General features: G+C 72.7%; 51 protein-coding genes and 2 pseudogenes (1 of these 53 cut by a window edge). 12 read left to right on the top strand and 41 right to left on the bottom strand.

What is annotated here, in order from left to right:
- The 9 genes from cobT to IG74_RS0123845 all read right to left on the bottom strand — a co-directional run.
- On the bottom strand, positions 1-3,833 hold the 5' portion of the coding sequence (cobT, locus tag IG74_RS0123885; protein ID WP_030680982.1) for a nicotinate-nucleotide--dimethylbenzimidazole phosphoribosyltransferase. The gene continues 409 nt to the left of window position 1, outside the view; only the first 3,833 of its 4,242 coding nucleotides appear in the window; the start codon lies at positions 3,831-3,833; its stop codon lies beyond the left edge, outside the window.
- A gap of 313 nt (positions 3,834-4,146) precedes the next feature.
- Complete coding sequence (gene cbiE, locus IG74_RS0123880; protein ID WP_030680978.1) at positions 4,147-5,358, bottom strand: precorrin-6y C5,15-methyltransferase (decarboxylating) subunit CbiE; 1,212 nt, start codon at positions 5,356-5,358, stop codon at positions 4,147-4,149.
- A 259-nt stretch (positions 5,359-5,617) separates the two neighbouring features.
- Positions 5,618-6,709: an IS630 family transposase gene (locus IG74_RS0123875; protein WP_030680975.1), complete on the bottom strand. Its 1,092-nt coding sequence runs from the start codon at positions 6,707-6,709 to the stop codon at positions 5,618-5,620.
- A gap of 43 nt (positions 6,710-6,752) precedes the next feature.
- Positions 6,753-7,400, bottom strand: a complete 648-nt coding sequence (locus IG74_RS0123870; RefSeq protein ID WP_030680972.1) for a GNAT family N-acetyltransferase — start codon at positions 7,398-7,400, stop codon at positions 6,753-6,755.
- A gap of 186 nt (positions 7,401-7,586) precedes the next feature.
- Positions 7,587-8,414 (bottom strand): MetQ/NlpA family ABC transporter substrate-binding protein, encoded by an 828-nt coding sequence (locus tag IG74_RS0123865; protein WP_030680970.1) that lies wholly within the window; start codon positions 8,412-8,414, stop codon positions 7,587-7,589.
- A gap of 1 nt (position 8,415) precedes the next feature.
- Complete coding sequence (locus tag IG74_RS0123860; RefSeq protein ID WP_030680968.1) at positions 8,416-9,249, bottom strand: MetQ/NlpA family ABC transporter substrate-binding protein; 834 nt, start codon at positions 9,247-9,249, stop codon at positions 8,416-8,418.
- Positions 9,250-9,345: 96 nt separating this feature from the next.
- Positions 9,346-10,095: a methionine ABC transporter permease gene (locus tag IG74_RS0123855; protein WP_030680964.1), complete on the bottom strand. Its 750-nt coding sequence runs from the start codon at positions 10,093-10,095 to the stop codon at positions 9,346-9,348.
- Positions 10,092-11,144, bottom strand: coding sequence for a methionine ABC transporter ATP-binding protein (locus IG74_RS0123850; protein WP_030680962.1), 1,053 nt, complete (start codon positions 11,142-11,144; stop codon positions 10,092-10,094). The genes IG74_RS0123855 and IG74_RS0123850 overlap by 4 nt, the downstream gene beginning before the upstream one ends.
- Positions 11,145-11,539: 395 nt before the next feature.
- Positions 11,540-12,220 carry an HAD family hydrolase gene (locus IG74_RS0123845; RefSeq protein WP_030680959.1) on the bottom strand — a complete coding sequence of 227 codons (681 nt, stop codon included), beginning with the start codon at positions 12,218-12,220 and terminating at the stop codon, positions 11,540-11,542.
- Between the two features lie 90 nt (positions 12,221-12,310).
- Here IG74_RS0123845 and IG74_RS0123840 point away from each other — a divergent pair, with 90 nt between their 5' ends.
- Both IG74_RS0123840 and IG74_RS0123835 read left to right on the top strand, forming a co-directional pair.
- Positions 12,311-12,670, top strand: a complete 360-nt coding sequence (locus IG74_RS0123840) for a hypothetical protein (protein WP_030680957.1) — start codon at positions 12,311-12,313, stop codon at positions 12,668-12,670.
- Positions 12,671-12,677: 7 nt separating this feature from the next.
- Positions 12,678-13,109, top strand: coding sequence for a hypothetical protein (locus tag IG74_RS0123835; protein ID WP_030680955.1), 432 nt, complete (start codon positions 12,678-12,680; stop codon positions 13,107-13,109).
- Positions 13,110-13,183: 74 nt separating this feature from the next.
- Here IG74_RS0123835 and IG74_RS0123830 read toward each other — a convergent pair whose 3' ends face one another.
- The 3 genes from IG74_RS0123830 to IG74_RS0123820 all read right to left on the bottom strand — a co-directional run bounded on the left by IG74_RS0123830 (position 13,184) and on the right by IG74_RS0123820 (position 15,532).
- The gene (locus tag IG74_RS0123830; protein WP_030680954.1) at positions 13,184-13,696 is read right to left on the bottom strand and encodes a GNAT family N-acetyltransferase; all 513 of its coding nucleotides are present in this window, start codon (positions 13,694-13,696) and stop codon (positions 13,184-13,186) included.
- A gap of 40 nt (positions 13,697-13,736) precedes the next feature.
- Complete coding sequence (locus IG74_RS0123825; RefSeq protein WP_030680951.1) at positions 13,737-14,261, bottom strand: RNA polymerase sigma factor; 525 nt, start codon at positions 14,259-14,261, stop codon at positions 13,737-13,739.
- Between the two features lie 74 nt (positions 14,262-14,335).
- Positions 14,336-15,532, bottom strand: a complete 1,197-nt coding sequence (locus IG74_RS0123820) for a glycerophosphodiester phosphodiesterase (protein ID WP_030680948.1) — start codon at positions 15,530-15,532, stop codon at positions 14,336-14,338.
- A gap of 419 nt (positions 15,533-15,951) precedes the next feature.
- Between IG74_RS0123820 and IG74_RS0123815 the strand changes: the two genes are divergently transcribed.
- Positions 15,952-16,641: a lysophospholipid acyltransferase family protein gene (locus IG74_RS0123815; protein WP_078868992.1), complete on the top strand. Its 690-nt coding sequence runs from the start codon at positions 15,952-15,954 to the stop codon at positions 16,639-16,641.
- Between the two features lie 93 nt (positions 16,642-16,734).
- Here IG74_RS0123815 and IG74_RS0123810 read toward each other — a convergent pair whose 3' ends face one another.
- The 5 genes from IG74_RS0123810 to IG74_RS0123790 all read right to left on the bottom strand — a co-directional run bounded on the left by IG74_RS0123810 (position 16,735) and on the right by IG74_RS0123790 (position 22,814).
- Positions 16,735-18,279, bottom strand: coding sequence for an MFS transporter (locus IG74_RS0123810; RefSeq protein ID WP_030680943.1), 1,545 nt, complete (start codon positions 18,277-18,279; stop codon positions 16,735-16,737).
- Positions 18,276-18,827: a TetR/AcrR family transcriptional regulator gene (locus tag IG74_RS0123805; protein ID WP_030680940.1), complete on the bottom strand. Its 552-nt coding sequence runs from the start codon at positions 18,825-18,827 to the stop codon at positions 18,276-18,278. The genes IG74_RS0123810 and IG74_RS0123805 overlap by 4 nt, the downstream gene beginning before the upstream one ends.
- 151 nt (positions 18,828-18,978) lie before the next feature.
- Positions 18,979-19,950, bottom strand: coding sequence for an aldo/keto reductase (locus IG74_RS0123800; protein ID WP_030680936.1), 972 nt, complete (start codon positions 19,948-19,950; stop codon positions 18,979-18,981).
- Between the two features lie 123 nt (positions 19,951-20,073).
- A complete protein-coding gene (gene argH / locus IG74_RS0123795) occupies positions 20,074-21,504 on the bottom strand; it encodes an argininosuccinate lyase (RefSeq protein WP_030680933.1) in 1,431 nt (476 codons plus the stop codon).
- 116 nt (positions 21,505-21,620) lie between these two features.
- The gene (locus IG74_RS0123790; RefSeq protein WP_030680930.1) at positions 21,621-22,814 is read right to left on the bottom strand and encodes an argininosuccinate synthase; all 1,194 of its coding nucleotides are present in this window, start codon (positions 22,812-22,814) and stop codon (positions 21,621-21,623) included.
- Positions 22,815-22,982: 168 nt separating this feature from the next.
- Here IG74_RS0123790 and IG74_RS0123785 point away from each other — a divergent pair, with 168 nt between their 5' ends.
- On the top strand, positions 22,983-23,999 hold the full coding sequence (locus IG74_RS0123785) for a bile acid:sodium symporter family protein (RefSeq protein ID WP_051855214.1): 1,017 nt from the start codon (positions 22,983-22,985) through the stop codon (positions 23,997-23,999).
- 49 nt (positions 24,000-24,048) lie between these two features.
- On the opposite strand, the gene IG74_RS0123780 is transcribed toward IG74_RS0123785, so the two are convergent.
- The 7 genes and pseudogenes from IG74_RS0123780 to IG74_RS0123750 all read right to left on the bottom strand — a co-directional run bounded on the left by IG74_RS0123780 (position 24,049) and on the right by IG74_RS0123750 (position 31,724).
- Positions 24,049-24,594, bottom strand: coding sequence for an arginine repressor (locus IG74_RS0123780; RefSeq protein ID WP_030680925.1), 546 nt, complete (start codon positions 24,592-24,594; stop codon positions 24,049-24,051).
- A 7-nt stretch (positions 24,595-24,601) separates the two neighbouring features.
- Positions 24,602-25,867, bottom strand: a complete 1,266-nt coding sequence (locus IG74_RS0123775) for an acetylornithine transaminase (protein ID WP_051855212.1) — start codon at positions 25,865-25,867, stop codon at positions 24,602-24,604.
- Complete coding sequence (gene argB / locus IG74_RS0123770; protein ID WP_030680918.1) at positions 25,864-26,781, bottom strand: acetylglutamate kinase; 918 nt, start codon at positions 26,779-26,781, stop codon at positions 25,864-25,866. The genes IG74_RS0123775 and argB overlap by 4 nt, the downstream gene beginning before the upstream one ends.
- A gap of 97 nt (positions 26,782-26,878) precedes the next feature.
- Positions 26,879-27,658, bottom strand: a pseudogene (locus IG74_RS0123765) (bifunctional ornithine acetyltransferase/N-acetylglutamate synthase); the annotation flags it as partial.
- A gap of 88 nt (positions 27,659-27,746) precedes the next feature.
- Positions 27,747-28,775 (bottom strand): N-acetyl-gamma-glutamyl-phosphate reductase, encoded by a 1,029-nt coding sequence (gene argC / locus IG74_RS0123760; RefSeq protein ID WP_030680911.1) that lies wholly within the window; start codon positions 28,773-28,775, stop codon positions 27,747-27,749.
- A gap of 186 nt (positions 28,776-28,961) precedes the next feature.
- Entirely contained in the window at positions 28,962-31,181 is a 2,220-nt protein-coding gene (locus IG74_RS0123755; RefSeq protein ID WP_030680908.1) for an NADP-dependent isocitrate dehydrogenase, read from the bottom strand.
- A 129-nt stretch (positions 31,182-31,310) separates the two neighbouring features.
- Positions 31,311-31,724, bottom strand: a complete 414-nt coding sequence (locus IG74_RS0123750; protein WP_030680905.1) for a MerR family transcriptional regulator — start codon at positions 31,722-31,724, stop codon at positions 31,311-31,313.
- A gap of 61 nt (positions 31,725-31,785) precedes the next feature.
- On the opposite strand from IG74_RS0123750, the gene IG74_RS0123745 reads away from it, so the two are divergent.
- Positions 31,786-32,787 (top strand): oxidoreductase, encoded by a 1,002-nt coding sequence (locus IG74_RS0123745; RefSeq protein WP_234334430.1) that lies wholly within the window; start codon positions 31,786-31,788, stop codon positions 32,785-32,787.
- Positions 32,788-32,845: 58 nt separating this feature from the next.
- Here IG74_RS0123745 and IG74_RS49605 read toward each other — a convergent pair whose 3' ends face one another.
- Complete coding sequence (locus IG74_RS49605) at positions 32,846-32,992, bottom strand: hypothetical protein (RefSeq protein WP_324607510.1); 147 nt, start codon at positions 32,990-32,992, stop codon at positions 32,846-32,848.
- 284 nt (positions 32,993-33,276) lie between these two features.
- Here IG74_RS49605 and IG74_RS0123735 point away from each other — a divergent pair, with 284 nt between their 5' ends.
- Both IG74_RS0123735 and IG74_RS0123730 read left to right on the top strand, forming a co-directional pair.
- The gene (locus tag IG74_RS0123735; RefSeq protein WP_030680899.1) at positions 33,277-34,266 is read left to right on the top strand and encodes an aldo/keto reductase; all 990 of its coding nucleotides are present in this window, start codon (positions 33,277-33,279) and stop codon (positions 34,264-34,266) included.
- A 43-nt stretch (positions 34,267-34,309) separates the two neighbouring features.
- The gene (locus IG74_RS0123730; RefSeq protein ID WP_051855210.1) at positions 34,310-34,804 is read left to right on the top strand and encodes a DUF6314 family protein; all 495 of its coding nucleotides are present in this window, start codon (positions 34,310-34,312) and stop codon (positions 34,802-34,804) included.
- Here IG74_RS0123730 and IG74_RS0123725 read toward each other — a convergent pair.
- Positions 34,755-35,201, bottom strand: a complete 447-nt coding sequence (locus tag IG74_RS0123725) for a GNAT family N-acetyltransferase (RefSeq protein ID WP_030680895.1) — start codon at positions 35,199-35,201, stop codon at positions 34,755-34,757. The genes IG74_RS0123730 and IG74_RS0123725 overlap by 50 nt on opposite strands.
- Positions 35,198-36,634 carry a PLP-dependent aminotransferase family protein gene (locus tag IG74_RS0123720; RefSeq protein ID WP_030680893.1) on the bottom strand — a complete coding sequence of 479 codons (1,437 nt, stop codon included), beginning with the start codon at positions 36,632-36,634 and terminating at the stop codon, positions 35,198-35,200. The genes IG74_RS0123725 and IG74_RS0123720 overlap by 4 nt, the downstream gene beginning before the upstream one ends.
- Between IG74_RS0123720 and IG74_RS0123715 the strand changes: the two genes are divergently transcribed.
- Both IG74_RS0123715 and IG74_RS0123710 read left to right on the top strand, forming a co-directional pair.
- On the top strand, positions 36,633-37,631 hold the full coding sequence (locus IG74_RS0123715) for a DMT family transporter (RefSeq protein WP_030680891.1): 999 nt from the start codon (positions 36,633-36,635) through the stop codon (positions 37,629-37,631). The genes IG74_RS0123720 and IG74_RS0123715 overlap by 2 nt on opposite strands.
- An 80-nt stretch (positions 37,632-37,711) precedes the next feature.
- Entirely contained in the window at positions 37,712-37,906 is a 195-nt protein-coding gene (locus tag IG74_RS0123710; RefSeq protein WP_030680888.1) for a DUF1918 domain-containing protein, read from the top strand.
- A 21-nt stretch (positions 37,907-37,927) separates the two neighbouring features.
- Here IG74_RS0123710 and IG74_RS0123705 read toward each other — a convergent pair whose 3' ends face one another.
- Positions 37,928-39,151 carry a glycoside hydrolase family 10 protein gene (locus IG74_RS0123705; protein WP_030680884.1) on the bottom strand — a complete coding sequence of 408 codons (1,224 nt, stop codon included), beginning with the start codon at positions 39,149-39,151 and terminating at the stop codon, positions 37,928-37,930.
- Between the two features lie 184 nt (positions 39,152-39,335).
- On the opposite strand from IG74_RS0123705, the gene IG74_RS0123700 reads away from it, so the two are divergent.
- Positions 39,336-40,196 carry a 3-hydroxybutyryl-CoA dehydrogenase gene (locus tag IG74_RS0123700; RefSeq protein ID WP_030680881.1) on the top strand — a complete coding sequence of 287 codons (861 nt, stop codon included), beginning with the start codon at positions 39,336-39,338 and terminating at the stop codon, positions 40,194-40,196.
- Between the two features lie 259 nt (positions 40,197-40,455).
- Positions 40,456-40,713: a hypothetical protein gene (locus tag IG74_RS0123695; RefSeq protein WP_030680878.1), complete on the top strand. Its 258-nt coding sequence runs from the start codon at positions 40,456-40,458 to the stop codon at positions 40,711-40,713.
- A 21-nt stretch (positions 40,714-40,734) separates the two neighbouring features.
- Here IG74_RS0123695 and IG74_RS0123690 read toward each other — a convergent pair whose 3' ends face one another.
- The 10 genes from IG74_RS0123690 to infC all read right to left on the bottom strand — a co-directional run bounded on the left by IG74_RS0123690 (position 40,735) and on the right by infC (position 51,963).
- On the bottom strand, positions 40,735-41,277 hold the full coding sequence (locus tag IG74_RS0123690) for an NUDIX hydrolase (RefSeq protein WP_030680876.1): 543 nt from the start codon (positions 41,275-41,277) through the stop codon (positions 40,735-40,737).
- A 172-nt stretch (positions 41,278-41,449) separates the two neighbouring features.
- Positions 41,450-42,799, bottom strand: a complete 1,350-nt coding sequence (locus IG74_RS0123685) for a hypothetical protein (RefSeq protein WP_030680871.1) — start codon at positions 42,797-42,799, stop codon at positions 41,450-41,452.
- A 270-nt stretch (positions 42,800-43,069) separates the two neighbouring features.
- Positions 43,070-44,227: a PP2C family protein-serine/threonine phosphatase gene (locus tag IG74_RS0123680; protein WP_078868991.1), complete on the bottom strand. Its 1,158-nt coding sequence runs from the start codon at positions 44,225-44,227 to the stop codon at positions 43,070-43,072.
- A 227-nt stretch (positions 44,228-44,454) separates the two neighbouring features.
- Positions 44,455-47,040 carry a phenylalanine--tRNA ligase subunit beta gene (gene pheT, locus IG74_RS0123675; protein WP_030680862.1) on the bottom strand — a complete coding sequence of 862 codons (2,586 nt, stop codon included), beginning with the start codon at positions 47,038-47,040 and terminating at the stop codon, positions 44,455-44,457.
- Positions 47,040-48,188, bottom strand: coding sequence for a phenylalanine--tRNA ligase subunit alpha (gene pheS / locus IG74_RS0123670; RefSeq protein ID WP_030680859.1), 1,149 nt, complete (start codon positions 48,186-48,188; stop codon positions 47,040-47,042). Before pheS ends, pheT begins: the two co-directional genes overlap by 1 nt.
- Positions 48,189-48,336: 148 nt before the next feature.
- Entirely contained in the window at positions 48,337-49,485 is a 1,149-nt protein-coding gene (locus IG74_RS0123665; RefSeq protein ID WP_030680856.1) for a sensor histidine kinase, read from the bottom strand.
- A gap of 57 nt (positions 49,486-49,542) precedes the next feature.
- The gene (locus IG74_RS0123660; RefSeq protein ID WP_030680853.1) at positions 49,543-50,400 is read right to left on the bottom strand and encodes a TrmH family RNA methyltransferase; all 858 of its coding nucleotides are present in this window, start codon (positions 50,398-50,400) and stop codon (positions 49,543-49,545) included.
- Positions 50,401-50,515: 115 nt separating this feature from the next.
- Positions 50,516-50,899, bottom strand: a complete 384-nt coding sequence (gene rplT, locus IG74_RS0123655; protein WP_030680851.1) for a 50S ribosomal protein L20 — start codon at positions 50,897-50,899, stop codon at positions 50,516-50,518.
- Between the two features lie 104 nt (positions 50,900-51,003).
- Positions 51,004-51,198 carry a 50S ribosomal protein L35 gene (gene rpmI, locus IG74_RS0123650; RefSeq protein ID WP_030560333.1) on the bottom strand — a complete coding sequence of 65 codons (195 nt, stop codon included), beginning with the start codon at positions 51,196-51,198 and terminating at the stop codon, positions 51,004-51,006.
- A gap of 105 nt (positions 51,199-51,303) precedes the next feature.
- On the bottom strand, positions 51,304-51,963 hold the full coding sequence (gene infC, locus IG74_RS0123645) for a translation initiation factor IF-3 (RefSeq protein ID WP_078868995.1): 660 nt from the start codon (positions 51,961-51,963) through the stop codon (positions 51,304-51,306).
- Positions 51,964-52,320: 357 nt separating this feature from the next.
- Between infC and IG74_RS0123640 the strand changes: the two genes are divergently transcribed.
- The gene (locus tag IG74_RS0123640; RefSeq protein ID WP_030680847.1) at positions 52,321-52,710 is read left to right on the top strand and encodes a DUF1844 domain-containing protein; all 390 of its coding nucleotides are present in this window, start codon (positions 52,321-52,323) and stop codon (positions 52,708-52,710) included.
- A gap of 3 nt (positions 52,711-52,713) precedes the next feature.
- On the opposite strand, the gene IG74_RS0123635 is transcribed toward IG74_RS0123640, so the two are convergent.
- From IG74_RS0123635 to IG74_RS0123625, 3 genes and pseudogenes are all read right to left on the bottom strand, one after another.
- The gene (locus tag IG74_RS0123635; protein WP_030680845.1) at positions 52,714-53,490 is read right to left on the bottom strand and encodes an SseB family protein; all 777 of its coding nucleotides are present in this window, start codon (positions 53,488-53,490) and stop codon (positions 52,714-52,716) included.
- A gap of 54 nt (positions 53,491-53,544) precedes the next feature.
- Complete coding sequence (gene mycP / locus IG74_RS0123630; RefSeq protein ID WP_051855209.1) at positions 53,545-54,768, bottom strand: type VII secretion-associated serine protease mycosin; 1,224 nt, start codon at positions 54,766-54,768, stop codon at positions 53,545-53,547.
- Positions 54,768-55,666: pseudogene (locus IG74_RS0123625) on the bottom strand (hypothetical protein); the annotation flags it as partial. The pseudogene IG74_RS0123625 and the gene mycP, both read right to left, overlap by 1 nt.

Raw genomic sequence — 55,666 nt, 5'->3', positions numbered from 1 at the left:
ACCTTGCGGGCGTGCATCTCGTCGTTGATGCCGGTGCCGCGGCCGGTGACCTCAAGGGGGTCGGTGTCCGTGTAGACGGAGATCAGGGCCGCGGACGCGGTGGTGTTGGCGATGCCCATCTCGCCGGTCAGGAGGCCCTTGTTGCCCGCCGCGACCAGGTCGCGGGCCGTCTCGATGCCGACCTCGATGGCGGCCTTGACCTCGTCGCGGGTCAGGGCGGGGCCCGTGGTCATGTCGGCCGTGCCGGGCCTGATCTTGCGGGGCAGCAGGCCGGGCGTCGCCGGGAGTTCGCTGGCCACGCCGACGTCGATGACGCAGACCTCGGCGCCGACCTGGGTGGCGAAGGCGTTGCAGACGGCGCCGCCGCCCAGGAAGTTGGCGACCATCTGGCCGGTCACCTCCTGGGGCCAGGCCGTGACGCCCTGGGCGTGCACGCCGTGGTCGCCCGCGAAGATCGCGACGGCGGCCGGCTCCGGGATCGGCGGCGGGCACATCCGGGACAGGCCGGACAGCTGCGCGGAGATGATTTCGAGCATGCCGAGCGCCCCGGCGGGCTTGGTCATGCGTTTCTGGCGCTCCCAGGCCTCGCCGAGCGCCTTGGCGTCGAGCGGGCGGATGTTGGCGACCGTCTCGGCGAGCAGGTCGTGCGGGTCCTCGCCGGGCAGCGCGCGACGGCCGTACGTCTCCTCGTGGACGACCCACGACAGCGGGCGGCGCTTCGACCAGCCCGCCTGCATCAGCTCGGGCTCGTCGGGGAACTCGTCGACGTAGCCGACGCAGAGGTAGGCCACGACCTCCAGGTGCTCCGGCAGGCCGAGGGCGCGGACCATCTCGCGCTCGTCGAAGAAGCTGACCCAGCCGACGCCGAGGCCCTCGGCGCGGGCCGCGAGCCACAGGTTCTCCACCGCGAGCGCGGAGGAGTACGGGGCCATCTGCGGCTGCGTGTGGCGGCCCAGGGTGTGGCGGCCGCCGCGGGTGGGGTCGGCGGTGACGACGATGTTCACCGGGGTGTCGAGGATGGCCTCGATCTTCAGTTCCTTGAACTGCTTGGCGCGGCCCTTGGGGAGCGACTTCGCGTACGCCTCGCGCTGGCGCTGGGCCAGTTCGTGCATGGTCCCGCGGGTCTCGGCGGAGCGGATGACGACGAAGTCCCAGGGCTGGGAGTGGCCCACGGACGGCGCCGTGTGGGCCGCCTCCAGGACGCGGAGCAGCACCTCGTGCGGGATGGGGTCGCTGCGGAAGCCGTTGCGGATGTCGCGGCGCTCGCGCATGACGCGCAGGACGGCCTCGCGCTCGGCGTCGGCGTAGCCCGGGGCGGGCGGGTCGAGCGGGGCCTCGGGCCCGACCGGCGCCGCGGAGTCGGCCGGGAGGGGCTCGGCGAGGTCGGAGGCGTCCTGGACCAGCGGGGTGCCCAGGTCCTCGGGGCCCTCCGGGGCGTCGGTGAGGTGCTCGGGCAGGCCGGTGGCTTCCTCGGGGCCCGTGGGGGCGGCGAGGTCGGGGGCCGCGGCGGGGGCCTCGTCGGCCCGGGCGGCGGGGTCGGTCGGTTCGGCCGGGTGAGGTGCGTGCATCGGCTCGTCGGGGTCGGTCGTCTCCTGGGCGGGCGGCAGCTGGCCGTCCGCCGCGGCGACGGGTGCGGGTGCCGCGGTGGCGGCGGGAGCGGCGGTGGGCCGGTCGCCGTCGCGGGGTGCGGGCACGGTGGGTACGGGCTGCTCCCCGGGCTCGGCGTGCGCGTCGGCGGCGGCCGGAACCTCGGGGGCGGCGGGGGCCTCGGAGACGGGCCGCTCCTGCGGCGCGGCCTCCTCGGCGTCCGGCAGCTCGGCCGCCGGTACGAGGACGGGGGACGCGGCGGCGTCCGGGACGGCCGGGCCCTGGGGCGCGGCGTCCGCGGCCGGGACGGCGGCGGACGGCTCCTGCGCTGCCGACTCGTCGGGCTGCTGCGGAGCGAAGTACTCCGGCGGTACGGCGAGCGGCCGCGGCGGCGTCGGCGCCAGGTGCGGGGTGGTCGGCACCGAGCCCTCGACCGGCACGAACTGGCCGAGCGGCGGGGGCACTTGCGCGTCAGGCCCGACCATGGCCTGGGGCAGCTGCGCGCCGGCCTCCGGCCACGGCTGGGCGGCGTCGGGGGCCTGCGGGGCGACGGCGGCGGCCGCGGGCCGCGCGACCGCAGGGCCCGGCACCGGTGCGTCGGCGAACGGGGCCTCGTCGTCGACGAAGGACATGGGAGGCGGCACCGGGATGCCCGGCGCGACCCGGACGGTGACGGCCTCGGAGGCGTCGGGCGCGACCTCGGCGACCGGTCCCTGCGCACCGGCCGCGGCCTCGGGGGCCCCGGCTGCCGCGACGGCCTCGGCCGGGCCGTTCGCGGCGTCCGGAGCGGGCTCGGGCTCGACGGGCTCGGGGACGGCGGAATGCGCCGGCGCGTCCGCGTCGGGGGCGTGCGGAACGGTCGCGTCCGCCACGACGGGAGCGTCCGGGGCATCGGAGGCGAGGACGGCGCTCTCGGCGCCTTCAGCCTGTGCGGGGCCCACGATGTGCGCCGACGGCATCTCCTGCGCACCCTCGGGCGCCACCTCGCCACCGGCTGCGCCCGATGCCTCGACCGGCTCCGGGGCGGCGTCCGCGGCGGACGGCTGGGGTGCGACGGGCGTGCCCTCCGGGGTGGGTGTGGCATCGGTGACGGCGGGGGTGTTCGCGCCGTTCGTGCCGTCGGAGACCTCTGCGACGGCGGAGGCGTCCGGGGTATTCGTGGTGTCTGGGATGTCCGTGGCGTCCGGGGCGGCCTGGACGTCAGAGGCATCCGAGGGGCTCGTGACGAGTGGGGCAGCCGGGACGATCGGGGCAGCCGGGGCTGCCAGGGCCGTCGGGTCTCCCGGGACCTCTGCGACGCCTGCGGCCCCCGCGGCTCCAGCGGCTCCAGCGACCCCCGCGGCTCCTGCGGCCTCTGGGACGACCGTTTCTGCAGCCGCGCCCTGGGGGTTCTGCGTCGGTACGACCGGGGCCTGCTGGGGCTGCGCGCCCCAGGGCATCGCGCCCTGCGGCGGGATCTCGCCGAGCTGCGGGCCGGGCAGGGCGCCGGTGTCCTGGCGCGGCACGTCCAGGTACTCGGGGCCGCTGGTCGGCGGGCCCGGCTGGCGTACGGGCACGGCGTGCGGCGTGCCGCCCGCGGGGCCGCGGTCCGCGAGGGAGAGCACGGGGCTGGCGGCGCCGTCGGGGACGACGGGCGCGGCCGGGCCGCGGTGCAGCGGGCGGCGGGAGGTCCCGTGGTGCGAGGCGGGGGTGTGCGCGGGGCCCGAGGGCAACGGGACGCCGGTCAGGTCGACGGACCCGCTGTCCCGGCCCGCCGTCTCGTGCGGTCCGGGCTGGTGGGCGGCCTGTTCCTGGGCGAAGGGCGCCGGGGCCGCGACGGGCTGCGCCTGCGCCTGGTCGGGACCGGCCTGGCCTGCCGGTACCTGCACGGGCACCTGGCCGACCGGTACCGGCTGAGCGGCCGGAGCGGCGTGTTCCGGTGCGAACTGCGCCGACACCGCGCCCGGCTGGGCGGGCACGCCCGGCGCGCCGCCCTGCGGCACGCCCTGGGGTCCGGCCGTCCGCACGGGCGCCACGCCCGCGGCGGGCGGTCCTGCCGGTGGCTGCTGCGCGATGCCCGGCTGCGCGGCCTGCGCCTCGCTCCACGCGCCCTGGGCACCCGGCATCAGCAGCAGGTCGTCGTCCTCGGCGGGGTGCTCGGAGGGATCGAGGAAGGTGTAGGGGCCCGGCGCGGGGACGCCCGACTGCTCCACCATGCCTGCGCTCTCCGGCTGCCCTTCGCCCGGGACCTGGCCGGTGTCGGTCATGCGTACCCCTCGCCCATCGGTTAGTCCTTCTGTGACCGCCCGTCATCCGCAACGAGCTCGCGAGCCGCGCGGCAACGCGCCGCGTACGGACCACAAGGCATTGTCGCGGTTGCTCCGCCACCGCGGCAGCGTGATCGGCCACGGTCCGCTGTGGACTGCGCCACGTCGCGCGTCCAGCGGTCCCGCCGTACCACACGCACCCCCCAAAACGGGCGAGCTTTCCGGACATTGACCAAGGAATCGCCGGGCACCCGGGTGCGGTACAACGATCGGCCAGCCTACCGCGCACCGCGCGGTAGGAGGGCCGCCAGGGTCACGCGGTGCGGTCGAGAAGCAGCCCGGAGAGCAGGAAGACGACGGTCCGCTTCCGCTCCGTCCAGGCGCGGGTGTCGAGTTCGACGGACTGCAGGAGGGCGCACTCGACGGCGTATCCGTGCTCCGACAGGTTCCGGCCGAGCAGTTCGGCGGCGTCGCGCGTCGCGGCGTGGGTGACGATGCGCTCCGGGCGCCGGTCGGCGACGGCGGACACCACCGCCGCTCCCCCGCCCCCGACGCGTACGACGTCCGGTTCCGGGAGGCTTTCGAGGATGTGCGGCGCGGTGCCGTGCACGATGTGGGCCTGCACGCCGAAGCGGCGCGCGACGGCCGTGGCGCGGGCGCAGGAGTCCGGGTCGCGGTCCACGGCGATGACGGCGGCGCCGAACCGCGCGGCCTCCGCGGCGAACGCGCCGCTGCCGCAGCCGATGTCCCAGACCAGGTCGCCCACGCGGGGGCCGAGGCGGGCGAGTTGGGCGGCGCGGATGCGGTCGGTCTCGCCCTCGCCGAGCTCGTGCTCGCCGCCGTACGCGGCGGCGGGCAGGGCCCAGCCGCGCGGGTCCGTACCGGGGTCGCGGCCCGCGATCCAGCCGCTGTCCTGGGCGGCGGCGCCGCCGATGACGATGACGACGTTGGGGTCGCGCCAGCTGTGGTCGGCGGCCTTGTCCGAGGTGACGACGGAGACCTGCTCGCGCTCGGTGCCGAGCTCCTCGCAGATGACGAAGGTGCGGTGGACGCCGTCGAGGAGCAGGCCGAGCTCGGCGGGCCCGGCGCCGGGCGAGGTGAGCACGGCGACCTTGCTGTGCGCCCGGCAGACGTTCACCGCGCGGCGCAGCGTGCGCCGGTGGGCGACCACGACCTGGGCGTCGTCCCAGGGCATGCCGGCGCGGGCGAAGGCCTGGGCGACGGCGGAGACGGCGGGGACCACCTCGACCTCAAGGCCGAACTCCGGGGCGCGCAGGGTGCGGACGACGCCGAAGAAGCCGGGGTCGCCGTCGGCGAGGACGACCGCCGTGCCGCGGTGGGCGGCGATGCGACGGGCGGCGAGGGCGACGCTGCCGAGGCGGATGCGTTCGGCCGTCGGGGGGACCTCGGGGAGTGCGAGGTGGTGGGCGGCGCCCGCCACGAGTGTCGCGGCGCTCAGCGCGGAGCGTGCCGCGGTGGTCAGCGGCGAGCCGTCCCAGCCGATCACCGTGACCCGGTCGGCCATCGTCGTCTGTCTCCTGCGCTCGCGGATCGTCGGGTGGGAGGCCGATGGGTGCGGCCCGGGGGGAGCGTACCTGCTGGCGCCGCACCCGGACGCCGGTGGACTGGCGAGACCCGGAGACGGAAGGCCGACGACGGTGCCGCAGCGGACCCAGTGACACCCGGGGACGGGCAGCCGACGACGGTGCCGCAGTGGATCCAGCCCGTCCGGCGCTTGAGGACGAGGCGGCAGGCCGATGCGCCGCCCACGCCGCCCGAAGGCGCTAGTCTTCTGAGTCAGGAATTCTGTTCAGATATGAGGCGAGGCGTTCAAGGATCTCGTCCGCGGTCTTCGTCCAGACGTAGGGCTTCGGGTCGGTGTTCCAGGCGGCGATCCAGGTCCGGATGTCCTGTTCCAGGGCCTGGACGGTCTTGTGGACGCCCCGCCGTATCTGCTTGTTGGTGAGTTCGGCGAACCATCGCTCCACCAGGTTGAGCCACGACGACCCGGTCGGTGTGAAGTGCAGGTGGAACCGGGGATGGGCCAGCAGCCAGGTCTTGATGGCCGGGGTCTTGTGGGTGGCGTAGTTGTCCAGCACCAGGTGGATCTCGAGACCGACCGGCACTTCCCGGTCGAGCTTGACGAGGAACTTCTTGAACTCCTCGGCGCGGTGGCGGCGGTGCAGGGAACCGATGACCTTGCCGGTGGCGACCTCCAGGGCGGCGAACAGGGTGGTGGTGCCTGCCCGGACGTAGTCGTGCGTGACGCGTTGCGGCACTCCGGGCATCATCGGCAGCACCGGCTGAGAGCGGTCCAGGGCCTGGATCTGCGACTTCTCGTCCACGCAGAAGACAAGGGCCCGCTCCGGCGGGTCCAGATACAGGCCGACGACATCGTGGACCTTGTCGACGAAGTACGGATCCGTCGACAGCTTGAACGTCTCCGAGCGGTGCGGCTGCAGGCCGAACGCCCGCCAGACCCGCGACACGGTCGACTGCGACAAGCCCAGTTCCTTCGCCATCGAACGTGTCGACCAGTGCGTCGCGTTCTTCGGAGCGGACTGCAGAGTCCTGGTGACCAGCGCGGCCACCTGCTCGTCGGTGACCGACCGGGGACCGCCCGAGCGAGGCATGTCGCCCAGGCCGGGGATCCGGTGCTCGACGAAACGAGCCCGCCAGCGGCCCACCGCATGCGCGGTCGAGCCGAGCCGGGCCGCCACGTCCTTGTTCGAGGCACCCTCCGCGCAGGCCAGGATGATCCGGCACCTCAGTGCCCACGCCTGCGGCGTGGAACGGCGCCGCACCCACCCCTCGAGTGCGGCCCGTTCTTCGCCCGACAACGTCAACTCAGCCTTCGGCCGCCCAGTTCGTGCCACCCAACAAGCCTACACATCTGAACGGAATTCCTGACTCAGAAGACTAGTTCCAGTCCGAGAACGCCGTCAGGTGTTCCGTGACGCCTTCGAGGTCCTCCGGCAGGAGGCTCCACACGATGAGGTCGGTGCGCAGGTCGATCCAGCCGCCGAGGGGGTCGCCGCCGTTTCTGACCCGCGCTATCCAGGCGCCGCGCAGGACGCCCTCGCTGATGCAGCCGATCTTCTGCGCGACCTGCTGCGCCGCGGTGTTGTCGGCGGCGGTGCGCAGCTCGATGCGCTCGAACTTCTGGTCGTGGAACAGCCACTGGGCGGTGGCGAGCGCGGCCTCGGACGCGTAGCCCTCGCCGCGGGCCCAGGGCGCGGTCACGTAGCTGAGTTCGCTGGAGCGCACCCGCCAGTCGGTGCGGCGCAGCTGGACGGCGCCGACCAGGCGCTGGGTGAGGAACTCGGTGACGGCGAGGGAGATGCCGCGCCCGGCGGCCCGCTCGGCGGGGGCAAGGTCGGTGATCCAGGCGCGCGCGTCCGCCTCGGTGTAGGGCTGGGGCACGGCGGTCCAGGCGGTGACGAGCTCGTCGTTCATCATCTCCGCGTACGCGGAGACGTCCGCCTCGTCGAGAGGGCGCAGCACAAGGCGCTCCGTGCTGATGGAGATGTCGGGGAACCCCGAGGAGCCTGTGGAGGCTGTAGTCATGCGCCGCTCCGTAACCTTCATGGGCCTGTCGCTCCCTGAACCTTCGTGGCCCTGGGGGACCTTCAGGCCTGCTGAAGTGTTCAGCATGCAGCATGCTGACGCGTAGTCGCACCACGGGGTCCTCTCCGCGTCGCGAAGAGGACCCCGTGTGTGTGGCCGGGACGTCGACCGGGACTGCGGTGCGTGTCAGCCCGTCGTGACGGGCAGCACCGACCCCTTGTACTCGTCCTCGATGAACTTCTTCACCTCAGGTGACTTCAGGAGCTTGGCGAGCTTCCTGACCTGGGGATCGTCCTCGTTGCCCTTCTTGACGGCGAGGACGTTGTTGTACGGGTTGTCCGTCACCGACTCAAGGAGGATGGCGTCCTTCTTGGGGCTCAGGCCCGCGTCGAGCGCGAAGTTGTTGTTGATGACGGCCGCGTCGACGTCCTTCAGGGAGCGCGGCAGCTGCGCGGGCTCCAGGGGCTTGATGGTGAGCTTCTTCGGGTTGGCCGCGATGTCCTCGGGGGTGGCGTTCGCGCCCGCGCCCTTCTTAAGCTCGATCACGCCCTTGGAGGCGAGCAGGTGGAGCGCCCGGCCTTCGTTGGTGGTGTCGTTCGGGACGGCGACGACGGCTCCGGAGCGGAGCCGGGTGACGTCGTCGAGCTTCTTGCCGCTGTCGGCGTACACGCCCATCGGCGGCAGATAGACCTCGGTCACCGGCACCAGGTCCGTCTTCTTGGAGGCGTTGAAGTCCTTCAAGTACGGGGTGTGCTGGTAGAGGTTGGCGTCGAGGGAGCCCTCCTGGAGGGCGGTGTTCGGCGCGACGTAGTCCGTGAACTCGCGGATCTGGAGGTCGAGGCCCTCCTTCTTCGCGAGGTTCTGCTGGATGTACTCCAGGACCTCACCGGCCGGGGTCGGGGTGGCCCCGACGACGAGCTTGTCGCCGTCGGAGCCGGAGCCCGAGCCGCAGGCGGTCAGGCCGAGCGCCAGGGCCAGGGCCCCGGCCGCCACGGCTGTGCCCGGCGTCCGCATGTCAGAACGCCGCGATGATGGAGCCGTCGTACTGCTTCTCGATGAACCCCTTGACCTCGGGCGAGGTGAGGAGCTTGGCGAGCTTCTTCACGCGCGGGTCGTCCTCGTTGCCCTTCTTCACGGCGAGGAAGTTGCCGTAGGGGTTGCCCTTGGCCTTCTCGGCGACGAGGGCGTCCTTGGCGGGGCTGAGGTCGGCCTCCAGGGCGTAGTTGCCGTTGATGACCGCGGCGTCGACGTCCTTGATGGTGCGCGGCAGGGCCGCGGCCTCCAGCTCCTTGAACTTCAGGTCCAGCGGGTTGGACGCGATGTCCTTGGGGGTGGCCTCGAAGCCGACGCCGTCCTTGAGCTTGATGACGCCGTTGTCCGCGAGGAGCTTCAGGGCGCGCGCCTCGTTGGTGGTGTCGTTCGGGACTGCGACCGTGGCGCCCTTCTTCAGGTCGTCGAGCTTCTTGATCTTCTTCGAGTAGACGCCCAGCGGCTCCAGGTGCACCGTGCCGTTCGGGACGGGGACGATGTCCGTCCCGTTCTTCTTGTTGAAGTCGTCCAGGTACGGCTTGTGCTGGAAGTAGTTCGCGAAGACCTCACCCTGCTGCGTCGCCGTGTTCGGCGTGACGTAGTCGGTGAACTCCTTGACCTCCAGGTCGAGGCCCGCCTTCTTGGCCAGGTTCTTCTTGACGAAGTCGAGGATCTGGCCCTGCGGGGTCGGGGTGGCGGCGACGACGAGCGGGCCGTCCTTGTCGCCTGCGGAGTCCTTGTCCGAGCCGCAGGCGGTGAGCCCCAGGGTGAGGGCTCCGGCGGTCAGGACAGCAGCGGTGATCTTGGTGGTGTTACGCACGAAAAGTGCCTTTCTCCATGGGTGGTACACGCCCGCGCCAGTGGTGCGGGGGTGGTGCTGGGCGCCCGCTGGGCGAACGCAGCGAACTCTGGGGGCTCAGGAGGCCTTGGCGGGCTCGGCCTCGGCCGTGACCGTCTTCGGGGCCTTGTCGCGGAGCAGCTTCAGACGCGGCGCGGCGCCCGAGTGGCTGCCGCGCCGGTGGAGCCTGCGGGCGGCGAAGTCACCGGCGAACTGGATGATCGAGATGACCACGGCGAGGATGCCGACGGTGATCCACATCAGCTCGGTCTCGAAGCGCTGGTAGCCGTAGCGGACCGCGAGGTCGCCGAGGCCGCCCGCGCCGACGGTGCCGGTGATCGCCGAGTAGCCGATGAGGGCGACGACGGTCGTGGTGGCGCTGGAGATCAGCGACGGCAGCGACTCGGGCACCAGGACCTTGCGGACGATCGTCCAGGTGTTGCCGCCCATCGACTGCACGGCCTCGACCAGGCCGTGGTCGACCTCGCGCACGGCCGTCTCGACCAGGCGGGCGAAGAACGGGATGGCGCTGATCGCGAGCGGCACGATCGCCGCCTCACGGCCGATGGTGGTGCCGACGATGGAGCGGGTGAAGCCCATCAGGGCGACCATGAGGATGATGAACGGCATCGAGCGGCCGATGTTCACGACCTGCCCGATCACCTTGTTCACGACGACGTTCTGCAGCAGGCCGCCGCGGTCGGTGAGCACCAGGAGCAGGCCGAGCGGCAGTCCCGCGGCGACGGCGATGAGAGCCGACCAGCCGACCATGTAGAGGGTGTCCCAACAGGCCTGCTCCAGCAGGGGCTGCATTTCGTCCCAGGTCACTTGGCACCTTCCTTCACCAGCGCGGAGTCCTGCGGCGCGGGCGTGTCGTGCCCGGCGACGTCGACCTGGAGGCCCTGCTCGCGCAGGAAGCCGATGGGCACGACGTTCTCCTCGAAGCGGCCGGGCAGCTCGATGCGCATGCGCCCGACCTGCTTGCCCGCGACGGTGTCCATGGCGGCGCCGAGGATCGAGATGTCGATGTTGTACGTGCGCGACAGCTGGGAGATGACCGGCTGCGTCGCGGCCTCGCCGTGGAAGGTGACGTCGACGACCGTGCGGTGGTCGCCGGACGCGGCGCCGCTGAGCGGGAAGAGCGCGGCGGCGAGCTGCGAGCCGGGCGTGGCCAGGAGCTCGCTGACGGTGCCGGACTCCACGATCTGCCCGCGCTCCATCAGCGCGGCCGAGTCGCAGACGGTCTTGACGACGTCCATCTCGTGCGTGATGAGCAGGACGGTCAGGCCGAGCTGCTCGTTGAGGTCGCGGAGCAGCTGGAGGATCGAGCGGGTGGTCTCCGGGTCGAGGGCGCTGGTGGCCTCGTCGGAGAGCAGCACCTTCGGGTCGCCCGCGAGGGCGCGGGCGATGCCGACGCGCTGCTTCTGGCCGCCGGAGAGCTGTGCCGGGTAGGACTTGGCCTTGTCGGCGAGGCCGACGAGGTCGAGCAGTTCGAGCGCCTTGCGGCTGCGCTCCTTGCCGGACAGGCCGAGGATTTCGAGGGGCAGCTCGATGTTGGCCTGCACGGTGCGCGAGGACAGCAGGTTGAAGTGCTGGAAGACCATGCCGATGCGGCTGCGGGCGGCCCGCAGCTCCCTGCCCGCGCGCGGGCCGCGTCCGGCGAGCGCGGTGAGGTCCTGGCCCGCCACCGTCACGGTGCCGGAGCTGGGACGCTCCAGGAGGTTCACGCAGCGGATGAGCGAGGACTTGCCGGCGCCGGACTGGCCGATGACGCCGTACACCTCGCCTTCGCGTACGTGCAGGTCGACTCCGTCGAGGGCGGTTACTTCACGACCGCGTGAGCGGTAGACCTTGGTAAGGCCGGAAGTGGTGATCACTGGGTTTCCGTCACTGTCGAGTGCGCGGCGCATGGTGTCGCCGGGGCACGGGGCATTCGTTCGGAACGCGGCACGGTTCTCGCGGTGGCGGTGGAACCGGAGGACGTGTGCGCGGGGGCGGGCTCGCTTCCTCCGCATCGCGTGAGCACGGGACGCAGGGGCGGCGGGGCACGGCGGCTTCGCTTCGGGGCGCGAGGCTCAGTGGAACAGGGGCCCTCAGAAGGCGCACATTCGACACATACAACGAGCACCGGGCGTCGTCATCGCCTCGGTCGCAAGGGTGCGGCTGCTCGTCGTGGTCATGCGGACAGTAAAACACGCGGGCGCCGCCGCACCACCACCGCTGTCCGAATAGCGGACGCCTGATGCCCGCCAGTCGGACGCTCGGCGTCGCCTCAGAGATCCGCCGCCGCGCGGGTGGCGATCTCCACCCCACCCGCTGTGGCCTGCGCCGACACCTCCGAGAGGTCCCGTACGACGACATCGGCCGACAGCTCGGCCGCGGAGTGCGTTGTGGTCAACGCCACGGTGGTCATGCCCGCGGCCCGGCCCGCCGTGAGACCCGCGGGGGCGTCCTCGAAGACCACGCAGCGCGCCGGGTCAACGCCGAGCGTCCGCGCGGCCAGCAGGAAGGGCTCCGGGTCGGGCTTGCCGCGGGTGATGTCGTCGGCGGCGATCAGCGTCTTGGGGCGGATGCCCACCTCGCCGAGGCGGGCCTCGGCCAGGCGGCGGGTGGCGGAGGTGACCACGGCCCAGCGCTCGGGCGGCAGCGACGCGAGCAGGTCGAGGGTGCCGGGCAGGGCGACGACGCCGCCCGCGACGTCGGAGACCTCCAGCTCCTCGATGCGCGCGACGGCCTCCGCCACGAGCCCGGCGGGCAGCAGGTCGGCGACGATCTCGGCGGCGGGGCGCCCGTGCAGCTCCACCCGCCCGAAGTCCTCCGCGGTGATCCCGTACTCCCCCGCCCAGCGCGTCCAGCACCGCGTCACCGACTCCATCGAGGAGACGAGGGTGCCGTCGTTGTCGAACAGGAGCGCTTCTGCCTGGATCTTCCGGGGATCAGCCTGGGTGTTCATGGAGATCGACCCTACGTGGCGTCCCCCGGTCGGCCCCGGGCCCCCGGGGCCGCGCGCATCGGGCCTTTTGGCCCGTAATAGGGTCTCGGCATGCTTGTTGCCCTGACCGTCGCGACCTCCGTGGCCGCGCTCGCGCTCGCGGCCTGGTGCGGCTTCGCCGCCTACCGGGACCAGCCGACGAAGGACTGGCACTTCATCGGCATGGGCGTGGTCACCCTCCTCGCCCTGATCCAGCTGGTCGTCGGCATCGTGCAGCTGGCCCGGGGCGAGCACCCGGAGCAGGGCACGACGATCTTCGTGGCGTATCTGATCGGCTCGTTCGCCTGCGTTCCGGCGGCGGGCTTCATGTCGCTCGCGGAGCGCACCCGCTGGGGCTCGGCGACCGTCGCCGCGGGCGGCGTGGTCCTGGCCGTGCTCGAAGTGCGCCTGTACGACATCTGGGGAGGCTGAGGTGGCCGTGACCGCATCCGGAAAGGCGCCCGAGCAGGGCGGGCCGAAGCGGCAGAAGCTGATCAGCGGCCCCGGCATCCTGCTGGTGTGGCTGTACGGCGTGATGGTGGTCGGCGCCGTGTCGCGCTCGGCGGTGCAGATCGCGACGGACTTCGACAAGGCGCCGCTCGCGTACACCCTGTCGGCGCTCGCCGGCGTGGTCTACGGCTTCATCACGTACTCACTGGTGCGCGGCGGCGAGACGGCCCGCAGGGCGGCGCTGGTGTGCTGCGCCGCCGAGCTGGTCGGCGTGCTCGGGGTCGGGGCCTGGACCCTCGCGGAGCCGTCCGCGTTCCCGGACGCGACGGTCTGGTCGGACTTCGGCATGGGGTACCTGTTCATCCCCGTGCTGCTTCCGGTGACCGCCCTGTACTGGCTGCGCAAGGCCGGGCGCCCGTAAGCGCCCCGAAGGGGCGCGGGGAACTGCGCGACCAGCCCCAACGCGCCCGCGGACGAAACAACCGCGCGAAGCGCCTAGGCGCTGGCGGCGTAAGCCTCCGCCGCCACCTCCTTGGCAAGGGTCACCACCGTCAGCCTCTCGTCCACGCGCCGCGTGCCCACCGGCGCGTACCCGTGCTTGCGGTACAGCTGGAGGTTGCTCTCGCTGCGGTGCCCGGTGAACAGCTCGAAGCGGCGGGCCGTGCCGCCCTCGCCGAGCCGTCGCTCTATCGCGTCGAGCAGCCGTCCGCCCAGGCCGTGGCGCTGCATCCGGGGGTGGACGACGAGCTTGCCGACGCGCGCCGTGCCCGCTCCGTCGACGCTGGCCCGCACGGAGGCCACCACCTCGGTGCCGAGCCGCGCGACCAGGACGGTGCCCCCGGCCAGCTCCGCCTTGAGGGACTCCAGGGTCTGGGTCAGGGGCTCGATCGAGTAGTCGCCGTACAGCTCGGCCTCGCTCTGGTAGCAGAGGTACTGCAGTTTGAGGATCTGCTCGGCGGCGTCCTGGTCGTCGGCCGCCGCCTCGGAGATGGTCACGCTCATGCCCATGTGTGCATGCCTCCCGCTCACCTGCTCCACCGGTTGTCCCTCACTCCTTTCCCCACGGGCCAGGAGTCGCAACCTCTTGCGCGAGCATTCTGCGCAGGCATCCCAGGCATCGGGAACGTTCCGGCCCCAGAGATCCTTGTGACATTCCCAACTCTCCTGCGATTTCACGGTAAGTGAGGTCCTTGGGCGACAGAAGTGCAGCCAGGAGCCGCGGACACCGTCCGGGGAGCTTGCGTACGGCCGCGTGCAGGAGGCGGTGCCGGTCGGCCCGCAGCACGCGCTGCTCGGGGCCGCCCTGGACGTCGTCGGCCGGTTCGGTGACGTACGGCCGCTCGCGGCGGGCGGCGTGGCGGCTGCGGTGGGCCTCGTCGCGGACGGCGGTGCGCAGCCAGCCGGCGGGGTCGGCGAGCGACCCCTTGGCGTCCAGGTGTTCGAGCAGGCGCAGCCACACGGCCTGCTCGAGGTCGCCGGGTTCGGCGCCGGAGCCGTGCGCCTCCGCCGAGGCCTCCGCGGCGAGCAGCGGACGCAGGGCGGTGACGAGGTCGGGCGAGAGCGAGGGCGTCATATCCGCGACGACGCGGCCGTTTCGGCGCCGGGTTTCCGAAACGGCCGCGGCTCACCCCAACCGGGTGTTCTCCGTCATTCGTTGACAGTGCCGCCGGCGCGGAAGTCCGCGGCGGCGAGGAGCGCCGTGTCCGGGTTGTCGGAGAAGATCCCGTCGATGCCGGTGGCGAAGTACTTCTTGAAGGCGCCGAAGGCGTCGCCGTACGCGGTGGGGTCCGTGCCCTTCTTGAAGTCGGCGGGCAGGAAGGTGTTCTCGTTGCGCATCGTGTACGGGTGCAGGATCAGGTCCGCCGCGTGGGCGTCGCGCACCAGCGTGGTCGGCTCCAGGAGCTTGCCGTCCGGGCCCTTGGGGATGATCAGGTCCAGGGTCGGGCCGATGCCCTTGGCGAACGAGGACATCCAGCGCAGGCCCTCGGGCTTGATGAGGTCGGCGACGGTGCGCGGGTCGTTCGCCTCGACGAAGTCCCAGGGGCGCGAGTTCGCCGTCGAGAGCAGGACGACGCCGGGCGCGTCGACGAGCTTGCGAAGCCGCTGGATGCTGCTGGGCTCGAAGGACTGCAGGAAGTTCGGCGAGTGCCTGCGGTGCCGGTGGTAGCGGCGCAGGAGCTTGGCGAGGGGCTCCTCGAGGCCGAGGCCGAGCTTGCGGAAGTAGGTGGGGTGCTTGGTCTCGATGTGCAGCCAGACCCGCTCGCCGCGCTCGCGGCCCGCGCGCTCGGCCCAGCGGAAGACCTCCTCCAGGGTGGGGATCTCCCAACGGCCGTCGTAGAGGGTGTTGCGCTGGCGGGTGCCGGGGATGCGCTCCTTGGCGCGCAGCGTCTTCAGCTCGGCGAGCGTGAAGTCCTCGGTGAACCAGCCGGTGAGCTGGACGCCGTCGACGGACTTCGTCGTCTTGCGGTCCGCGAACTCCGGGTGCGCGGCGACGTCCGTGGTCGCGGTGATGTCGTTCTCGTGACGGCACACGAGGTGGCCGTCCTTGGTCGGCACGACGTCCTGCTCGATGACGTCCGCGCCCATGTCGAGGGCGAGTTGGTACGAGCCGAGCGTGTGCTCGGGCCGGTAGCCGCTCGTGCCCCGGTGCGCGATGACCGTGGGCACCGGCAGCTCGCCGCCGTGGCCGTGGCCCTTGCCGTGCCGCCCCTCGGCTCTCGCCACGCCGGGCGCGCCCGCGACGGCCGCGCCCGCCCCGAGGACCGCGGCCCCCAGAACGGCCCGCCGACCCGGGCTCGTCCCCGTCCGCCGCTCGGCCGTCGCGCCGTATTCCTCGTTCGCCATGGAGGGCTCCCTCTTCCTTGTACTGCCTTGTGCCGCCTTGCACCTGACAAAGCGGCACCGATCGTAGGTGGCGACAGGTGACCTGCGGGAGACCTGGGGTCGAACGTACGGGTGACGCGCGATGGCCGAAGGCCGCGCGGGGCGCGGGGGCGTACGTGCCCGGCGCGGGCGGGCGGCGGGCTCCAAGCCGTCCGGACCCCGGGGAGGGCTTCCGGACGCGGCCCGCGGCGAGCGTGAGAAGGGCCACTCGGACAAGCGGCGCAGTTCGCACGGCGATACGGTCGTGCTGGTAGGACCCTCGCGGGGCAAGGGGCACGCAAACTCAGGTCAACTCTGCGTATCGGTCGCATGAACCCGATGTGCGTTCAACGGGGACCCGCGAGTATGGTCCTCACCTGCAGCGACTTGCCGTCGACCCGTTGACACCGGAGGAACCGTTGTCCCGTCTAGCGCTCCTGAAGGCAGTGCTCGGACCGATCTTGCGCCTGACGTTCCGCACGCGGGTAGAAGGTGCCGAGAACATCCCCGGGACCGGTCCGGTCATCCTGGCCGGAAACCACCTCACGTTCATCGACTCGATGATCCTGCCCGTCGTCTGCGACCGGCCGGTCTACTTCATCGGCAAGGACGAGTACGTCACCGGCAAGGGCCTCAAGGGCCGCCTCATGGCCTGGTTCTTCACCGGCGTCGGCATGATCCCGGTGGACCGCGACGGCGGCCGGGGCGGCGTGGCCGCGCTGATGACCGGCAAGCGGGTCCTGGACGACGGCCAGATGTTCGGCATCTACCCGGAGGGCACCCGCTCCCCCGACGGCCGGCTCTACCGCGGCCGCACGGGCATCGCCCGGCTCACGCTGATGACGGGCGCGCCGGTGGTGCCGTTCGCCATGATCGGCACGGACAAGCTGCAGCCGGGCGGCAAGGGCCTGCCGCGCCCGGGCCGGGTGACCGTCCGCTTCGGCGAGGCGATGGAGTTCTCCCGCTACGACGGCATGGACCGCGACCGCTACGTCCTGCGCGCGGTGACGGACTCCGTGATGACGGAGGTCATGCGCCTGTCCGGGCAGGAGTACGTGGACATGTACGCCACGAAGGCGAAGGCGGCCTGAGCCGGGCCGCACATGGTGAAGGGCCGCACCCCGCGCGGGGTGCGGCCCTTCACCATGTGCGGCCCTTCGCCGTTCGGCGGGCGGGCGGCGGCGTCAGGGGTGCTCGACGCCGTCCTCCAGCTTCTGTCCCTTGAGCAGGAACCAGGCGGCGACCGCCGTCGCGAGCAGCACCGCGGCGCCGACACCGGCGGCAAGGCGCAGACCGTCGACGAAGGCCTCCTGCGCCGCCGACACCAGCGGTTCCGCCGTGCCCTTGGGCAGTCCCGCGCTGGCCTCGACGGCGCCGCCGAGGGATTCGTGGGCGGCCGACGCGACGTCGGGCGGGGTGCCGGCCGGGGCCGTGAAGTCGCGGTAGACGCCCGTGACGATGGAGCCGAGCAGGGCGATGCCGAGGGCCGCGCCCAGTTCGTAGGCGGTCTCCGAGACCGCGGAGGCCGCGCCCGCCTGCTCCTTGGGCACGCTGGACAGGATCACGTCGGCGGTCACCGTGAAGGAGAAGCCCGCGCCGATGCCGACGACGAGGAGCGCGGCGCCGAGGAGCGGATAGCCGGTGTGCTGGCTCAGGGTGGTGAGCGCGGCGAGGGCGAGGCCCACCGCCGCGAGGCCGCCCGCGACCACGGAGCGCACCGAGAAGCGGCGCGCCACCAGGCCCGCGATCAGACCGGCCGTCACCGCGCCGACAGCGGCGGGCAGTTCGGCGAGACCGGCCTCGAACGGCGGCCTGCCCTGCACCAGTTGCAGGAACTGCGACAGGAAGAAGACCAGACCGGACAGGCCGAGGATGGTCAGCAGGTCGGCGAGGACGGCGGCGGAGAAGCCGCGGTTGCGGAAAAGGCGCATGTCGAGCAGCGGCGCCCGGAGGGTGAGCTGCCGCCGGACGAACCAGGTGAGCGCGGCGACACCGACGGCGCCCGCGGCGAACACCTCCAAGCCTGCGCCGCTGGCCGCGGCCTCCTTGACCGCGTACACCATGGCGATCATGCCGATGAGCGACAGCGCGACGCTGATCAGGTCCCAGGGGCCGGGCGCGGGGTTCTTCGACTCGGGCAGCAGCTTGATGCCGACGAGGACGAGCACGGCCATCACGGGCAGGTTGATCAGGAAGACCGAGCCCCACCAGAAGTGTTCGAGCAGGAAGCCGCCGACGACCGGGCCGATCGCCGCGCCCGCCGACGCCATCGCGCCCCACACGCCGACGGCGATGCTGCGCTCGCGCGGGTCGTGGAAGATGTTCCGGATCAGCGCAAGGGTCGAGGGCATCAGGGTCGCGCCCGCGACACCGAGCAGCGCCCGCGCCAGGATCATCAGCTCCGGCGTGGTGGCGTAGGAGTTGAGCACGGACACCGCGCCGAAGGCGACGGCTCCGACGAGCAGCAGCTTCTTGCGGCCGATGCGGTCGCCGAGGCTGCCCATGGACACCAGCAGACCGGCGATCACGAACGAGTAGACGTCGCCGATCCACAGGAGCTGGGTGCCGGACGGCTTGAGGTCCTCGCTGATGTACGGCGTCGCGAGGCCGAGGACGGTGGCGTCCACGGCGACGAGGAGCACGGCGAGGACGAGCACGGCCAGGGCCAGCCACCGTCCGGGCGGGCGTGCCACCTCGGTCGGCGGGGTGCGCTGTGCGGTCCTGGTCATGGTTCCACTCTCCGTTGTGCTCCGCCGATCAGCAGCTCGGCGATCATGTAGCTGAAGTCCTTGGTCGCGACGCGGCCGTCGAGGACGGCCCAGGCGCCGGAGCTGACGAGGCCGTACAGGGCCTCGGTGAGCCAGACCGGGGTCAGGTCGATGCGGAATTCGCCGCCGGCCTGACCGCGCCGGAACAGCTCGGCCACGCGGGTGTCGATCCGGGACCAGCCCTCGTGCTGCGACTCGCCCTCGAACAGCGCGTTCTCCGTGACGAGGAACGCGAGCAGTCCCGCGGCGGGCTGGATCTCCTTGATCAGGCGCCGCAGGGCCTCCGCGGCGCCTCCCTCGCCGAGGCGGGCGGCGTCGAGGGCGAGCTCGCACTCCCTCAGGCCGAGGTCCTCCAGCGCGCGGACGAGCGCGTCCCGCCCGGCGAAGTGGCGGTGCAGGGTGGCCCTGCTGACACCCGCGGCCTTCGCGACCTCGTCCATGGTCGCGGAGCCCTTGCGGGTGAGCAGTGCTGCGGCACTGCGCAGCACCTGGTCTCGGTCGACAGACATGAGACAACCATAGACCACATGAGACATCTCTGTCTCACTAGAGGCGTGCGGGTCTTACCGCCCGAGCGCCGGTTCAGAGCGTCAGTGTCAGAGCGTCAGTGTCAGAGCGCCGGTGTCAGAGCGGCGAGTCAGGACTTCCGTACGTTGGGCCTCAGTGCCAGGGCAGCGCGGCCCGCGTGGCCCAGTAGGCGGCGGGCTCCTCGGCGAGGGCCTCGACGCGCTCCAGGTCCGCCTCGTCCAGGTCGACGGCCGCGGCGTGCAGGTTCGACACGAGCTGTACGGAGGTGGCGGCGCCGGAGAGCACGACACCGGCCCACGGGCGGCGCAGCACCAGGGCGAGGGCGACCGCGTCGCAGCCGAGGCCGGTCCGCTCGGCGACGGCGCGCAGGGCTGCGGGCGCGTGCTCGCCCGCGAGGCGGCCGTTGGCCATGCCCTCCTTGACCAGGACGGTCAGGCCCGCGTCGTGGGCCTCGGCGAGCGCGGGTCCCGCCGAGGTCTCCAGGGCGTTGTAGGTCGCCTGGACGGTACGGAAGAGCCGCTCGCCGCCGACGGTCACGTCCAGGGCGGCACGGATCGCCGCGGCCTGCTCGGGGCCGCTCACGGACAGGCCGACGGTGACGCCCTCGGCGGCGAGGTCGGCGAGCCGGGCGTGCAGCTCCTTGTCGGTGAGCGCCGGGCTCCCGGGCGTGACCGAGTGGATCTGGTAGAGGTCGAGCCGCTCGCCGAGCAGCGCGGCGGTCTCGGCGCGCTGGCGGTCGTACGCGGTGACGCTGTGGTCCTTGACCTCGTGCGCGGCGGCGTCGGTGCGCCAGTCGGCCGTGTAGGTGTAGCCCCACTTGCTGCCGACGACGACGTCGTCGATGTCGGGCCTGCTCGCCAGCCAGTCGGCGAGGAACTCCTCGGAGCGGCCGTAGGAGCGGGCCGCGTCGACGTAGCGGACGCCGAGCGCGTAGGCGGCGTCGAGGAGTTCGAGGGCGCGCTCGCGCAGGGCCTCGACGCTGCGGGAGGGCGGCAGGTCGGCCTCGCGGCCCAGCGTGATGTAGCCGGGCCTGCCGACGGCGGCCAGGCCGAGGCCGATGTGGGCGGTGGGGGTGGTGGCTTCGGCCAGGCGGGCGAAGGGCATGTGGGGCTCCACGCTTCGGGGGTGGGACGCGGCGAGGGGAGTACGCGGGTCGCGCACTCCCCTCCGCTCAACGTAACCCTCCGCGGGTGGGCGGGCCCTGGCGGGGCTCCCCTGGCCCGCTCGCTACGCGGTCCGGGCGGTCGCCCAGTGGCGCTGGGCGGCCACGTCCGTCTTGATCTCGGCGAGCTGGGTGGCGACCGCCGAGGGGGCGGTGCCGCCGCGGCCGTCGCGCGAGGCGAGGGCGCCCGGCACGTTCAGGACGGTGCGGACCTCGGGGGTCAGATGCGGGGAGATCTTCGCGAACTGCTCGTCGGTGAGCTGGTCCAGCTCGATGCCGTGCGCCTCGCACTCCTTGACGCACTCCCCCGCGACCTCGTGCGCGACGCGGAACGGCACGCCTTGCTTGACCAGCCACTCGGCGATGTCCGTGGCGAGCGAGAACCCGGCGGGGGCCAGCTCCTCCATGCGCTCCCGGTTGACGGTGAGCGTCGCCATCATGCCGGTGAAGGCGGGCAGCAGGACCTCCAGCTGGTCGCAGGAGTCGAAGACGGGCTCCTTGTCCTCCTGGAGGTCGCGGTTGTACGCGAGCGGCAGCGCCTTGAGGGTGGCCATGAGGCCGGTGAGGTTGCCGATGAGGCGGCCGGACTTGCCCCGGGCCAGCTCGGCGATGTCCGGGTTCTTCTTCTGCGGCATGATCGAGGAGCCGGTGGAGAAGGCGTCGTGGAGCGTGACGAAGGAGAACTCCTTCGTGTTCCAGATGATGACCTCCTCGGCGATCCGGGAGAGGTTCACGCCGATCATCGCGGTGATGAAGGCGAACTCGGCGACGAAGTCCCGCGAGGCGGTGCCGTCGATGGAGTTGGCGGCCGAGCCGTGCTCGAAGCCGAGGTCCCGGGCGACCGCCTCCGGGTCGAGCCCGAGGGACGAGCCCGCGAGCGCGCCCGAGCCGTAGGGCGACACGGCGGTGCGCTCGTCCCACTGCCGCAGCCGCTCCGCGTCCCGGGACAGGGACTGGACGTGGGCGAGCACGTGGTGGGCGAAGAGGACGGGCTGGGCGTGCTGGAGGTGGGTGCGGCCGGGCATCGCGACGTCCGGGTGCGCCTCGGCGAGGCCGATCAGCGCCTCCTGGAGGTCGGTGACGAGGCCGCCGATGATGCGGGCGTGGTCGCGCAGGTACATCTTGAAGAGCGTGGCGACCTGGTCGTTGCGGGACCGGCCCGCGCGCAGCTTGCCGCCGAGGTCCGGGCCGAGCCGCTCCAGGAGGCCGCGCTCCAGGGCGGTGTGCACGTCCTCGTCGGCGACGGTGCCGACGAAGGTGCCCGCGGCCACGTCCGTTTCGAGCAGGTCGAGCCCGGCGAGCATCCGGGTCAGCTCGTCCTCGGTGAGCAGCCCGGCGGTGTGCAGCACGCGCGCGTGGGCTCGGGAGCCCGCGATGTCGTACGGGGCCAGACGCCAGTCGAAGTGGACCGACGCCGACAGTTGCGCCAGCGCTTCTGCGGGCCCGTCGGCGAACCTGCCGCCCCAGAGGCGGACATCGCCGGTGTTGCTGCTCACGATTGCTCCTTGGTGTGCGGTGGGCGGGGTGGGGGTCTCCTCCCCCGCCCCGCCCCTTCCCGAACCGGGGCTCCGCCCCGGACCCCGCTCCTCGAACGCCGGAGGGGCTGATTCGCTTACGCCAGGTCCCTCTTCGCCGCGATCTTCGACGACAGGGCGAAGATGTCGATGAATCCCTGGGCCTTCGACTGGTCGAAGGTGTCACCCGTGTCGTACGTGGCGAGGTTGAAGTCGTAGAGGGACTGCTCGGACTTCCGGCCGGTGACGACGGCGCGGCCGCCGTGCAGGGTCATCCGGATGTCGCCGCTGACGTGCTGGTTGGCCTCGTTGATGAAGCCGTCCAGGGCCCGCTTGAGCGGGGAGAACCACAGGCCGTCGTAGACCAGTTCGCCCCAGCGCTGCTCGACCTGCCGCTTGTACCGGGCGAGCTCCCGCTCGACCGTGACGTTCTCCAGCTCCTGGTGGGCGGTGATCAGCGCGATCGCGCCCGGGGCCTCGTACACCTCACGGGACTTGATGCCGACGAGCCGGTCCTCGACCATGTCGATCCGGCCGATGCCCTGGGCGCCCGCCCGCTCGTTGAGCTGCTGGATCGCCTGGAGGACGGTGACGGGCCTGCCGTCGAGGGCGACCGGGACGCCCTCCTTGAAGGTGATGACGACCTCGTCGGCCTCGCGCGGCGTCGCCGGGTTGGAGGTGTACTCGTAGACGTCCTCGATCGGCGCGTTCCAGATGTCCTCCAGGAAGCCCGTCTCGACGGCGCGTCCGAAGACGTTCTGATCGATGGAGTACGGCGACTTCTTGCTGGTCGCGATCGGCAGGCCCTTGTCCTCGCAGAAGGCGATGGCCTTGTCCCGCGTCATCGCGTAGTCCCGCACGGGGGCGATGCACTTCAGGTCCGGGCCGAGCGCCTGGATGCCGGCCTCGAACCGCACCTGGTCGTTGCCCTTGCCGGTGCAGCCGTGGGCGACGATGCCGGCCCCGTGCTTGTTCGCGGCGGCCACCAGGTGCTTGACGATGGTGGGCCGGGACAGGGCGGAGACCAGCGGGTACCGGTCCATGTAGAGGGCGTTGGCCTTGATCGCCGGGAGGCAGTACTCGTCGGCGAACTCGTCCTTGGCGTCCGCGACCTCGGCCTCGACGGCACCGCAGGCGAGCGCGCGCTTGCGGATGACGTCCAGGTCCTCGCCGCCCTGGCCGACGTCCACGGCAACGGCGATGACCTCGGCGCCCGTCTCCTCGGCGATCCAGCCGATGGCGACGGAGGTGTCCAGGCCGCCCGAGTAGGCGAGTACGACGCGCTCGGTCACGGGTTTCTCCTCACAGTGCATTCCGCTCGCTCAGTGCATTCACTGATATGCATGAGTATGCACTCAGCCGCATGTTTCGTCAATCCGCTACGCCTCACAGGGAACATGTAGCGACCACATATCGAGACGGGGTTGCGCCCCGGTGGTCCCTGGACGTTGCATCACCGGGTGCGGACCGAACAGACGACTCCCAGCTCCGCGGCGGCCGTCGGAGCCCCGGGCGGCGCCGACCGGGCCGCGCGCCGGGCCGTCACCGTCTTCCCCGTCCTGATGCTCGCCGCGGGCGCGGTCGGACTCGCGGCGCCGGGCGCCTTCGCGGACTGGAAGCCGAGCGTGCCGTACCTGCTCGGCGTGGTGATGTTCTGCATGGGCCTGACGATGACCCCGGCGGACTTCCAGGGCGTCGCCCGCAGGCCCTGGGCCGTGGCGCTCGGCCTCGTCGCGCACTACGTGATCATGCCGGGCCTCGGCTGGCTGGTCGCCCACGCCCTCGACCTGTCACCGCAGTTGGCGGCCGGGGTGATCCTCGTCGGCTGCGCGCCCAGCGGCACCGCGTCGAACGTCGTGACGTATCTGGCGCGCGGCGACGTCGCCCTCTCGGTGTCCGTCGCCACCGTCTCCACGATGGTCGCGCCGCTCGTCACACCGCCGCTGACGCTGCTGCTCGCGGGCGAGTACCTGCCGGTGGACGCGGGCTCGATGGTGACGGACATCCTCAAGACGGTGCTGCTGCCCGTCGTCGCGGGCCTGCTGGTGCGGCTCTTCCTCGGCCGGTACGTGGACCGGGCGCTGGGCGCGCTGCCGTGGCTGTCCGCCGCCACCATCGCCGTGATCGTGGCGGTGGTGGTCGCGGGCAGCGCGGCGGCCATCAAGTCGGCCGCCGCGCTCGTCCTGCTCGCGGTGGTGCTGCACAACGGGCTCGGCCTCGCCCTCGGCTACGGCGCGGGCCGCCTGGCCCGGCTCGGGGCGCCCGCGTCGCGCGCGATGGCCTTCGAGGTGGGCATGCAGAACTCGGGCCTGGCCGCTTCCCTGGCCACCGCCCACTTCAGCCCGCTGGCAGCGCTCCCCGCAGCGATCTTCTCGGTCTGGCACAACGTGTCGGGCTCGTTGGTCGCGGCGTGGATGGCCCGCAGGCACCGGAGCAGCCCAACGGACGGCGACCTCTCAAGCCCGTCCGGCGTTTGAGGACGAGGCCGCAAGGCCGATCACCCCGGTCCAAGGCCAGGGGCCAGCCTCAGTGTTCGTTCGAGGCGAGCCGCAGCAGGTGGTCGGCCAGGGCCTGGCCCCCCGTCGCATCCCTGCTGATGAGCATCACCGTGTCGTCGCCCGCGATCGTGCCCAGGATGTCGTGCAGCTCGGCCTGGTCGATCGCGGAGGCGAGGAACTGGGCGGCGCCGGGCGGGGTGCGCAGCACGACGAGGTTGGCGGAGGCCTCGGCGGAGATGAGGAGTTCGCCGGACAGGCGCCGCATCCGCTCCTCCTTCGCCGACTCGCCGAGCGGGGCCCGCGGGGTGCGGAAGCCGCCCTCGCTCGGCACGGCGTAGATGAGGTCGCCCTCGGCGTTGCGGATCTTGACGGCGTTCAGCTCGTCGAGGTCGCGGGAGAGGGTCGCCTGGGTGACGCTCAGGCCGTCGTCGGCGAGGAGCTTCGCCAACTGGCTCTGCGAGCGCACCGGCTGCCGGTTGAGGATGTCGACGATCCTGCGGTGCCGTGCCGTGCGGGTCTGTGGCACCGCGGGCCCGGCGGACTCCCCTCGCTCGTTGCGCTGCGCATGGCTCATCGTCGTCTCATTCTCCGGATCGTCCGTCCCCGTTCGCCGCGGCCGCGGCCTGGTCGAGGACGCCGGGCAGGGCCCGGAGGAAGGCGTCCACCTCGGTGTCGCCCACGTTCAGGGCCGGCATGAGCCGTACGACATCGGGGGCGGGCGCGTTGACCAGGAAGCCGGCGTCCTGAGCCGCCCGCTGCACCTGCGCGGCCAGCGGCTCGGTGAGCACCATACCCAGCAGGAGGCCCGCGCCCCTGACATGGTCGACCATGCCGTGCCCCGCTGACTCGATTCCGTCCCGGAGCCGCTCGCCCGCGCGCTTGGTGCGGTCGAGCAGCCCCTCGGCGGTGATCGTGTCGAGCACGGCGAGCCCCGCGGCGCAGGCGACGGGGTTGCCGCCGAAGGTCGTGCCGTGGTGGCCCGGCCGCAGCAGCTCCCCGGCCTCGCCGAAGGCGACGGTGGCACCGAGCGGCAGACCGCCGCCGAGACCCTTGGCGAGGGTGACGACGTCGGGGAGCACGTCCTCCTCCGCGAAGTGCGCGAACCAGTGGCCAGTGCGGCCGATGCCGGTCTGCACCTCGTCGAGGACGAGCAGGGTGCCGGTGGCGCGGGTGATCTCGCGGGCCGCCTTCAGATATCCGGCGGGCGGCACCACGACGCCGTTCTCGCCCTGGACCGGCTCGATGATCACGAAGGCGGTGTCCTCGGTGACCGCCGCGCGCAGGGCGTCGACGTCTCCGTACGGTACGTGCGTCACGTCTCCGGGCAGCGGCAGGAACGGCTGCTGCTTGCCGGGCTGGCCGGTGAGGGCGAGCGCGCCCATGGTGCGGCCGTGGAAGCCGCCCTCGGTCGCGACCATGTGCGGGCGGCCCGTGAGCCGGCCGATCTTGAAGGCGCCCTCGTTGGCCTCCGCGCCGGAGTTGCAGAAGTACACGCGTCCGGCGCGGCCGAAGAGCTGGAGCAGCCGCTCGGCGAGCGCGACGGGCGGCTCGGCGACGAAGAGGTTCGAGACGTGGCCGAGCGCGGCGATCTGCCGGGAGACGGCGTCCACCACGGCCGGGTGCCCGTGGCCGAGCGCGTTCACCGCGATGCCGCCGACGAAGTCGACGTACTCCTTGCCGTCCGCGTCCCAGAGCCTGCTGCCCGCGCCGCGCACCAGGGGCAGGCGCGGCGTGCCGTAGTTGTCCATGAGCGCTCCCTGCCAGCGCGCGGTCAGCGACGCGTTGGACGCGGCTTCCGCCGCGGACGGGGTGGGCGCGGACGGGGTGGACGGGGTGTCGGCGGTCATGCCGTGGCTCCCTCTGTCAGCTCGTCGGGCACGACCATCGTGCCGATTCCTTCATCCGTGAAGATCTCAAGGAGGATCGAGTGCTGGACGCGCCCGTCGATGACGCGGGCCGTCTGCACGCCGTTGCGCACCGCGTGCAGACAGCCCCTCATCTTGGGCACCATGCCGCTGGACAGCTCGGGGAGGAGCTTCTCAAGGTCGGTGGCGGTGAGGCGGCTGATCACGTCGTCGCTGCGGGGCCAGTCCTCGTAGAGGCCCTCCACGTCGGTGAGGACCATCAGCGTCTCGGCACCAAGCGCCGCAGCGAGTGCCGCAGCCGCCGTATCAGCATTGACGTTGTAGACATGCCCCGTGTCACCTTCGTCCTGTGAGCGGGCGATCGAGGAGATGACCGGGATGCGGCCGTCGGCGAGCAGCGCCTCGATGGCGCCGGTGTCGATGTCGGTGACCTCGCCGACCCGCCCGATGTCGACCGGTTCGCCGTCGATCAGCGGGCGGTGCCGGGTCGCGGTGATGGTGTGCGCGTCCTCGCCGGTGAGGCCCACGGCCAGCGGGCCGTGCTCGTTGAGCAGCCCCACGAGCTCCCGCTGCACCTGCCCGGCGAGGACCATGCGGACGACGTCCATGGCCTCGGGCGTCGTGACGCGCAGGCCCGCCTTGAACTCGCTGACCAGGCCCTGCTTGTCGAGCTGGGCGCTGATCTGCGGGCCGCCGCCGTGCACCACGACGGGGCGCAGGCCCGCGTGGTGCAGGAAGACGACGTCCTGGGCGAAGGCCGCCTTCAGTTCGGCGTCCACCATGGCGTTGCCGCCGAACTTGATGACGACGGTCTTGCCGCGGTGCCGGGTCAGCCAGGGCAGCGCCTCGATGAGGATCTGCGCCTTGGGCAGGGCGGTGTGCTTGCGGGTGCTCATGGGGTGTTCAGGGTCCTCGGGTTCAGGACGGGCCGCCCGGGGCGGGACCGTGCGGTCCCGCCGGGCTCAGGACGAGTAGGCGCTGTTCTCGTGGACGGGCGACGTTCAGCCGGTCGGGCTCGAAGGCGGCGCCGGTGGTGCCGATGGCGGACAGGACGCGGCCCCAGTTGGGGTCCTCGCCGTGGATGGCGCACTTCAGGAGGTTGTTGCGGGCGATGGAGCGGCCCACCTCGACGGCGTCGTCCTCGCTCGAGGCGCCCACGACCTCGATGCGGATGTCCTTGCTGGCGCCCTCGGCGTCGCCGATGAGCTGCCGGGCGAGGTCGTCGCAGACGCTGCGGACGGCCTCGGCGAGGGCCAGCATGCCCGCGCCCTTGGCCATGCCGCCGACGGTCCAGCCCTCGCCCTCGAAGACGGCCGTCTTGTGCACGCTGTCGGTCGTCTTGATGGCGATGGCGGCCTTCTCGCCGCCGTGCGGGGACAGGGCGGCCGCGGCCGCCTCGACGCCCGGCAGGAGCTTGTCCATGGGGAGCGTGACGCCGATGAGGCCGGTGGAGGCGACGGCGACCTCGGCCGCGTTCACCCCGAGCGCCTCGGCCGTCTTCTCGGCGGTGGCGTGCGTGTCCTGGAAGCCCTTGGGTCCGGTGCAGGCGTTGGCGCCGCCGGAGTTGAGGACGACCGCGGCCACCTGCCCGCCCTTGAGGACCTGCTCGGACCAGAGCACGGGGGCGGCCTTCACGCGGTTGGAGGTGAAGACGCCCGCGGCGGCGAGGCGGGGCCCGTGGTTGACCACGAGGGCCAGGTCCGGGTTGCCGTTCTCCTTGATCCCGGCGGCGATACCCGCAGCCTCGAATCCCTTGGCTGCAGTAACACTCACAGCGTCTCCTTGTTCGCTTCTCCGCCCGCGCAGCGCAGCGGTGCGGGACTCATGGTCGGGTGCGGCCGAGTGGCTGCGCGTGCGTCGCTCACGGTGCGACTCCGATCGTGGAAAGCCCCAGCTCCTCGGGGAGCCCCAGGGCGATGTTCATGCTCTGCACCGCGCCGCCCGCGGTGCCCTTGCTGAGGTTGTCGATGGCGCTGATCACGATCACGCGGCCCGAGCCCGGGTCGTGGGCGACCTGGACGTGCACGGCGTTCGAGCCGTAGACGGAGGCCGTGGCGGGCCACTGGCCCTCCGGGAGCAGCCGTACGAACGGCTCGTCGGCGAACGCCTTCTCGTACACCGCGCGCACGCTCTCCGCAGTGACGCCCGGCTTGGCCTTGGCGCTGCACGTGGCGAGGATGCCGCGCGGCATGGGCGCGAGGGTGGGTGTGAAGGAGACAGACACGCGCGTGCCCGCCGCCGCGCTGAGGTTCTGGATCATCTCGGGGGTGTGCCGGTGCCCGCCGCCCACGCCGTACGGCGACATGGAGCCCATGACCTCGGAGCCGAGGAGGTGGGGCTTGGCCGCCTTGCCCGCACCCGAAGTGCCGGAGGCCGCGACGATCACCGACTCGTCCTCGACGAGTCCCGCGGCGTACGCGGGGAACAGCGCCAGCGAGACGGCCGTCGGATAGCAGCCAGGCACCGCGATGCGCTTGGCCCCCGCGAGGGCGGCGCGGCCGCCCGGCAGCTCCGGCAGGCCGTACGGCCAGGTGCCGGCGTGCTCGCTGCCGTAGAACCGCTCCCAGTCCGCGGCGTCCTTGAGGCGGAAGTCCGCGCCCATGTCCACCACGAGCACGTCCGGGCCGAGCTGCTCGGCGACCGCGGCGGACTGGCCGTGCGGCAGCGCGAGGAAGACGACGTCGTGCCCGGCGAGCGACTCGGCGGTGGTCGGCTCCAGGACGCGCTCGGCGAGCGGCGTCAGGTGCGGCTGGAGGGCACCGAGCGGCTGGCCCGCGTTCGAGTTGGCGGTGAGGGTGCCGATCTCGACCTCGGGGTGGGTGAGCAGCGTGCGCAGCAGTTCCCCGCCCGCGTATCCGCTCGCCCCCGCCACCGCTGCGCGTACCGTCATGGACTCCTCCTCGTGAATGGCATGAATATACAAGCTATTGCAGATCTATGCAATGGAGATCTTGTGCCGCCCCGACCTCCCTGACGGCACCGGTGTCCGGTGGCCAAGACACCACCGCCCCGGTCGGCGGTTGCCGACCGGGGCGAGCGGTGCGCCTGCCTCATGACACCTGGCGGGCTGGCGCCGTTACGCGAGCGACGCGATGGCCTCGTTGAACGTGGCCGACGGACGCATGACGGCCGCCGCCTTGGTGACGTCGGGCTGGTAGTACCCACCGATGTCGACCGGGGAACCCTGGACGGCGATCAGCTCGTCCACGATCTTCTGCTCCTGCTCGGTCAGCGTCTTGGCGAGCGGACCGAAGGCCTCGGCGAGCTGGGCGTCGTCGGTCTGCTTGGCCAGCTCCTGGGCCCAGTACAGGGCCAGGAAGAAGTGGCTGCCGCGGTTGTCGATGCCGCCCAGCTTGCGGCTCGGCGACTTGTTCTCGTTCAGGAACGAGGCCGTGGCGCGGTCCAGGGTGTCCGCGAGGACCTGGGCGCGGGCGTTGCCCGTGGTCTGCGCCAGGTGCTCGAAGGAGACCGCGAGCGCGAGGAACTCGCCGAGGCTGTCCCAGCGCAGGTAGTTCTCCTTGACCAGCTGCTGGACGTGCTTCGGGGCGGAGCCGCCGGCGCCGGTCTCGAAGAGGCCGCCACCGTTCATCAGCGGGACCACCGAGAGCATCTTGGCGCTGGTGCCGAGCTCCAGGATCGGGAACAGGTCCGTCAGGTAGTCGCGCAGCACGTTGCCGGTGACGGAGATGGTGTTCTCGCCGCGGCGGATGCGCTCCACGGAGAACTTGATCGCGTCGACCGGAGCCAGGATCTTGATGTCCAGGCCCTCGGTGTCGTGCTCCGGCAGGTACTGCTCGACCTTGGCGATGAGCTGCGCGTCGTGGGCGCGGCCCGCGTCCAGCCAGAAGACGGCCGGGTCGCCGGTGGCGCGGGCGCGGGTGACGGCGAGCTTCACCCAGTCCTTGATCGGGGCGTCCTTGGTCTGGCAGGCGCGGAAGATGTCACCGGCGGCGACGGGCTGCTCGATGACGACGTTGCCCTGCTGGTCGACCAGGCGGACGGTGCCCGCGGCCGCGACCTCGAAGGTCTTGTCGTGGGAGCCGTACTCCTCGGCCTTCTGGGCCATCAGGCCGACGTTCGGCACCGTGCCCATGGTGGCCGGGTCGTAGGCGCCGTTGGCGCGGCAGTCGTCGATGACGACCTGGTAGATGCCCGCGTACGAGCTGTCGGGCAGCACCGCGAGGGTGTCGGCCTCCTGGCCGTCCGGGCCCCACATGTGGCCGGAGGTGCGGATCATCGCGGGCATGGAGGCGTCGACGATGACGTCGCTCGGCACATGCAGGTTGGTGATGCCGCGGTCGGAGTCGACCATCGCGAGCTCGGGGCCCGCGGCCAGCTCGGCGTCGAAGGACGCCTTGATCTCGGCGCCGTTCGGCAGGGCCTCCAGGCCCTTGTAGATGCCGCCGAGGCCGTCGTTCGGGGTCAGACCCGCGGTGGCGAGGACGTCGCCGTACTTCTCGAAGGTCTGCGGGAAGAAGGCGCGCACGACGTGGCCGAAGATGATCGGGTCGGAGACCTTCATCATCGTGGCCTTCAGGTGCACGGAGAACAGCACGCCCTCGGCCTTGGCACGGGCGATCTGCGCGGTGAGGAACTCGCGCAGGGCGGCGACGTGCAGCACGGAGGCGTCCACGACCTCGCCCGCGAGCACCGGTACCGACTCGCGCAGCACGGTGGTGGTGCCGTCCTCGGCGACCAGCTCGATGCGCAGCGCGCCGTCCTCGGCGACGACGGCGGACTTCTCGGTGGAGCGGAAGTCGTTCTCGCCCATGGTGGCGACGTTGGTCTTGGAGTCGGCCGACCAGGCGCCCATGCGGTGCGGGTGCGTCTTGGCGTAGTTCTTGACCGACGCGGGGGCGCGGCGGTCGGAGTTGCCCTCGCGCAGGACCGGGTTGACGGCCGAGCCCTTGACCTTGTCGTAGCGGGCGCGGATGTCGCGCTCCTCGTCGGTCTTGGGGTCGTCCGGGTAGTCCGGCAGCGCGTAGCCCTGCTCCTGCAGCTCGGCCACGGCGGCCTTCAGCTGCGGGATCGACGCCGAGATGTTCGGCAGCTTGATGATGTTGGCCTGCGGCGTCTTGGCCAGCTCGCCGAGCTCGGCCAGCGCGTCGTCGATGCGCTGGCTCGGCTCGAGGTGCTCCGGGAAGCTCGCGATGATCCGGCCCGCCAGGGAGATGTCACGGGTCTCGACGCGGACACCGGCCGTCGAGGCGTACGCCTGGATCACGGGCAGGAACGAATGCGTCGCGAGGGCGGGGGCCTCGTCAGTGTGTGTGTAGATGATGGTCGAGTCAGTCACCGGGTGCTCCGCTCCACGTCTGCAACATTGCTCGACATCAAGATATCTCGTGAGCGAGGTGGTCCTGACAGGGCCCTGGCCGAGGCCGTACGAAAATCGCCGCGCGCCGGTGCCGACAGGGGCCGCGGCCTAGCCGCCCGGGGCCCAGACGCCCGCCGCCGTGCCCTCGCGCACATGGCGTTCGTACGCCACGACCTTGCCGTGGATGATCTCCAGGCTCGCGCCGAGCTCGGCCATGCGCGCGCGGACTGCGCGTTCGTGCTCCTGGAGCAGCGCGAGGCGCTCCGGTTCGTTGCCCGGGCCCGAGCGAACGAGGCGGGCGAAGCGCTTGAGCGTCGCGATCGGCATCCCGGACTCGCGCAGCCGGTTGCACAGCAGGAGCCACTCCACGTCGGCGGGCTCGTACACGCGCCGCCCGCCGCCGGTGCGCGGGACCGGCCGCAGGAACAGCTCCTCGCGCTCGAAGAACCGCAGCGCGTGCACGCTCAGGCCGGTCTCCTCCGCGACCTGCCCGATGGACTTCCCCTCGGTGTGCTGCGCCACTTTCGACCTCCGCGGTGCTCAGCTTGATCTAGATCGCAGTCTAGGTTCTAGCGTTCCGGCCATGACGACCGAGACGACCGAGACGACCATGACCACCAAGACGAAGAAGCCTGCTGTACAGCGCAGGATCGGTTCCGGACACGGCGCGTGGAGCACCGCGGACGACGTACTGGAGGGCATCTCCCTGGAGGGCAGGACCGCGATCGTCACCGGCGGTTACTCGGGCCTCGGCCTGGAGACGACCCGGGCGCTCGTCCGCGCCGGTGCCCGCGTGCTCGTCCCGGCGCGCAGGCCCGGGGCGGCCGCGGCGGCCCTCGGCGGGCTGCCCGGCACGGAGGTGGCCGCCCTTGACCTCGCCGATCTGGACAGCGTCCGCGCCTTCGCCGACCGCGTCCTGGACGCGGGGCGCGCCGTCGACCTGCTGATCGCGGGCGCGGGCATCATGGCCTGCCCGGAGACCCGCGTCGGGCCCGGCTGGGAGGCGCACTTCGCGGTCAACCACCTGGGGCACTACGCCCTGGTCAACCGCATCGCCCCGGCGTTGAGCCCGGGGCGGGCCCGGGTCGTGGCGGTGGCCTCGTCGGGACACTTCCTCTCGGACATCCGCTGGGCCGACCCGCACTTCCACGAGGGCTACGACCGCTGGCTGGCGTACGCGCAGTCGAAGACCGCCAACGCGCTGTTCGCCCTGCACCTGGACCGGCTCGCCGGGAGCGGGGGGCCGCGCGCCTTCGCCGTGCACCCGGGCAGCATCCTGACCCCGCTGCAGCGGCACGTGCCGCGCGAGGACCAGCTCGCCCAGGGCTGGATCTCGGCCGACGGCACCCCCGCCGAGGGCTTCAAGTCCCCGGCGCGGGGCGCGGCGACGGCCGTGTGGGCCGCCACCTCGCCGCTGCTCGCGGACCACGGCGGCGCCTACTGCCAGGACTGCGACGTCGCCGAGGCCGCCACCGGCGACGACATGCTCGTCGGCGGCGTCAAGCCGTGGGCCAGGGACCCCGAGGCGGCGGCCCGGCTGTGGGCGCTGTCCGCCGAGCTCACCGGCGTGGACCACTTCGCGTAGCCGCTGCCGCTGGGCGTGACCGCGACCGCTTCCCGTACGTCGTGCCGCGGCCGGCGGGTCACGGCGTAGGGCAGGTGACGTCCTCGCAGGGCAGGTCGCCCCCGCCCAGGTAGGCGTTCACGGCCCGGTCGGCGCACGGCACCGGGTCGAGCCCCTCGGCCTCGCGGCCGTAGACGCCGTGCCCGCGGATGTCCGCCGCGACCATGCGGGAGCCGGCTCCAGTACGTCTCCGGGTCGCCGGGCCAGCCGCCGACGGGCCAGCCGCCGTCCCGCGCTGCGGCCCGCCGCAGCGGCCGTACGGGGGCCGGCCGCAGCGATCGCACTGGTGCGAGGCCGCGAGGACGACGCCGGAACGGCCCTCGACGACCGCCCCGGAACGGGCCCTGGGGCCGCGCTTGCGTTGGAGCGCGCTCCAACTCCTACTGTCACGGCCGTGATCACCGCGCCGCGGGGATCCGCACGGACCACCGCACCACCTGGAGGTACGACATGACCGGCCTGCCCACACGCGAGCTCGGCGCGCTGACGGTCTCGGCGCAGGGACTCGGCTGCATGGGGATGAGCCACGGCTACGGCGCATCGGACGACGACCGGTCGATCGCCACGCTGCGCCGCGCCCTCGACCTCGGCGTCACCCTGTTCGACACCGCCGACTACTACGGCGCCGGGCACAACGAGGAGCTGCTCGGCCGCGCCCTGTCCGGCGCGCGCCGCGAGCGGGCCGTGATCGCCACGAAGTTCGGCTTCGCGAACCGGCTCGGCGAGCCCCCGCTGATCCGCGGCGACGCCGCGTACGTGCGCCAGGCCTGCGACGCCTCGCTCGCGCGGCTCGGCGTCGACCACATCGACCTGTACTACCTGCACCGCGTGGACCGGAGCGTGCCGATCGAGGAGACCGTCGGCGCCATGGCCGACCTGGTCGCGGCGGGCAAGGTGCGCCACCTCGGCCTGTCCGAGGCGAGCGCGCGGACGATCCGGCGCGCGCACGCCGTGCACCCGATCGCGGCGCTGCAGAGCGAGTGGTCACTGTGGACCCGTGACCTGGAGGCGGAGACCGCGCCGGTGTGCCGGGAGCTCGGCATCGGTCTGGTGCCGTTCTCGCCGCTCGGCCGCGGCTTCCTGACCGGCCGGGTCACCTCGGTCGACGGCCTGGAGGCGAACGACGTGCGGCGCTCGCAGCCGCGCTTCGCCGACGGCAATCTGGAGCGCAACCTCGCCGTCGTCGACGCCCTGAACGCGCTCGCCGCCGCGAAGGGCGTCACGGCGGGCCAGCTCGCCCTGGCCTGGGTGCAGCACCGCGGCGCCGACGTGGTGCCGATCCCGGGCACGCGCCGCGAGACGTATCTGCGGGAGAACCTCGCCGCCGCCACCCTCGAACTGTCCGCCGACGACCTCGCCGCGATCGACGCGGCGGCGCCCGCGGACGGCATCGCGGGGACGCGGTACGACGAGGCGAGCCTGACCGTCGTCGACCGGTAGACCGGCCGGGCGGGGCCGGGCGCGGGCCGCGTACGCTGCCGGTATGTCCTTCCCCGTGCCCGACGCGCTCGCCCACCTCGCCGGTGAGTGGCGGGTGGAGCGGGCCGTACGGGACTTCGCCGCGGGCGCGGACGGACCGGTGGAGGGCCGCTTCAGCGGCACCACCCGGTTCACGCCGCTGCCGGGCGGCGGTCTGCTGCACCACGAGTCCGGCACGTTCACCTGGCGGGGCACCCCGCGCCCCGCCGAGCGCACCCTGCGCTTCCTGCCGGGCGAGCCCGCGGGCACCGTGCTCGTGCACTTCGCCGACGGGCGCTTCTTCCACGGCCTCGATCTGCGCACCGGCCGCCACACGGCCGACCACCCGTGCGCGGCGGACCTCTACCGGGGCGACTTCCTCGTGGACGACGCGGACTCCTGGCGGACGCGCTGGCGCGTCCGGGGCCCGGCCAAGGACCTGCTCCTGACGACGCGCTACGCCCGCACGGTCACTGCTCGCCCAGGACCATCCACATGCCCGGGTCCGCCAGGCCCTTGAAGCCGATCTTCTCGTAGACGCCGTGGGCGTCGGCGGTGCCGAGGACGATCCTGCGCAGGCCGTGGGCCGCCAGGTGGTCGCGCACGCCCGCCACCAGGGCGGTGCCCAGGCCCGTGCCGCGCGCGGAGCGGTCCACGTAGACGTCGCAGAGCCAGGCGAAGGTGGCGCGGTCGGTCACCACGCGCGCGTACGCCACCTGTTCGCCCGACGCGGTGTCGTACACGCCGAAGTTGAGGGAACCGGCCATCGCGGCGTCCTGTTTGTCGCGGGGGCGGCCGATGGCCCAGTAGGCGTCGGTGGACAGCCAGTGGTGGACGCGGCCGACGTCGATGCGGGCGGGGTCGGTGGACAGCTCGTACCCGTCGGGCAGCGCGGGGGCGGGAGTCGTGTCGGTCATCCCGTCACTTCATCACACGCCTGTGCCAATCGGCGGACGCCTTCGGCGATCTCCGCGGTGCCCGCGAGCGCGGCGAAGCTGAGGCGGATGTGCCCGGCCGGGGGCTCCGCGGCGAAGTAGGGGCGCCCGGGGGCGACCGCGACCCCGGCGCGCAACGCGGCCGCCGCCAGGGCGAGTTCGTCGGTGCCGTCGGGCAGGCGCAGCCACAGGTGGTAGCCGCCCGCGGGGACGTGCGGCAGGGCCAGCGCGGGCAGGCGCAGCCGCAGCGCGGCCACCAGCGCGTCCCTGCGCTCCTTCAACTCCCCCGCCACCGCGCGCAGATGGCGGGGCCAGGCCGGGGAGCCGACGAGTTCGAGCGCGGCCTCCTGGAGGGGTCTCGGCACGAAGAAGTGGTCGACGACCTGGATGGTGCGCAGCCGCTCCAGGACGGGGCCGCGCGCGACGAGCGCGCTGACCCGGAAGCTCGGCGAGGTGGCCTTGGTGAGCGAGCACACGTGCACGACGACGCCGTCCCGGTCCTCGGACGCCAGGGGCCTCGGCAGCGGCCCCGCGTCCTCGTGCACGAGGCGGCGCACGAAGTCGTCCTCGACGACGAACGCCCCGGCGGCGCGGGCGATGCGCAGCACCTCGGGGCGGCGCTCGGCGGAGAGCACGGCGCCGGTGGGGTTCTGGAACAGCGGCTGGCAGACGAACACGCGCGCCCCGGTCGCCTCGAACGCGGCGGCGAGCAGCTCCGGGCGGACCCCGTCGGTGTCCACCGGCACCGGCACCGGCCGGAGACCGGCGGCCCGCGCGATGGCGAGCAGTCCGGGGTACGTGGGCGACTCGATGAGCACCGGCGCGCCGGGCGGGGCGAGCGCCCGCAGCGCGGTCGTCAGGGCGCTCTGCCCGCCCGCGGTGATCAGGACCTCGGCCGCGGTGATCGCGCCGCCGATGCCGCGCGCGAACCACTCGCGCAGCTCGGGCAGGCCGTCGACCGGGGGCCGCTCCCAGGCTCCGGGGCGCCGTCCGGCCCGCGCGAGGGCGGCGGCCATCGCGCGCTCGGGCTGGAGCGAGGGGTGCAGATAGCCGCCGTTGAACTCGATGACGCCCGGGCCCGGCGCGGCGAGCGTGGCGAGCACCCCGGAGGCGTCCACCGAGCGCGGCACGACGTCGGCGGTGGCGTCGGCGCTCAGGGACACCTCCTGCCACGAGGTGTCGCCCACCGGGACGGCGGGGCCCGGCGCGTGCGCGCGGAAGGCACCGGCGCCGGGGCGCGTGACGACCAGGCCCTCCGCGGCGAGCTGCGCGAGAGCCCGCGACACGGTCACCGGGCTCACCCGGAACCGCTCGACGAGGGCCCGACTGGACGGCAGCTTTCCACCTGGAGAGTAGCGGTCCAGCTCATTTCGCAGCTGATACGCCAACTCACCCACACTGCTACGCTGTTCCATGAGAGCACAGGATAGCGCTACTGAATCACGGCGGATAGCGGTCCCGCCCCGCGCCTCGGCGGCGGGCGTCACCGCCACCGCGCCCCGGAAAGCCCCGCAGGCCCCGCGGGTCCCGCAGGCCCCGCGGGTCGTCCCCTCCTCCCGCCGCGTCGGCACCCTCCAGGCCGCCCTCGGCGTCACCGCGTTCTCGCTCACGTTCCCCGCCACCGCCTGGGGCCTCGAAGGCATCGGCCCCTGGAGCTTCGTCGCGCTGCGCTGCGTGCTGAGCGCCCTCGTCGCGGGCGGCTGTCTGCTGGCGCTGCGCGTGCCGCTGCCCCGGCGCGCCGACTGGCCGGGGCTCGCCGTCGTCGCGGGCGGCACCGTGATCGGCTTCCCGCTGCTCACCACGCTCGCCCTGCAGACGTCGAGCACCGCGCACGCGGCCGTCGTCGTCGGCCTTCTGCCGCTGACGACGGCCGTGTTCTCCGTCCTCCGCACCGGCGCCCGGCCCTCGCGCGCCTTCTGGGCGGCGGCGCTCGCGGGCGCCGCCGCCGTGGTCGCGTTCACGGTCCAGCAGAGCGGCGGCGCACTGACGACCGCCGACCTCTATCTGTTCGGCGCGCTTGTGGTGTGCGCCGCCGGCTACACCGAGGGCGGCCGTCTGGCCCGGCACCTGCCCGGCTGGCAGGTCATCGGCTGGGCGCTCGTCCTGTGCCTGCCGCTCGGCGTCGTCTGGGCGGCGCTCGCCCTGCCGCACGAGACGTTCGAGCTCACCGGGCACAGCACGGCGGGCCTGCTGTACTCGGCGGTCGGCTCGCAGTTCCTCGGCCTGCTGGTCTGGTACCGGGGCATGGCCGCGATCGGCATCCCCAAGGCCAGCCAGCTCCAGCTCGCCCAGCCCCTGCTCACCCTGTTCTGGTCGGTGTTCCTGCTCGGTGAGTCGCTGACCCCCGCCGCGCCGCTCACGGCCGTCGCCGTCCTGGTGTGCATCGCCGCCACCCAACGGGCGCGCGGGTAGGCGCCAACCGAGGCCACCGGTCGTACACTGTCGGCCACGCACCGCCACCATCAGCGACGCGGACGAGGAGGTCACTCCCCATGCAAGCATCCGTGGGCGACCGGCTGCTGATCCACGGCAGGATCGTCGGACAGCACGACCGGAACGCGGAAGTCATCGAGGTCCTCGGAGCGAACGGCGGCCCGCCGTACCGCGTGCGGTTCGAGGACGGTCACGAGACAGTGATGTCCCCGGGCCCCGACACCGTCGTACGCCCCTTCGCCGCCAACGACTAGGCGCCGCTGCGGCCGCGGTCGCTACGGAGCCGGGTACGTGTAGTGGTCGTCGACAACGCGCTGCATCGCGCCGATCCTGTCGGCGACCACGTGCTTCGCCGAGTAGAACACGTGCCCGCGCACCCGCGGGAAGTCCTTCGCGTACGTGAGGTGGCGGGACAGCTCGGTCGGGTCCTGCCAGGGCGCGGGCTGCGCCGGGTCGCCCGCCTTGTACAGCGCCTCCCCCACGTAGAGGCGCACGCCCGTGCCCCGGGCCACTTCGTCCCACCAGGGCACCAGCTTGGCGTAGTCGGCGGCGGGCAGGCCGATGTGCCAGTAGAGCTGCGGACAGATGTAGTCCAGCCAGCGCTTGCGCACCCAGCCGCGGGTGTCCGCGTACAGGTCGTCGTAGGTCTGTACGCCCGCCCGCGTGTCCGAGCCGGTGGGGTCGGTGGCCGCGTTGCGCCAGACGCCGAAGGGGCTGATCCCGAACTGCGTGCCCGGCCGCGTCTTCTTGATCCGGGTGCCCATCTCGCGCACGAGACGGTCGATGTTGTCCCGCCGCCACGAGGCCCGGTCGGGGAAGGCGCCGCCGTAGCGCGCGAAGGCCTCGTCGTCGTCGAAGACCTGACCCGCCACCGGGTACGGGTAGAAGTAGTCGTCCCAGTGCACGGCGTCGAGGCGGTAGCGGCGCACGGCGTCGAGCATGGCCTGCTGCACGAACCGCCGGACCTCGGGCAGACCGGGGTTGTAGAACAGCTTCCCGCCGTACGGCACGACCCACTCGGGGTGCACGCGCGCGGGGTGGTTCGGCACGAGCCGGGAGGGGTCGGCGTGCATGGCGATCCGGAACGGGTTGAACCAGGCGTGCAGCTCGAGGCCCCGGTAGTGCGCCTCGCGCACGGCGGTGCCCAGCGGGTCCCAGCCCGGGTCCTTGCCCTGCGTGCCCGTGAGGTACTCCGACCACGGCTCGTACGCCGAGGGCCAGAACGCGTCGGCCGTCGGGCGCACCTGCAGGACGACCGCGTTGAGGCGGCGGCGCACCGCCTCGTCGAGGTAGGCGATCAGCTCCGCGCGCTGCTGCTGGGGTGACAGGCCCGGCTTGGAGGGCCAGTCGATGTTCACCACCGTCGCCACCCACATGCCCCGCATCTCGCGCCCCCGGTGTCTGGAGCCCGCACCCGCGGCCGCGTCCCCGGCTGTCGCGAGTCCCGCGGCCACCGATGCCGCCGCCACGGTGAAGGCCCGACGTGACATACGCCTCATGTTCCCGTCCCCTGATTCTCGAAATCCCCGGACAAGCCCTGGCCGTTCGGGGACAGCATGCCCGACCCGGGCGGCCGCGCACCGCGACGCGCGGAGTAACGTTCACCGGCGAGGCAGGGACCGGCATCACACGGGGGACCTGCCGCCCCTGTAGATGAGCGAAAGGCACGAGGTGACCGACTCTATGGCCGACATTGCGCGCGTCGGAGTGGTGGGCTGTGGCCAGATGGGCGCCGGGATCGCAGAGGTCTGCGCCCGCTCCGGCCTGGACGTGAAGGTCGCGGAGACCACCGGAGAGGCCCTGGAGATCGGCCGCACGCGGCTGTACAACTCCCTGTCCAAGGCGGCCGAGCGCGGCAAGATCTCGGAGGAGGAGCGGGACGACACGATCGCGCGCCTCAGCTTCACCACGGACCTCGGCGAGTTCGCCGACCGCGACCTCGTCATCGAGGCCGTCGTGGAGAACGAGCAGGTCAAGACCGAGATCTTCCAGGTGCTCGACCAGGTGGTGACGCGCCAGGACGCGATCCTCGCCTCCAACACCTCCTCCATCCCGCTGGTGAAGCTGGCCGTGGCCACGTCGCGGCCCGACCAGGTCATCGGCATCCACTTCTTCAACCCGGCCCCCGTGCAGCAGCTCGTCGAGCTGATTCCGGCCCTGACCACGTCGGAGGGCACGCTCAGCCGGGCGCAGCTGTTCACGGAGAAGGTGCTCGGCAAGCACGCCATCCGCGCCCAGGACCGCTCCGGGTTCGTCGTGAACGCGCTCCTCATCCCGTATCTGCTCTCCGCGATCCGGATGTTCGAGTCGGGCATCGCCAGCCGCGAGGACATCGACAACGGCATGGAGATGGGCTGCGCCCACCCGATGGGCCCGCTCAAGCTGGCCGACCTCATCGGCCTCGACACGGTGGCCTCGGTCGCCGACTCGATGTACGCCGAGTACAAGGAGCCCCTGTACGCCGCTCCCCCACTGCTCCAGCGCATGGTCGACGCGGGCCGCCTCGGCCGCAAGTCGGCCTCGGGCTTCTACACGTACGGCTGACGCGGGCACGACCGGGAGCGCTCGCACACATGGACGGGCGCACTCCGGTAGTCGCTACGCTGTGTGGCTGAATTCAAGTCAGTTTCCGGACAGTTCGCGGGCCCGGCACTCGGTGAGTGCCGGGTCCGTGGCGTTCACACACCGTGTGCGCCACGGGCTCGCATATGCCCTGCGCACACTCTCCCGCCCCGACCACCAGGCGAGTTGACTTTCCGCTGCGCACAGGGGGGATGTGACCACTACTGAGAGGAGCGGACTCGTGACCACCGACCCCGAGCGTCCCGTGGTCCCGGAAGAACTCGCAGAGTTACGTCGGAGCCTGGACGTGGGCCTCGCCCGCGTCGACGGACAGCTCGCGTTACTCACCCAGCGCGACGGTCAGCACACCAAGGACCAGGACGACCTGTCCGTGCGGATCGCGGCCCTGGAACACACCCGTTGGCCACTGCCCGCCCTCGCCGCGCTCACCGCGGTCGGTGCGCTCGCCGTGGCGGTCTGGCAGGCCCTCGGACACTAACCCAGGGCCGCGTCCGAGCGGTCAGCGCGCGTCCTCGCCGAGGCGCAGATGGTGCAGCAGGAGGAGCGCCGCCGCCATGTTGGCGGCCGGGACCTCACCGCGCGCCACCATGTCGGGAACGAGCTTGAGCGGCACCCACTCGCGTCGGTCCGACTCGAAGTCGTCCTCGGGGTGGCCGATGTAGGTCCCCTCGTCCGACCAGTAGATGTGGTGCCGGGCGTCCGTGAGCCCGTTGGACGGCTCGACGCTCATCAGGTGTCGCAGGGGCCCCGGCCGCCAGCCGGTCTCCTCCTCCATCTCACGCGCCGCCGCGCAGGCGATGTCCTCTCCGTCCTCCACCACTCCGGCCGCGAGCTCCCAGCCCCAGCTGTCGGTGATGAAGCGGTGCCGCCACAGGAGCAGCACCTCGTTGGCCTCGTTGACCACCGTGGCGATCGCCACCGGGCGGAGCCGTATCAGGAAGTGGTCGAGGTGCCGGCCGTTCGGCAGCTCGACATCTGCGAGATTGACGGTGAACCATCGGTTTCCATACACAGTCTGTTCGCTCTGTTTCGTCCACTGCACGGTTCTGCCACCTTCCGCCGAGTAGATGGCAATATCGCAGCAGGAAGGTGCGAGAGCACTCGGCGCACGGCGGAGCGACGTAGCACGTGTCAGGCGTCGTTCCGCACCCGCGCTCCCGATGTCACGACGTCACGGCGTCACGGGGAACCGCGCCTCACTGCGCCCCCGCTCCTCACAGCGGTACCCGCAGCGCCCCGTCGATCAGCTCGGCGGCCTCGGCCGTGCCCGCGCAGTCGCTGCGGACCAGGTACTCGCGCACCGCCCGCAGCCGGTCGCGCAGGCGCTGGGACTCCATCCCGCGCGCCTGCTCCGCCATCTCCACCGCCGTGGCCACCGCCTCGTCGGTGTTGCCCTGGCGCAGCTCGATCTGGCTGAGCATGGCGAGCCGGTGCACCCGGCCCCGGTCGTGCGCCGGGGTGTCCACCGCGGCGGCGGCGTGTTCGCGCGCCGCCACGAGATCGCCGAGGCTGAGCAGCGCCTCCGCCACCTGTACGTTCACCAGGCCCGGCTGGACATAGCCCGTCTCGTCCGGCTCCCGGCCGCGGCGGATGCGGTCGGCGGCGACCTCGGCACGCCGGATGCACGACAGCGCGCTGCTGCCGTCGCCCAGGTGCGCGTACGCCTTGGCCTGCATCGCGTACAGATCGGACGCGAGCGCGGGGGTGATGTCCCGGCCCGCGGCGCGCAGCGCGGCCTCCGCGAAGGCCACCGCCTGGCGGAACTCGCGCATGAACAACGACTGGTTGACGAGCAGCGCGATCACGTATGCGCCGAGCCCCCGGTCCCCGCTGGCCTTCGCCAGGCGCAGCGCCTGGTGGAAGTAGCGCTGGGCGAGGCCGTGCGCGTCCGAGTCGTAGGCGCAGATGCCCGCTATCGCCACCAGACCGCCGGTCGCGCGGTGCAACTGGCGTCCCATCGCGTCGGTGTAGCTGCCGCGGAGCAGCGGCGCCGCCTCCGCGTTGAGGAAGCCGACGATGCGGGTGCGGGTCGCGATGCCACCGGTCTTGCGGTACATCTGCTCGTAGTGCGTACGGGCCGCGCGCAGCGTCTCCAGGTCCGCCATGCTCACCGGGTGCCGGCCGCCGCGCGAGACGTCCGTGTCCTCGGGCGGGTTCTCCCACTCCCACACCGGCATCACGGCGGGCGTCCCGGTCACCGCGGGAGCGCCGAGCAGATGCGGCCGCTGCTGCTCGTCGGACCGCCACAGGGCCGTCGCCCGCTCGACGAACCCGGAGAGCGTGGAGGCCATCGAGCCGCCGCGGACGGCCGGGCCGCCGGGCACGCCGAGGCCGATGTCGTCCAGGGTGACGGTGCGCTGCAGCCGCGCGGCGAGCACCTCGCAGATCAGGTCGGGCACCTGGCCGCGCGGGCGCTGGCCCTTCAACCAGCGGGCCACGGCGGTGTGTTCGTATCTCAGCGCGAGGCCGCGGGCCTTGCCCGCCTGGTTCACATGTGCGGCCAGGCCCGCGTGCGAGATGCCGGCTTCGTCGAGGATCGCGTCGAGCAGGGTGTTGGGCTGCATGGATGCCCTCCGGTGGCTCGGTGCACCCAGCCTAGTGGAGCGCCCTTCACACGGGGTGTGAACGGAGTGCTCGCATCCGGGGGGTACGCGCTCTGCCGCACGGGGCGCGCGGTCGGTTGACTGAGGGACCTCACCAGGAGGCGGCCGGGCCGTCGGCTCCCCCCTCACTCAGCGCGGCGGCCCTTCTTCGGCGCCGTCCGTACGTCCGTCGTCTGCCCGGCAGTTCCACGACGGCACGGACGGCGCGGGCCGCACCACACCGGGCGGTGTTCAGCTCATGGTGCGGGCGCACCGCCCGGTCTCCGTCTGCTGCCGGGGGACCCGCTGCCGGTCGTTGCGCAGCACGAGCAGCGCCGCGTCGTCGGACGGGAGGCGGCCGATGTGCCGCAGGAGCCTGGCGTACACGGACTGGATCACCTGCTGCGGCGACACCGGCTGGGTCCGTGCGGCCTCGCCGAGCACGGCCTGCAGCGGGAAGAACCGCCCGGAGCCGTCGCGCGCGTCCTCCACGCCGTCCGTGTGCAGCACCAGGGCGTCGCCGGGCAGCAGCCTGCCGCAGTGCTGCAGGGGCAGTTCGGCGGGCAGCGGAAAGGGGCCGAGCGGCGGCAGCGGTTCGCCGCCGGGCAGCTGCTGGGCGCGGCCGCGCAGCCGATACGGCCACGGGTGGCCGCAGTTGAGGGCCCACACCTCGCCGTCCTGGCTGATTTCCACCAGGAGGACGGTCACGAACTCCTCGGCGACCGGGCTCTCCGGCGCCGCCGCGCCGCTCGCCGGGTGCTCGGCGCGGGAGCGCTCCCGCAAGTGCCGGGCCAGGGCCCGCTCCAGGCGCCGCAGCACCTGCGGCAGTTCGGGCTCGTCGTGGGCGGCCTCGCGGAAGCTGCCGAGCACGGCGGCGACGGTGCCGATCGCGGCGAGGCCGTGGCCGCGCACGTCGCCCATCACGACGCGCACGCCGTGGTCGGTGGCCGCGACCTCGTACAGGTCACCGCCGACGGAGGCGCCGCGCGACGCGGACAGGCGGCCCGCGGCCAGGGCGAGCCCGTCGATGCGCGGCGGCAGCGGCCGCAGCAGGACGTTCTGCGCGGCGCCCGCGATCTCGCGGATCTGCCGCAGCTCCCGGATCAGCGCGTGCCGCACATGGAATATGAGGCCCGTGCCCACGGCGAAGAAGACGGCGCTGGTGACGATCCGCGCTCCCAGGCCGTGCTGCTGCGCGAGCGGACAGGTCAGTTTGTAGGTGATGGCGACGGCGCCCCACACCGTCGGCAGGCCGAGCGTGAGCGCCCGCCGCAGCCGACGGCGGCACGGCCGCTCGAACGCCGCTGCCGGACGCTCGTCGCATCCGTCCCCCGGCCCGCGGGCCCGCAGCCGCGGTCCGCGCCGGGTCCCCGCGCCGGGGCGGGGCGTACGAGGCTTGATACGGATCATGCCGACGGCCCCCCTAAGGCCCCGGGTCAGCGTGCGGGCCGTATAAGGGACCGGCCCCTGCGGCCGGATTGATTCTGTCGACCGGGTGGCCGGATCGGGTCAGATCACCGGCAGTTGTCACTCAAACGAGTGAGCGGCGCTCCGACGGTGCCCCGACACGCCGGAGGGGGCGCATCCGCTCTCGCGGACACGCCCCCTCAGCAGCGCTTTCGTGCGCCGGGCCGGTGCTAGGCCCCGCGCAGCACCGCGCCGGTCGTCTCGGCGGCACGCGCCACCGCGGCGTCGCGGGCGGCCGAGGCCTCCTCGACCGTCAGCGTGCGGTCGGGGGCGCGGAAGCGCAGCGCGTACGCGAGCGACTTCTTGCCCTCGCCCAGCTGCTCGCCGGTGAAGACGTCGAACAGGCGGAGGTCCTCGAGGAGTTCACCCGCGCCGTCGCGCAGGTACGCCTCGACGACGGCCGCGGGGACGTCCTGGTCGACGACGAGCGCGACGTCCTGCGTGGCCACCGGGAAGGACGAGATGCGCGGCGCCCGCAGCGGACCCTCGCCCGCCTGCTCGAGCAGGTCCAGGTTCAGCTCCATCGCGCAGGTGCGGGCGGGCAGGCCGAGCGCCTTGGTGACGCGCGGGTGCAGCTCACCGGCGTGGCCGATGGTGACCAGGTTGCCCTGCTCGCCCTCCGGGCCCTCGGCGCTGTCCAGGTACACCACGAGCTCGGCGCAGCGGCCCGGGTGCCAGGGGCCGTACTGGCCCTGCTGGACGATGAGTTCGGCGCCGGCCTCGCGGGCCAGGGCGCGCGCCGCCTCGACGGCGTCCGCCCAGTCGGCCGGGCGGCCCTTGCCCCACCAGCCGGACCGCTCGCGGGCGCCCGCGAGCACCACGGCGGCGTGCCGGGGCTGCTCGGGCAGGGCGCTGTTGAGCTCGGCGATCTCCTCGTCCGTGGGACGCCGGTCGACGGGCAGCCGCCCGGGGACCTTCGCGTTCTCCAGCAGTGGGGTCTCCCCTGCTCGAACGGAGTCGAGAGCTCGGGGATGGAAGACCAGGCCGGTCTCGAAGAGGGCGAGGTCGTGGCTGCCGCGTCCGTCGTTGCGGCGCAGCGCGGCGAGGAGGCCGGGGAGCAGCGTCGTGCGGAGCGCGGGCTCCTCGTCCGAGAGCGGGTTGACGAGCTTGACGACGCGGCGGTTCGGGTCGTCGGCGTCCAGGGCGAGCTGGTCGAAGACCTGCTCGCTCACGAACGGGTAGTTCGGCGCCTCGACGTAGCCCTCGCCCGCGAGCACGCGGCCGACGCGGCGGTGCAGCCGCTGCCGCTCGGTCAGACCGCTCCCGGCCGGGGGCCGCGGCAGCGTCGAGGGCAGGTTCTCGTAGCCCTCGAGCCGGATGACCTCCTCGGCGAGGTCGTTGACCTCGACGAGGTCGGGGCGCCAGGACGGCACGGTGACGGTCAGGGAGTCCTGGCCGTACACGTCGCAGCCGACCTGCTGGAGGCGGCGCACGACCGTCTCGCGGCCGTACGCGACACCGGCGACGCGGTCCGGGTGGTCGGCGGGCATCGTGATGGTGTGCGGCGCGGACGGCGCGATGACCTCGGTGACGCCCGCCTCCGCGGTGCCGCCCGCGAGCAGCACGAGCAGGTCGACGGTGCGCTGCGCGGCGGCGGACGCGGCCTGCGGGTCGACGCCGCGCTCGAAGCGGCGGGCCGCCTCGGAGGACAGCTTGTGGCGGCGCGCGGTGCGGGCCACGGTGACCGGGTCGAAGTGCGCGGCCTCGATGACGACGTCGGTGGTGCCCTCCGCCTCGTCGTGGTCGGCGATCTCCGTGTTGGCGCCGCCCATGACGCCCGCGAGGCCGATGGGGCCGCGCTCGTCGATGATCACCAGGTCCTCGGCGTCGAGCACGCGCCGGGCGCCGTCGAGGGTGGTGAACTTCTCGCCCTGCTCGGCGCGGCGGACGCCGATGGTGCCCTGGACGCGGGAGCGGTCGTAGGCGTGCAGCGGCTGGCCGAGCTCCAGCATCACGTAGTTGGTGACGTCGACGGCCAGCGAGATCGGGCGCATGCCCGCCTTCTGCAGGCGGCGCATCAGCCAGAGCGGCGAGCGGGCGTCGGGGCGGAGCCCGGTGACGGTGCGCGCGGTGAAGCGGTCGCAGCCGGCCGGGTCGCTGATCTGCACCGGGTAGCCGAACGAGTTCGGGGCCGGGACGTCGAGCAGCGCCGGGTCGCGCAGCGGCAGGCCGTACGCGGTGGCCGTCTCGCGGGCGACGCCGCGCAGCGAGAGGCAGTAGCCGCGGTCGGGCGTGACGGCGATGTCCAGGACCTCGTCGACGAGCTCCAGGAGCTCGATGGCGTCGGTGCCGGCCTCGTGCTCGGGCGGCAGCACGATGATGCCGTCGCCGCCCAGCGCGGTGGAGTCGCCCATGCCCAGCTCGTCGCCGGAGCAGATCATGCCGTGCGAGGTCTTGCCGTACGTCTTGCGCGCGGCGATCGCGAAGTCGCCGGGCAGCACGGCGCCGGGCAGGACCACGACGACCTTGTCGCCCACGGCGAAGTTCCGGGCGCCGCAGACGATCTCCTGCGGCTCACCCGTGCCGTTGGCCTGACCGACGTCCACGGTGCAGAAGCGGATGGGCTTCTTGAAGCCCTCCAGCTCCTCGATGGTGAGGACCTTGCCGACGACGAGGGGGCCCTTGAGGCCCGCGCCGAGCTGTTCCACGGACTCGACTTCGAGGCCCGCGGCGATCAGCTTGGCCTGCACGTCGCGGCCGGTCTCGGTGGCGGGGAGGTCGACGTACTCCCGCAGCCAGGAAAGCGGGATGCGCATCAGATCTCCGTCCCGAACGGCCGGGTGAAGCGGACGTCACCTTCGACCATGTCTCGCATGTCTTCGACGTTGTGGCGGAACATCAGCATCCGTTCGATGCCGAACCCGAAGGCGAATCCGCTGTACTTCTCGGGGTCCACGCCGCAGGCGGCCAGCACCTTGGGGTTGACCATGCCGCAGCCGCCGAGCTCGATCCAGCCCTCGGACGAACAGGTGCGGCAGGGGCGGTCGGGGTTGCCCACGGACTCGCCGCGGCACACGTAGCAGACCATGTCCATCTCGGCGGACGGCTCGGTGAAGGGGAAGAAGTTCGGCCGGAGCCGGGTCTTCATGCCCTCGCCGCCGAACAGCGCCTGCACCATGTGGTCCAGGGTGCCCTTGAGGTCCGCCATGGTCAGGCCCTCGTCCACGGCGAGCAGCTCGACCTGGTGGAAGACCGGGGTGTGGGTGGCGTCCAGCTCGTCGGTGCGGTACACGCGGCCGGGGCAGATCACGTAGACCGGCGGCTCGCGGTCGATGAGCGAGCGGATCTGCACGGGCGAGGTGTGCGTGCGCAGCACGACGCCGGAGTCCGCGCCCGCGGCGGAGCCGCTGTTGGACGCAGCGTCCGCGCCTTCGATGAAGAACGTGTCCTGCTCACCGCGCGCGGGGTGGTCGGGGCCGATGTTCAGGGCGTCGAAGTTGAACCACTCGGCCTCGACCTCGGGGCCCTCGGCGACCGCGTAGCCCATGGCGACGAAGACGTCCTCGATGCGCTCGGACAGCGTGGTCAGCGGGTGCCGGGCGCCGGCCGCGACGCGGTCGTGGGGCAGCGTGACGTCCACCGCCTCCTCGACCAGGACGCGGGCGTCGCGCTCGGCCTCCAGCTCGCTCTGGCGGGCGGCGAGCGCCTTGTTCACGGCGCCGCGGGCCATGCCCACGCGCTTGCCCGCCTCGGCCTTGGCCTGCGGGGGCAGCGCGCCGATCTCGCGGTTGGCGAGGGCGAGCGGCGAGGTGCCGCCGCAGTGGGCGGTCTTCGCCTCCTGGAGCTGGTCGAGGTCGGCGGCGGCCGCGAAGGCGGCGAGCGCCTCGTCCCGCACGCGCTCGATCTCTTCAGGTTTCAGTGCCTCGACCTCGACAGGGTCGTACGACTTGTTCGGTGCCGACATCTCTTCCCGTGCTTCCGGTTGGCTGGCGGATGGTCCCCGTCAACGAGTCGGAGACGAGTTGTCCCGAAAATGGGGACACAAGGTGCCAACGACCGAGTCTAACGGGGGTGTGGTGAACGAATGCGCCCGCGGGCTGCTCGGACGGCGATCACTGAAGATACGCCGGAGCCCCCACGGGCAAGGTAAATCGGAACTGGGCGCCGCCGCTCGCCGCGCGGCCGACGGTGATCGTGCCGCCGTGTGCCTCGACGATGCCCTTCACGATGTACAACCCCAGTCCCGTCCCGCCGCGCTTGCTGCCCCGCCAGAAGCGGGTGAAGACGCGGCCCATCGACTCCTCCGGAATGCCGGATCCCTCGTCGCTGACGGTGACCGCGGTGTCGGTCGCCCCCCGCACCCGCAGGGACGGCGAGGGCGCCACGTCGATGGTGACAGTTCCCTCGCCGTGGCGCACCGCGTTTTCAAGGAGGTTGCTGAGCACCTGGTCGATCTTGTCCGGGTCGGCCCACAGGTCGGGCAGCGGCTGCTGGAGGCGGACGAGGAAGCGGTCCGCGTCCTGGCCCGCGGCGACGTGGGCCTGGATGTGGCGCCCGACGGCGGCGCCGATGTCGACGGGCTGACGGCGCAGTTCGAGCCGGCCCGAGTCGATGCGGGAGATGTCGAGGAGCTCGGCGATGAGGCGGGTGACGCGGTTGGCGTCGGCGTCGACGGTCTCCAGCATCAGCCGTTTCTGGTCGTCGGTGAACCGCTCCCACTTGGCGAGCAGCGTGGCGGTGAAGCCCTTCACGGACGTCAGCGGGGAGCGCAGTTCGTGGGCGACCGTGGCGATCAGCTCGGCGTGGCTGCGCTCCGTGCGGCGCCGGGCCTCGGTGTCGCGCAGCGAGACGACGAGGCGGCTCAGCGGGCCCTTCGGCCGCGACCGTACGTAGCGCGCGGAGACGAGCACTTCCCGGCCGCCGGGGAGCAGCAGATTGCGCTCGGGCTGGGCGACGCGGGTGACGAGGCCTCCGTACGGATCGGTCACCTGCCACCACCTGCGCCCTTCGAGGTCCTCCAGGGGCAGGGCGCTCTCGATGCGGATGCCGAGCGCGTCGGCCGCGCGCACGGCGGTGATGCGCGCCGCGGCGGCGTTGAAGCAGATGACGCGCCCGGTCTCGTCGGCGACGACGAGGCCGTCGGGCAGGTCGTCCGGGTCGATGCCGAGCTCACCGAGACCGGGGCCCGCAGGACCGGCGTGGCCCGCGGGAGGGCACAGGATGCCCCGCACTCCCGGTGCTCTGCTCGTGCCGACGCTCATTCTCCTTATCCCCGCCTCTCGGAGCTGGCGCAGTGGGCCCCCGAGCCCGACACACTACTAGCCGGGGGTGACGGAGCGGCACCCTCCGGCGGCACGCTGTGCACGGGCGGACGCATAGAGGCATACGGCTGCCGCGGTCGCGAGGTTCAGGCTCTCGGCGCTGCCGTGGATCGGAACGCGCACCACGGCGTCGGCGAGTGCGCGGGTCTCCTCCGGCAGCCCCCAGGCCTCGTTGCCGAAGATCCACGCGGTTTCGGTGCCCATGGTGCCCTTGTCCAGCTCGGCGTCCAGGTCGTCCTCGCCCGCGCCGTCGGCGGCGAGCACCCGTACGCCGGCCGCCTTCAGGCCGCGTACGGCCTGCTCGACGGGCACGCCCACGGCCACCGGCAGATGGAAGTGCGAGCCGACGGAGGCGCGCACCGCCTTGGGGTTGTAGAGGTCCACGGACGCGTCGGTGAGCACCACGGCGTCGGCCCCTGCGGCGTCGGCGCAGCGCAGCACGGTGCCCGCGTTCCCGGGGTCCCGTACGTGCGCGAGCACGGCCACGAGCTTGGGGCGCCCGGCGAGGATCTCCTCGAACGGCACGTCGAGGAAGCGGCACACGCCGACGAGCCCCTGCGGGGTGACGGTGGTCGAGATGTCGGCGATCACGCTCTCGTCGGCGAGGTGCACCCGCGCCCCGGCGGCGCGCGCGTCCGCCACGATGTCCGCGTACCGCTCAGCGGCCTCGACGGTGGTGAACAGCTCGACGAGCGTGGCCTCGGCGCCGCTGCGGTGCCCGGCCGCCTCCCGCACCGCCTGCGGCCCCTCCGCGAGGAAGAGCCGCTCCTTCCCCCGGAAGTTCCGCTTGCCAAGCCGCCGCGCGCCACTGACGCGCGGCGAACGCGGGGAGATCAGTTCGGGACCGTGTGCCATCGAGTCGCTTTCCGGTGTACGGGGTCGAGAGGGGGTCGGGAAGGGGCTGAACGCGACTGGACCCGCAGGCTCAGGGGGCCTGCGGGTCCAGTCGCGGTTCGAGCTCAGTGCAACGTCACGCGGCCTTGGGGGCGTTGACGTCGGAAGGCAGGGCCTTCTGGGCGACCTCGACGAGCGCCGCGAAGGCGTTGGCGTCGTTGACGGCCAGCTCGGCCAGGATCTTGCGGTCCACCTCGATGTTGGCGGCCTTCAGACCCTGGATGAAGCGGTTGTAGGTGATGCCGTTCTGGCGGGCAGCGGCGTTGATGCGCTGGATCCACAGCTGACGGAAGTCGCCCTTGCGCTTCTTGCGGTCGTTGTAGTTGTAGACGAGGGAGTGGGTGACCTGCTCCTTCGCCTTGCGGTACAGGCGCGACCGCTGGCCGCGGTAGCCGCTGGCCTGCTCGAGGATCGCCCGACGCTTCTTGTGGGCGTTGACTGCCCGCTTGACGCGTGCCACTTGTTAACTCCTTGTAGCGGGGCCGTGGTGGTCGTCACACGGCCCGATTCGACTGAGGTCCCGGTCCTGGCGTCGCGTGGCCCCCGTCACCGGGGGCCGCGACGTCACTTGCCGAGAAGCTTCTTGATCTTCTTGGCGTCGCCCGGGGCCATCTCGGCGTTGCCGGTGAGGCGACGCGTCAGACGGGACGACTTGTGCTCGAGCAGGTGGCGCTTGCCGGCGCGCTCGCGGAGCACCTTGCCGGAGCCGGTGATCTTGAAGCGCTTGCTGGCACCGCTGTGCGTCTTGTTCTTCGGCATAGCGCCGTTCTCTCCTCGTCAGTGGCGCTCCGATGCCCGGTCGCGAAACCGGGCATCCGGGAGCGTCATGTGTTCGGTTGGCATCCCTGGACTCGCGTCCGGGGATCAGGCCTCGGCGGGGGCCTCGGCCGGGGCCTCGGCGGGAGCCTCGGAAAGCTCGCCCTCGGCGGCGTTCTGCGACTTGCCGGGGTTGGCCTTCGCGTCCGCCTTGCGGGCCGCCTGGGCCTCACGGGCCTCGGCCATCGCCTCGGTCTTCTTCTTGTGCGGACCGAGGACCATGATCATGTTGCGGCCGTCCTGCTTCGGGTTCGACTCGATGAACCCGAGGTCCTGGACGTCCTCGGCGAGGCGCTGCAGCAGTCGGTAGCCGAGCTCCGGCCGGGACTGCTCGCGACCACGGAACATGATCGTGATCTTGACCTTGTCGCCCTGCTTGAGGAACCGGACGACGTGACCCTTCTTGGTGTCGTAGTCGTGCGGGTCGATCTTCGGCCGGAGCTTCATCTCCTTGATGACCGTGTGCGCCTGGTTCTTGCGCGCCTCACGGGCCTTCATGGCCGACTCGTACTTGAACTTCCCGTAGTCCATGAGCTTGCACACGGGCGGACGGGCGTTCGCCGCGACCTCGACCAGGTCCAGGTCGTACTCCTGCGCAAGCTCCAGGGCCTTGGCAAGCGGGACAATCCCGACCTGCTCGCCGCTGGGACCGACAAGTCGCACCTCGGGAACGCGAATCCGGTCGTTGATGCGGGGCTCGGCGCTGATGGATCCTCCTCGGTAGCACCACGCGACGGTCTGGCGGACAGCCGCGTAACGTCTGTTTTCTCGACCAACCCGCCGGTGGCACAAAAAATGCCCCGACTGATCACAGCAGGGGCTCCATACACATAACCGGAGCACCTCCGCGGTGACCACGGGGCGCATCGGGCGGACCTCACACTGAAGCGCGGACCGCCTGACCGGTGACCCGCCGCTCGGGGAGCGGCAAGGTGGGAGATCGGAGCCTCCACTTGTGGGCCGGTTCCTGCGTCGAAGCGCGGGCATCCGGCCGGTCGTCACCCCAGATTAGCAGGTCCTGGGGGGTGGGGCTAACGGCTCGCGGGCGGCTCTAGGGTGTGGGACATGAGTGACACAAGCCCCACGCCTTCCCCGACCCCTTCGGCCGCCTCGTCCGAGAACCCCGACTTCGACGCCATGACCCGCGACATCGCGGACGTGCCCGCGGTCGAGGTGATCACGACGGTCGCGGTGCACCTGATGAGCGCGGCGGCGGTGAACCTCGGCCTGGCCGAGGAGGGCGAGGCCCACAAGGACCTGGACGAGGCCCGCAAGCTCATCCAGGCCCTGGCCGGTCTGCTCGACGCGAGCGCGACCGAGGTCAGCTCCTTCCACGCGGCCCCGCTGCGGGACGGCCTGAAGTCGCTGCAGCTGGCGTTCCGCGAGGCCTCCGTGGTGCCGGACGAGCCGGGTCAGGGGCCGGGCGAGAAGTACACGGGGCCGGTGTTCGGCTAGCCGTCAGCGTACGTAGAGGGGCTCGCCCGGTGGCGTCGCCTCGGCCGGCAGCAGTGCCAGGTCGAGGCCGCGCACCAGGCGGGCCCTCAGTGTTTCGTCGGCGGCGAGGGCCTCGGCCACGCGCTGGGCGGTCTCTGCGGGGGCCGCGTCCGGGGCGATGACCAGGGCGAGGGTGCCGTCGGCCGTGCCCGGGCCGAGGTGGGCGCGGAGCACGGCGGGCTCGGCGGCGACCGCGGTGCGCACGGCCTCGCGCACGGCCGGGTCGGTGAGCGCGTCGACGCTGTCGCGGCCCTCGGCGAGGGCGATGAGCGCGGGGCGGTTCAGCTCGTAGGGGACGGGGCCCGCGAGGTCGAGGACGATCGTGTCGGCCTTCTCGTGGGCGGCCGCCTGGAGCGCCTGGTGCAGCGGTACGGCGACGGGCCGGGCGGCCGGGTCCCACAGGGCGAGGGCCTCGGTGGAGGTGAAGGCGGGCAGGGCGGTGCGCGGGCCCGCCTTGAGCGTGGGCACCGCCATGTCGCTCGTCTTCTCCCGGCGCAGGCCGCCCTCCCGTCTCCCACCACCACCCTTTTTCAGAGCTTCGCGCCCCTCTTGATCGTCCTCCTCGACCTCGCCGAGCACGGCCACGACCGGCACGAGGAGGCGGGCGTTCGCCAGGGCCTTCAGGACCGGGCCGTGGGCGGTCCTGTCCTGGGACCAGGCCTCCAGTGCCGCGCGCAGTTCTGGGGCCGCGGAGCCGTCGTCGTCGGAGAAGCCGGGGTCCGGAATGTTCTTTGTCTGCACGCCGTCGACAGTAGCCCGCCGCTTCGCGGCGGGACTCCCCCACCCACCCGTTGCTCAGCGGCGGCGCGGGCGGCCCCGCCAGAGGTACGCGGCCGCTGCGAGCAGGGCCACGCCCAGGGTCCCGGCCACGGGGCCCAGCAAGCCCGACGAGGTGCCGTCGTCCGGCTCCTCGTCGGGGCCGGGGCCGAAGTACTTCTTGGCGTACGTGCCGCCGTGGGCCCGGGCCCGCAGGGAGTCCGGCTTCAGCTGGGCGGCGCGGTCGAGCGCGGCCACGGGGTCGATCTGGCCGAAGCCGCGGGAGTCGTCGCGGCCGCCCGCGGGGGCGTCCTGCGCGGTGTCCCGGAGGAGCCGCTTGACCTGCGCCGGGGAGAGGCCGGGGCGGGCGGACCGGATGAGGGCGACGGCTCCGGAGACGAAGGCGGAGGCGGCGCTGGTGCCCCAGCCCTCGTAGTACTTGCGGTCCGGGTCGGCGATGACGATGTCGTCGCCGGGCGCGCTGACGGTGGCGTACCAGCGGCGGGTGGAGAAGGAGGCCCGCGCCCCGTTCTCGTCGACGGCCGTCGCGACGATCACGCCCGGGTAGGCGGCGGGGTAGGAGACGTGGTCGCCGCGCTCGCCGCCGTTGCCCGCCGAGGCGACGACGACCGCACCCTTCTTGAGGGCGTACTGGACGGCGGCGTCCTCGGCGGGTTCGGGGTGCGCGGACTTGGAGTCGTCGCCGAGGGAGAGGTTGATGACGTCGGCGCCGTGGTCGGCGGCCCAGCGGATGCCTTCGGCGAGGGCGTTGCCGCGGGTCTGGCGCGCCTTCCTGCGGGCCGGGTCGCCGTCCTCCAGGATCACGCGCACCGGCAGGATCCGGGCGCCGGGGGCGATGCCGAGCACGCCGTCGCCGCGGCCCTCGCCGTGGCCGTGCCCGGCGACGATCCCGGCCATGGCGGTGCCGTGCCGGGCCCAGGTCCGGTCGCCGCGCCGGGCACCGAAGCCCACCATGTCCTTGCCGGGCAGGACGCTGCCCCTGAGGTCGGGGTGCGAGCCGTCGACGCCGGTGTCGAGGACGGCCACGGTGACGCCCTCGCCCTTGGTGGTGCGCCAGGCCTGGCCGGTGCCCATGGCGTCCAGGGCCCACTGCTGGGCGCGGATCCCGTCGTCGGCGCGGGCGGGCGTGGCGGGCAGCAGCGCGAGGGCTCCGGCGAGGGCGACCGCGACCGGCGCGCACCGCCGCGCCGGTCGGGACGGTCGGGCCGGGGCCGGCCGCCCCTGCGGGCTCGGCGTGCTCATCAGGACTTCTCCGGGGCCGCGGTGGCGGTCTTGCGCAGGCTGCGCTCGACACGGTCGGCGATGCCCTTGGCGTCGTGGCCGAGGCCCGCCTGGGCGGGGGCGGAGGCGGCGCCCGCCCTCATGGCATCGGCGGCGGGTTCGGGTTCGGTGACGGCGCGGCCGTCGGCGAACCCGGAGACGGCGTACGCGACGACGGGCGCGTCGGGCAGGACCGACAGGGTCCAGGTGGCCCGCTGCGCCTTGCCGAAGACGGCGGCGGGGGTGCCCGGGGCGGCGTACGCGCGGGGCATCAGGTCGGTGCGCCGGTCCAGGCCCTCGCGGTCGAAGCGGGTGCGCAGCGCGTGCATCCCGTCGGCGTCGGCCTTGGTGAACAGCAGGCCCACGGTGGTGAGGTGGCTCTTCGTGGCGTCGGTGTAGGTGGCCCGCAGCAGGCGCTGGCAGCCGACGGGGGCGAGCGCCTTGCGAAGGAGCGGGTCGAAGGCCTTGGCGCAGCCGCTGTCGGGGGCGACGGCGACGCGGTTCCAGACCCGGTCGGCGCCGCCGGGGCCCGCTCCCCCGCCCTTGATGGCGGGCGGGAACAGGTCGTCGACGGGCAGGCTGTGCCAGAGCGCCCCGGCGGCGGCGTACGTGTCGCGGGAGCCGCCCGCCGCGTCGGACTCGCCGGTCAGCCAACTCCCGGTCGCGGCACCGCCGATGAGCCCGAGGCCGAGGACGGCGCAGGCCGCGGCGGCGGCCGCGCGGGGCCGGAGCCAGGCCGCGACGGGGCGGAGCCGGGTGGTGGTGTCGTCGTACAGCGCGGGCCGGGCGAGGAACACGAAGGGCCGGTGCCGGTCGGGGCGCGGCGACAGGTCGACGGTGCCGACGGCCCTGCGGGCGGCCGGAGTCCGGGGGCGGGGCG

The sequence above is a fragment of the Streptomyces sp. NRRL B-1347 genome, assembly GCF_000720325.1.
Taxonomy (GTDB): Bacteria; Actinomycetota; Actinomycetes; order Streptomycetales; family Streptomycetaceae; genus Streptomyces.
This window is presented reverse-complemented; position numbering and strand designations above follow the sequence as displayed.

What these genes read in the sequence shown, in the direction of transcription:
- cbiE (WP_030680978.1), bottom strand. Translation starts at nt 5,358, where the DNA reads ATGGCCGACCGGGTCACGGTGATCGGCTGGGACGGCTCGCCGCTGACC.
- IG74_RS0123870 (WP_030680972.1), bottom strand. Translation starts at nt 7,400, where the DNA reads ATGACTACAGCCTCCACAGGCTCCTCGGGGTTCCCCGACATCTCCATC.
- IG74_RS0123865 (WP_030680970.1), bottom strand. Translation starts at nt 8,414, where the DNA reads ATGCGGACGCCGGGCACAGCCGTGGCGGCCGGGGCCCTGGCCCTGGCG.
- IG74_RS0123845 (WP_030680959.1), bottom strand. Translation starts at nt 12,220, where the DNA reads ATGAACACCCAGGCTGATCCCCGGAAGATCCAGGCAGAAGCGCTCCTG.
- IG74_RS0123840 (WP_030680957.1), top strand. Translation starts at nt 12,311, where the DNA reads ATGCTTGTTGCCCTGACCGTCGCGACCTCCGTGGCCGCGCTCGCGCTC.
- IG74_RS0123830 (WP_030680954.1), bottom strand. Translation starts at nt 13,696, where the DNA reads ATGGGCATGAGCGTGACCATCTCCGAGGCGGCGGCCGACGACCAGGAC.
- IG74_RS0123825 (WP_030680951.1), bottom strand. Translation starts at nt 14,261, where the DNA reads ATGACGCCCTCGCTCTCGCCCGACCTCGTCACCGCCCTGCGTCCGCTG.
- IG74_RS0123820 (WP_030680948.1), bottom strand. Translation starts at nt 15,532, where the DNA reads ATGGCGAACGAGGAATACGGCGCGACGGCCGAGCGGCGGACGGGGACG.
- IG74_RS0123810 (WP_030680943.1), bottom strand. Translation starts at nt 18,279, where the DNA reads ATGACCAGGACCGCACAGCGCACCCCGCCGACCGAGGTGGCACGCCCG.
- IG74_RS0123805 (WP_030680940.1), bottom strand. Translation starts at nt 18,827, where the DNA reads ATGTCTGTCGACCGAGACCAGGTGCTGCGCAGTGCCGCAGCACTGCTC.
- IG74_RS0123800 (WP_030680936.1), bottom strand. Translation starts at nt 19,950, where the DNA reads ATGCCCTTCGCCCGCCTGGCCGAAGCCACCACCCCCACCGCCCACATC.
- IG74_RS0123780 (WP_030680925.1), bottom strand. Translation starts at nt 24,594, where the DNA reads ATGAGCCATGCGCAGCGCAACGAGCGAGGGGAGTCCGCCGGGCCCGCG.
- IG74_RS0123775 (WP_051855212.1), bottom strand. Translation starts at nt 25,867, where the DNA reads ATGACCGCCGACACCCCGTCCACCCCGTCCGCGCCCACCCCGTCCGCG.
- argB (WP_030680918.1), bottom strand. Translation starts at nt 26,781, where the DNA reads ATGAGCACCCGCAAGCACACCGCCCTGCCCAAGGCGCAGATCCTCATC.
- argC (WP_030680911.1), bottom strand. Translation starts at nt 28,775, where the DNA reads ATGACGGTACGCGCAGCGGTGGCGGGGGCGAGCGGATACGCGGGCGGG.
- IG74_RS0123745 (WP_234334430.1), top strand. Translation starts at nt 31,786, where the DNA reads ATGACGACCGAGACGACCGAGACGACCATGACCACCAAGACGAAGAAG.
- IG74_RS49605 (WP_324607510.1), bottom strand. Translation starts at nt 32,992, where the DNA reads ATGGTCGCGGCGGACATCCGCGGGCACGGCGTCTACGGCCGCGAGGCC.
- IG74_RS0123735 (WP_030680899.1), top strand. Translation starts at nt 33,277, where the DNA reads ATGACCGGCCTGCCCACACGCGAGCTCGGCGCGCTGACGGTCTCGGCG.
- IG74_RS0123730 (WP_051855210.1), top strand. Translation starts at nt 34,310, where the DNA reads ATGTCCTTCCCCGTGCCCGACGCGCTCGCCCACCTCGCCGGTGAGTGG.
- IG74_RS0123725 (WP_030680895.1), bottom strand. Translation starts at nt 35,201, where the DNA reads ATGACCGACACGACTCCCGCCCCCGCGCTGCCCGACGGGTACGAGCTG.
- IG74_RS0123715 (WP_030680891.1), top strand. Translation starts at nt 36,633, where the DNA reads ATGAGAGCACAGGATAGCGCTACTGAATCACGGCGGATAGCGGTCCCG.
- IG74_RS0123720 (WP_030680893.1), bottom strand. Translation starts at nt 36,634, where the DNA reads ATGGAACAGCGTAGCAGTGTGGGTGAGTTGGCGTATCAGCTGCGAAAT.
- IG74_RS0123710 (WP_030680888.1), top strand. Translation starts at nt 37,712, where the DNA reads ATGCAAGCATCCGTGGGCGACCGGCTGCTGATCCACGGCAGGATCGTC.
- IG74_RS0123705 (WP_030680884.1), bottom strand. Translation starts at nt 39,151, where the DNA reads ATGAGGCGTATGTCACGTCGGGCCTTCACCGTGGCGGCGGCATCGGTG.
- IG74_RS0123700 (WP_030680881.1), top strand. Translation starts at nt 39,336, where the DNA reads ATGGCCGACATTGCGCGCGTCGGAGTGGTGGGCTGTGGCCAGATGGGC.
- IG74_RS0123685 (WP_030680871.1), bottom strand. Translation starts at nt 42,799, where the DNA reads ATGCAGCCCAACACCCTGCTCGACGCGATCCTCGACGAAGCCGGCATC.
- IG74_RS0123680 (WP_078868991.1), bottom strand. Translation starts at nt 44,227, where the DNA reads ATGATCCGTATCAAGCCTCGTACGCCCCGCCCCGGCGCGGGGACCCGG.
- pheT (WP_030680862.1), bottom strand. Translation starts at nt 47,040, where the DNA reads ATGCGCATCCCGCTTTCCTGGCTGCGGGAGTACGTCGACCTCCCCGCC.
- pheS (WP_030680859.1), bottom strand. Translation starts at nt 48,188, where the DNA reads ATGTCGGCACCGAACAAGTCGTACGACCCTGTCGAGGTCGAGGCACTG.
- IG74_RS0123665 (WP_030680856.1), bottom strand. Translation starts at nt 49,485, where the DNA reads ATGAGCGTCGGCACGAGCAGAGCACCGGGAGTGCGGGGCATCCTGTGC.
- IG74_RS0123660 (WP_030680853.1), bottom strand. Translation starts at nt 50,400, where the DNA reads ATGGCACACGGTCCCGAACTGATCTCCCCGCGTTCGCCGCGCGTCAGT.
- rpmI (WP_030560333.1), bottom strand. Translation starts at nt 51,198, where the DNA reads ATGCCGAAGAACAAGACGCACAGCGGTGCCAGCAAGCGCTTCAAGATC.
- IG74_RS0123640 (WP_030680847.1), top strand. Translation starts at nt 52,321, where the DNA reads ATGAGTGACACAAGCCCCACGCCTTCCCCGACCCCTTCGGCCGCCTCG.
- mycP (WP_051855209.1), bottom strand. Translation starts at nt 54,768, where the DNA reads ATGAGCACGCCGAGCCCGCAGGGGCGGCCGGCCCCGGCCCGACCGTCC.